Raw genomic sequence first — 52,910 nt, forward strand, 5'->3', positions numbered from 1 at the left:
CCGCGAAACAAACAGTGAAATGAAAAAAGCCAGGTAATCCTTACGCATGCTGTTCTCGTGTCAGTGGCTGAACACCCTGTTTAGCTCAAGCAATAAAACTCCCGGGCGTTCTGCCACAGGACGCGGCCTGCGCCGTCCTCGCCCAGGGCGTCAATCAGCAGAACGATATCGGTATCTTCAAACGGGCGGGGCGCGCGGGTTGACGGCAAGTCTGTGCCAAACATCAGGGCATGGGGGTTGGCGCTGTGAATCTGTTGCAGTACGCCGGGAACCGCAAAATCCACCCGGCCAAAACCGCAAGCCTTGATTCGAACACCGTGCCCGTCCAGGCGCAGCAGGCTGGGCAAGCCTTCATGGCTCAGGCCCAGGTGATCGATGCTCAGGGCCGGCAAGCGCAGTAGCCGGTTTTCAATGGCTGGCAGTTCTCGAGAGTCGATATACAACTCGCAATGCCAGCCCACGCAGGCGTGCACCCGTCTGGCCATTGATTCGAGCTGGTCGAGCTGCTCGGAACCGCCGCGCTTGAGATTGAAACGCAAAGCGCGAACACCTTGTTGGTGCAGGGTTTCAAGCTCGGAGTCGGTGACGCTGGCAGGCAGTTGCGTGACCCCCACGAACCCCGGTCCAAGGCGTTTGAGTGCAGCAATCAGGTAAGTCTGATCGAAGCCCTGAAAAGAGCCCGAAACCACCGCCCCGCCGATGATGCCCAAGGCGTGGGTACGTTTTTGGTAATCATCGACACTGAAAAACTCGGGCGTATAGCCGTTGTTCGGAATCAGCGGATAGGCACTGTCAATGATATGGCAGTGAGCATCGAAGATCGGGCGCATGGCGACAGTACCTGGGGTAAGCAGTTGTTGTGGGGGGCTTGTTCAGCCCAGTTCGCTGACGTACGTGCCGGTGCCTTTAAGGATGTTTTTCAGGGTTTCTTCGATTTCGGCCAGGTCGCTTGGGTCTGCGGTATGAAGAATCTCAAGATGATCGGCGCCATTGAGGGCATCAGCGTCAGACGCACTGACTTCAATCAGCAGGCGGGTAGGGCTCAGGGTGACCTTAACCCCTTCAAGAACCGAAGGTTCGTCAACGTCGCCGAAAGTGATTTCCAGTTCGTCTTCGTCCGGATAGCGGGTCATCAGGAACATTTCGCCCTGTTCGCTGTGGCAACACAGCATGGCCATGTTGTCTTCTTCGTCGTCACACGGGTTGGCCATGAGGAGTGGGGTGGTGATTTGCATGGGGAATTCCTGGCGCTCTGGGCGCATGTATCTGCTGGATAAAAGCTGATTTTGCCAGCCTGAACAGATTTATGCTGGCCTCATTGAATATGTGTCAAAGAGTTCAGACTGCTTCCCGCCGGTCATTTTTGAGGCGGGTAAAGGAAACTCAGGTGCTTTTTGGAATATTTATCCTGTGCCAATGCTAGGGTTGTTCGTTATCAGGTCATATGGATGCGTCCCCATGACCGAATATGTCGCAGCATCGCAAGCAGGCTGGACCGCTCAATCGTTAAGCTGCGCGGGTGATAGCTATCTCTAAAGGCACAGCCTGTTCATTCGGCAGTCGTTTTTGTAGATACCCATCCTGGAACGTGAATGTGACCCCCGGGTCGCGGCCAGCTTCACCTCCCTGTCATGCTGTGCTTTCAAGGTAAACTGCCAAGATATGCCCTTGCACAGTATTGGCAGCTTCCCACGCGGGAATAGCACGCGACGCGTCTCTCAATAACAAGCCCAAGCGGAGTACCACAGATGGCGTTCTTCACCGCAGCCAGCAAAGCCGACTTCCAGCATCAACTGCAAGCAGCTCTGGCCCAGCACATCAGTGAACAGGCATTGCCACAAGTAGCCCTGTTTGCCGAGCAATTCTTCGGCATCATTTCCCTGGACGAACTCACGCAACGTCGTATGTCAGACCTGGCCGGCTGTACGCTGTCAGCCTGGCGTCTGCTTGAACGTTTCGATCCGGTGCAGCCTCAGGTACGGGTCTATAACCCCGATTACGAGCGTCATGGCTGGCAATCGACCCACACCGCTGTAGAAGTACTGCATCACGATTTGCCGTTTCTGGTGGATTCGGTCCGTACCGAACTGAACCGTCGCGGTTACAGCATTCACACCCTGCAGACCACGGTGTTGAGCGTTCGCCGCGGCAGCAAGGGCGAGCTGCTGGAAATTCTGCCCAAGGGCACCAGTGGCGAAGGCGTCTCGCAAGAGTCGCTGATGTACCTGGAAATCGATCGTTGCTCCAATGCCGCTGAATTGAATGTACTGAGCAAGGAACTGGAACAGGTTCTGGGTGAAGTGCGCGTCGCCGTGGCTGACTTCGAGCCGATGAAAGCCAAGGTCCAGGAGCTGCTGGCAGGTATCGACAACTGCCAGTACGTCGTCGATGCCGATGAAAAAGCCGAGATCAAGAGCTTCCTGGAGTGGCTGGTGGGCAACCACTTCACTTTCCTTGGCTATGAAGAGTTTGTGGTACGTGACGAGGCGGATGGCGGTCATATCGAATATGACCCGCAATCGTTCCTCGGTCTGACCAAGCTGTTGCGGGCCGGCCTGACTGCCGAAGACCTTCGCATTGAAGATTACGCCGTCAGCTACCTGCGCGAACCGACCCTGTTGTCGTTTGCCAAGGCTGCGCACCCGAGCCGTGTGCATCGCCCGGCTTACCCTGACTATGTCTCGATTCGTCAAATCGATGCAGACGGCAAGGTGATCAAGGAATGCCGCTTCATGGGTCTGTATACCTCTTCGGTATACGGCGAGAGCGTGCGGGTTATTCCTTATATTCGCCGTAAAGTTGCAGAGATCGAACGCCGCTCCGGCTTCCAGCCCAAGGCTCACCTTGGCAAGGAGCTGGCCCAGGTGGTCGAAGTCCTGCCCCGCGACGATCTGTTTCAGACCCCGGTCGATGAGCTGTTCACCACGGTGATGTCGATTGTGCAAATCCAGGAGCGCAACAAGATTCGCGTGTTCCTGCGCAAAGACCCGTATGGCCGTTTCTGCTACTGCCTGGCATACGTGCCGCGTGACGTGTATTCGACCGAAGTGCGGCAGAAAATCCAGCAGGTGCTGATGGAGCGCCTGCAAGCGTCGGACTGCGAGTTCTGGACTTTCTTCTCTGAGTCGGTACTGGCCCGCGTGCAGCTGATTTTGCGGGTCGATCCAAAAAACCGGATCGATATCGACCCGCTGTTGCTGGAAAAAGAAGTGGTCCAGGCCTGCCGCAGCTGGCAGGACGATTACGCAAGCCTGGTGGTAGAAAGCTTCGGCGAAGCCAATGGCACCAAGGTGCTGTCGGACTTCCCGAAAGGCTTCCCGGCCGGCTACCGCGAGCGCTTCGCCGCGCACTCGGCCGTGGTCGACATGCAGCACTTGATGAGCCTGAGCGAGAAAAACCCGCTGGTGATGAGCTTCTATCAGCCGCTGGGTCAGAGCGCCGGTCAGGAACTGCATTGCAAGCTGTATCACGCCGATACGCCACTGGCGTTGTCCGACGTGCTGCCGATTCTGGAAAACCTTGGCTTGCGTGTACTGGGCGAATTCCCGTATCGCCTGCGTCATGCCAATGGCCGTGAGTTCTGGATCCATGATTTTGCCTTTACTGCGGGCGAAGGCTTGAACCTGGATATCCAGCAACTCAACGACACCCTGCAGGATGCATTCGTGCATATCGTGCGCGGCGACGCCGAGAACGATGCGTTCAACCGACTGGTGCTGACTGCCGGTTTGCCTTGGCGTGACGTAGCGCTGCTGCGCGCTTATGCCCGTTACCTGAAGCAGATCCGCCTGGGCTTCGACCTGGGCTATATCGCCAGCACCCTGAACAACCACACCGACATCGCCCGCGAGCTGACCCGGTTGTTCAAAACCCGTTTCTATCTGGCGCGCAAGCTGACGGCAGAAGATCTGGAAGACAAGCAACTGCGTCTGGAACAGGCGATCCTGACGGCGCTGGACGATGTTCAGGTGCTTAACGAAGACCGCATCCTGCGTCGTTATCTGGATCTGATCAAAGCCACTCTGCGGACCAACTTCTACCAGCCGGATGCCAATGGCCAGAACCGTTCGTACTTCAGCTTCAAGTTCAACCCGCATCTGATTCCAGAGCTGCCAAAGCCGGTGCCGAAGTTTGAAATCTTCGTCTACTCGCCACGGGTTGAAGGCGTTCACCTGCGCTTCGGTAACGTTGCCCGCGGCGGATTGCGCTGGTCGGACCGCGAGGAAGACTTCCGTACCGAAGTGCTGGGCTTGGTAAAAGCCCAGCAAGTGAAGAACTCGGTCATCGTGCCCGTTGGTGCCAAAGGCGGTTTCGTGCCGCGTCGCTTGCCATTGGGCGGTGGACGTGACGAGATTCAGGCCGAGGCGATTGCGTGCTACCGGATCTTTATTTCCGGGCTGCTGGATATCACCGACAACCTCAAGGACGGCGCGCTGGTGCCGCCGCTGAACGTGGTCCGTCACGACGGCGACGACCCGTACCTGGTAGTAGCAGCCGACAAAGGTACTGCGACCTTCTCTGACATTGCCAACGGCATTGCCATTGATTACGGCTTCTGGCTGGGTGATGCGTTTGCTTCGGGCGGTTCGGCCGGTTATGACCATAAAAAAATGGGCATTACCGCCAAGGGCGCCTGGGTGGGTGTGCAGCGCCACTTTAAAGAGCGCGGCATCAACGTTCAGCAAGACAGCATCAGTGTGGTAGGCGTCGGCGATATGGCCGGTGACGTATTCGGTAACGGCTTGTTGATGTCTGACAAGCTGCAACTGGTCGCGGCATTCAACCACCTGCACATTTTCATCGATCCGAACCCTGAACCGGCCAACAGCTTCGTCGAGCGTCAGCGTCTGTTCGACTTGCCGCGTTCGGCCTGGTCGGACTACGACACCAGCATCATGTCGGCGGGCGGCGGTATTTTCTCGCGCAGTGCGAAAAGCATCGCTATCTCGCCCGAGATGAAAGAGCGTTTTGCGATCACTGCCGACAAACTGACGCCTACAGAATTGCTCAATGCCTTGCTCAAAGCGCCGGTAGACCTGTTGTGGAACGGCGGTATCGGTACTTACGTCAAGGCCAGCAGCGAAAGCCACGCCGATGTAGGCGACAAGGCCAACGATGCGCTGCGTGTAAACGGCAATGAGTTGCGCTGCAAGGTTGTGGGCGAGGGCGGTAACCTGGGCATGACCCAATTGGGTCGTGTCGAATTCAACCTCAATGGCGGCGGCTCCAATACCGACTTCATCGACAACGCCGGTGGTGTGGACTGCTCTGACCACGAAGTGAATATCAAGATCCTGCTCAATGAAGTGGTGCAGGCTGGCGATATGACCGAGAAGCAGCGTAACCAGCTGTTGGGCAGCATGACTGATGAAGTCGGCGGCCTGGTGTTGGGCAACAACTACAAGCAGACACAGGCCATTTCCCTGGCGGCGCGCCGTGCATACGAGCGCATTGCTGAATACAAGCGCCTGATGAGCGATCTGGAAGCCCGTGGCAAGCTGGACCGCGCCATTGAGTTCCTGCCGTCCGAAGAGCAACTCAACGAGCGCGTAGCGGCTGGCCATGGCCTGACCCGTGCCGAACTGTCGGTGTTGATCTCGTACAGCAAAATCGACCTCAAGGAATCCTTGCTCAACTCTCAGGTGCCGGATGACGACTACCTGACCCGCGACATGGAAACCGCGTTCCCGCCCATGCTGGTCAGCAAGTTCGCTGCGGCCATGCGTCGTCACCGTCTGAAGCGTGAAATCGTCAGTACCCAGATTGCCAACGATCTGGTCAACCATATGGGCATCACCTTTGTGGAGCGCCTGAAAGAGTCGACCGGCATGAGTGCAGCCAATGTGGCGGGTGCTTATGTGATCGTGCGCGACATTTTCCACCTCCCGCACTGGTTCCGTCAGATCGAGGCGCTGGACTATCAGGTCCCGGCCGAAATCCAGCTGGCGTTGATGGACGAGTTGATGCGTCTGGGTCGTCGCGCTACCCGCTGGTTCCTGCGCAGCCGTCGCAATGAACTGGATGCTGCACGCGATGTGGCACATTTTGGTCCGCATCTGGCGGCGCTGGGTCTTAAGCTCGACGAGCTGTTGGAAGGCGCAACCCGTGAAGGCTGGCAGACCCGCTACCAGGCTTATGTCGAAGCCGGTGTCCCGGAGTTGCTGGCACGGATGGTGGCCGGTACTACGCACCTGTACACCTTGCTGCCGATTATCGAGGCTTCGGATGTAACCGGTCAGAATGCCGCGGATGTGGCCAAGGCGTACTTTGCCGTCGGCAGCGCGTTGGACCTCACCTGGTACCTGCAGCAGATCAGCAACCTGCCGGTGGAGAACAACTGGCAGGCGCTGGCCCGTGAAGCGTTCCGCGATGATATCGACTGGCAGCAGCGTGCAATTACCGTTTCGGTACTGCAAATGGCTGATGCCCCTGCCGAAATCGAAGAGCGGCTGGCGTTGTGGCTTGAGCAGAACAACTCGATGGTTGAGCGCTGGCGCTCGATGCTGGTGGATCTGCGAGCCGCCACGGGCAATGACTACGCGATGTATGCAGTAGCCAACCGTGAGCTGCTTGACCTGGCGTTGAGTGGTCAGTCAGGGCTCTGACAGCCTGAGCAATAAAACAAAGCCCCGGCTCGGATGAGTCGGGGCTTTTTTGTGTCCGGGGTGGGGCGGGGAAGTCAGATCCCGATATTGCCCAGGGTTTGAACGATATTGCGCAGGGTGCCGGCCAGGGCAGGGTGTTCAACCTCGAAGCGTTCTACCGCCAGATTAACGTTGTCGACAAGGCTGGCGTCCTGGGTTGCCGTTTCTACTTTGATCTGGGCATCAATCTGTTCGGCGAGCTTGTTGAGTTCGGCTCGATCATCAAATGAAAGCGGCGGGGTTTTATCGAGCTGCTCGCGCAGGGAGTCGAGTTGTTTTTGCAGATCGCTGGCAGGCATAGCATTCATCCTTTATTGATAGGCTCTGTATAGACCTTCGCAGTGCACAAAAGGTCTGTGACTGGGCTCTAGATTAATCCACTGGGCTCAAGCATGCATGATCTCGATCAAAATCCCTATTGCGGGTTTTCGGAAGGAGGGCGCGCATTTCATAACAAATGTAAATATTTGCGGAACGCCTGGTACAAACTCCAGTCAGTTGAGGGCGTTTCTATGGGTGCCTGAAATCCAATTGCCGTTATACTCTGCGCCTGACCCGGGGCGTAGCGCCCAAGAATTAAGTATTTTTTAGGAGCTTTGCTATGCGCTGGACTGATCGTCTTGCTCACATATGTGTTTGTGCCGGTGTTGCAATGGTCCCATTCACCGCCAATGCCGCCACCGAAGATGACCCGTGGGAAGGGGTAAACCGTGTCATTTTCAAATTTAACGAAAAACTCGACACCTATGCCTTGAAGCCACTTGCCCAGGGCTACCAGTTCATCACTCCGCAATTTCTGGAGGATGGCATCCACAACATGTATCGAAATATCGGCGACGTGCGCAACCTGGCCAACGATGTATTGCAGGCCAAGCCGCATGCAGCGGGCGTGGATACAGCCCGCCTATTGATGAACACCACCCTGGGTGTGGCGGGTTTCTTTGATGTGGGCACTAAGATGGGCCTGCAGCGCAACAGTGAAGACTTCGGTCAAACTCTCGGGTATTGGGGCGTGCCTAGCGGTCCTTACGTGATGCTGCCGCTCTTGGGGCCGAGCACCGTACGTGATGCGGTTGCGATTTATCCGGATGGCTACGCCGAACCGTACCGCTACATGAATGACATCCCGGCCCGTAACATGGCGATCGGCATGGACATTATTGATACCCGCGCCAGCTTGCTGTCTGCTGAAAAGCTCATTACGGGTGACAAATACGTCTTTATCCGCAATGCGTATCTGCAAAACCGCGAGTTCAAGATCAAAGACGGTCAGGTTGAAGACGACTTTTAACCCTTGCGATTTTGATTCGGAAAAACGGCCCTCGGGGCCGTTTTTTGCATTATCGGGATCGGATAAAGATAGGTTTTATCATGTCTCAGACCTTGGTTTTAGTTGCCGTTCCCTTGGTTCTTATAACCCGCAGGAATTTAACTTGACGAAGACCTGCGGCCACCATCGGCCTGAGCTTGAAACCCCCCGCGGATGGGAGTACCGTCTGCGCCTTACACGGGCACCTTTGTAGGATCGAGCGATAACATCGATTTGAATCAGGGATGTTCAAAAGCCAATTCAGTCGTTGAGCCCGACCCGTTCGAGCTCCTACGCCAACCTAATTCTGGCGCCATTTGCCCACATGCAAAAAACCAGTGCCACGTTGCTGATCATTGACGACGACGAAGTAGTACGCGCCAGTCTGGCTGCCTACTTGGAAGACAGCGGCTTCAGCGTCCTGCAGGCCAGCAATGGCATCCAGGGTCTTCAGGTGTTCGAGCAAGAGCAGCCAGATTTAGTGATCTGTGACTTGCGCATGCCACAAATGAGTGGCCTGGAGTTGATTCGCCAGGTATCGCAACGCTCCTCACAAACCCCCGTAATCGTAATCTCGGGTGCTGGCGTGATGAGCGATGTGGTCGAGGCGCTGCGTTTGGGTGCTGCCGACTACCTGATCAAGCCGCTCGAAGATCTCGCCGTTCTGGAGCACTCCGTTCACCGGGCTCTGGATCGTGCCCGGCTTTTGGTAGAGAACCAGCGCTACCGCGACAAGCTGGAGTCTGCCAACCGCGAACTTGAAGCGAGTTTGCATTTATTGCAGGAAGACCAGAATGCGGGTCGGCAGGTTCAGATGAACATGTTGCCGATCAGTCCTTGGTCCATTGATGATTTTCACTTTGCTCACCAGATCATTCCTTCACTGTATTTGTCCGGCGATTTCGTGGATTACTTCAGGGTCGATGAGCGACGAGTTGCGTTCTATCTGGCTGATGTTTCCGGTCACGGTGCGTCATCCGCGTTTGTAACGGTGCTGCTCAAATTCATGACCACGCGCTTGTTGTTTGAGTCCAAGCGCAACGGCACCCTGCCAGAATTCAAGCCTTCAGAGGTGCTTGGCCACATCAACCGTGGCCTGATCAATTGCAAGCTGGGCAAGCACGTGACCATGGTGGGCGGTGTCATCGATGAAGAAACCGGCGTGCTGACTTACAGCATTGGCGGGCACCTACCATTGCCGGTGCTTTACACGCCTGACAGCGTGGGCTACCTGGAAGGGCGAGGGCTGCCCGTTGGCCTGTTTAACGAAGCCACGTATGAAGATCATGTCCTGAAATTGCCGGAAGCCTTCAGTCTTACTCTGATGTCGGATGGAATTTTGGACCTTTTGACCGAGCAGACGCTCAAAGAGAAAGAGGCAGCTTTGCCACAACTGGTAAAAGCTGCAGGCGGCAGCCTGGATGGTCTGCGCCGAGAGTTCGGATTAGCTACGCTAGGGGAGATGCCGGATGATATCGCCTTGTTGGTGTTAAGCAGGAATCTTAAATGAGTACCGGTAGAATTCAGTTCGCCGAACAGGACGGCACCTTCGTCCTGAAGTTTGTGGGTGAAGTGCGTCTGACACTGTGTTCCGCTCTGGATGCGACAATCGAGAGGATTTTCACGGCGCTGAACTTTAACGCCATCGTGATTGACCTCACCGAAACCCGCAGTATCGACAGCACCACCCTGGGTTTGCTGGCGAAACTGTCGATTCTGTCGCGCCAAAAAATCGGTCTGTTGCCGACCGTAGTCACCACCCATGAAGACATTACGCGGCTGCTGCAGTCCATGGGTTTTGATCAGGTGTTCAACATCATCGGCAAGCCGATCCCATGCCCTGAGTGCCTGACAGACCTTCCCTCCCAGGACCAGTCCGAAGAAGTGGTGCGAGTGAAAGTGCTTGAAGCACACAAGATCCTGATGGGCCTGAACGATTCCAATCGTGAGGCTTTCCATGATCTGGTGAATGCACTTGAGCGTCATTGACCCTTGAGCGATAGCCGATCAAAAAAGGGGCCGTCCTGTGCAAGGAACGGCCCCTTTTCAATTGCGCGCGATTCAGCGGCCTTCCAGCAACTCTGCGGCTTGATCCAGCAACGCCAGTGGGTCTTTGGCTTTATGGATGTCCACCGACAGCAACTGACGGAAACGCCGTGCGCCAGGGAACCCCTGTCCCAACCCCAGAACATGCCGTGTGATGTGGTGCATCGCCCCGCCAGCAGCAATATGCGCCGCGATATAAGGCCGCAATAAAGCCAGCGCCTGGGCCCGTGAAACAACCGGCTCGGCACTGCCAAAAAGCAACTGATCGACTTCAGCCAGAATGTACGGGTTGTGGTAAGCCTCGCGACCGAGCATCACCCCGTCAAATACCTGTAAATGTTCCTGACATTGGTCAAGCGTCTTGATCCCGCCGTTGAGAATGATCTCCAGCTCCGGGAAATCAGTTTTCAGCTGCGCGGCGATGTCATATCGCAGAGGTGGTATATCGCGGTTTTCTTTGGGTGACAGTCCTTCGAGAATCGCTATTCGGGCATGCACAGTAAAACTTTCGCAGCCTGCATCCCGAACGGTACCGACAAAGTCACACAGCTGCTCATAGCTATCGCGCCCGTTGATGCCAATACGGTGCTTGACCGTGACCGGAACCGAAACGGCATCGCGCATCGCCTTGACACAGTCTGCAACCAGCGCCGGGTGCGCCATCAGGCAAGCGCCAATCATATTGTTCTGCACCCGGTCACTCGGGCAGCCGACATTCAGATTCACTTCGTCATAACCTGCGGCCTGGGCCATGCGCGCGCAAGCTGCCAAATCAGAGGGCACACTGCCGCCTAACTGCAAGGCCAGCGGATGCTCAGCGTCGTCGTGGCGCAAAAAACGTTCGGCATCACCATTAATCAGAGCGCCAGTAGTGACCATCTCGGTATAAAGCAGAGCGTTTTTCGATAGCAGGCGCAGGAAGTAGCGGCAGTGACGATCTGTCCAATCCATCATGGGCGCAACAGAAAACCTCCTAGATACCGGATTTGCTGCTGAGGCTAGGTTTTCTGCGGGTTTGGTGTGCATTCGGGCAACTCTCATTCACTACTGTTTACCGCTGTTTTTGCTTGTTTTTGAATGCTCGTTGCTACAATGTAGCAAATCCGAATATTCGTGTAGCAAAATCATGGGCACTATCACCGTTCGCAAGCGCAAGGATGGATCGACGGGTTACACCGCGCAGATCCGCATCATGCAAAAGGGTGTGACAGTTTATCAGGAAAGCCAGACGTTCGACCGCAAGGCGACCGCGCAGGCCTGGATCAAACGTGTCGAAACTGAAATGTCAGTTCCTGGAGCAATCGAGAAGGCCAATCGATCAGGTGTTACGGTCAAGGAGATGATCGAGCGCTACCTTTTGGAGTATGAAAAGCTGAGGCCGCTAGGTAAGACCAAGCGCGCCACGCTCAAAGCTATCGGTGAGACTTGGTTGGGCAAGCTAGAGGATAGAGAGATCACCAGCCAGAAGCTGGTGGAGTACGCTGATGGACGAATGATGAATGACGGCATACAGGCGCAGACTGTGGGCAATGACTTAGCTCACTTAGGTGCCGTGCTTTCTGTGGCGCGGCCGGCCTGGGGCTACGACATAGATCCGATGGCCATGCCCGATGCCCGTAAGGTTCTGCGCAAGATGGGTGCGGTTACTCGCAGCAAGGAGAGGAACCGTCGCCCCACACTTGAAGAGCTCGACAAATTGTTTGGGTATTTCAGCGAAATGCGCGATAGGCGCAAGCAAGAAATCGACATGGTGCGCGTCACCGCGTTTGCTTTGTTCTCTACCCGCCGGCAGGAAGAGATCACTCGCATCAAATGGAATGCCCTGGACGAGGCCCGTCAAATGGTTCTGGTCACCGATATGAAAAACCCGGGCCAGAAGTACGGCAATGATGTTTGGTGCCATGTTCCTGATGAGGCGTGGCGAATCATGCAGTCCATGCCGAAGGTTGCAGAAGACATTTTCCCCTACAACTCCCGATCAATTTCTGCGTCCTTCACGCGTGCCTGTCACTTTCTTGAAATCGAAGACCTGCACTTTCACGATCTTCGACATGATGGCGTGAGTCGTTTATTTGAGATGGGGTGGGATATCCCGAAAGTCGCCTCTGTTTCCGGCCACCGGGATTGGAATTCGATGCGTAGATATACGCATTTAAAGGGGGAGGGAGACCACTATAAAGACTGGCCTTGGCTGGAGCGGATAATAGCGGGCCCCATTATTGAGGCCCGGAAGCGAATCAAGAAACGCGGCGAAGACTAGAGTTGCGCATCAGCTTGTCATGCTCGGTGCGCGCGCGATTGTGCTGAGCATCGAGATACGCCGCCAAGTCATTAAGGTGAACCCCTCGCGCGGATTTCTGGCTGCGTTCCATCGGTACCAAGGGAAGGTCGATTTGGCCAGACGCCACTTTCATTTTCATCTTCTCGGGCGTCAGGTGGCTGAAGTAATCAGCGCATATCCGTTCGAGTGGGATGATCGCTTGGCCACCGTACTGCGCCAAAAGCAGGAATTGTGTGTTCATGGCTATGTCTCCATGCCGCTTCGATTGTCGGTAGTGGGTTATTGAGTTTTTTCAGGTTTGTCGCTTGAACTCGGTGCACCTCACGATGACTGTGCTGATGTCTCGCTGAATTGGCGGTATGGCTTTAAAGGGAGGGACCCTGCAGTCGTGGCGGGCATGTTGGCAAGAGCAGCACATGCCGGCTTTGGGGTGTTGGGTCATGGGTTCACTTCCCGTCGCGCCCAGCTCACACATGGTCCGCCTTCGGTATCGAAAATCCCGAGGAGGAACCACTCCGGGCCAGGCGCTTCCGGATTCCAGCCGAGGCAGTGACACTTACCGTCGTCATAGGGGTGATGACCGTCGATATCAGCCTCCATGTGCCACTGCTTTAGCACCAGGCGCTGCTCAGCTATCCAGTCTTTGAAGACGGCGTAGTCCTCATCGAAGTCGGGTAGATCGGGATGATCCCACCAGCCGTCTTCATCCCGCACGACAGCAACAGGCTGGATCAAAACAGTTTCTTCAGTCATGAGTTCGTCCTTGCCGCTACCGCGGCTGATTTTGTAATGGGGATTCGGCGTTATCGTTCAGAAATGGTTTTTATGTTGATTCTTCCAGCTGAAACCAGTCGGCAACCCCGGGAAATTTAGCTACTGATATAAAATGATATTGAAATGCCACCTATCTGCTTTAGACTCTCTTCATCACGTGAGAGAGAACAAGCATGGACGCACAGAAGATTGATGCTCTAAAGCTAGAAGCGCAGCGCGTTGCCCTAGAACGATTTGGCGCTACCTCATCTGCTGAGATCGAATCGATTCTTGCGGTGCTGTCCTATGAGCAGACGTTGTTCCAAAAACATGGCAAGCGACAGCAAGCTGCTTACACATGGCGCATGCTGCGGGAGCACGGAATCATTCCAGGCGTCGAAAGAGTCGTAACTAGGGAAGCAGAAACGCAAGGCTACAAAGCACTCACCAGCCTCGGCTTGCAGGATTTTGCTTTTGAAGCTGTGGTCGTTCGACATCCGGAGATCTTCTCTAAGGATGCCGTTGAAGATTCAAAGTCACGTCTTCGAAACTTCGAAGATGCGTTAAGTTCTCGTCATCAGTATTGGTGGGTGAACCATAAACAGACTTTTAAAGCTGAGTTTGAGGGTGGCTATATTTGGTCGCCAAAAGCCAATGCTAATGGGGCTCGCAATAGAACATATGACAATCTGACTCATGTGGCCCCCGGAGATATTGTTTTCTCTTATGCGGATGGGCTTATCAAGGCAATAGGTGTTGCAAGCAAGCGCCACTCTGAGTCTATAAAGCCAGAGGCCTTTGGGTTGGCAGGTGCCAACTGGGCTGATAGCGGGTGGCTTGTGCCAATAGAATGGACGGCGTTACCTTTGCCTGTTGCGCCAAAAGCATACATTGCACGTATCCAGCCGTTATTGCCGCAGAAGCATTCTCCCTTGCAGGCTAACGGTAATGGAAACCAGGGCTGCTACCTTGCTGCGATTTCTCCAGCGTTAGGCCGGCTGATTCTGGATCTAATCGGGAAACTTAGCCCTGATGCGGTAGAGGCTGTTCAGGACGTTACGCAACAGATAGAGACAGACCTAGCTGAAATTGAAATCCTAATTGCTGAAGAAATTCCTGAGACAGAGAAGGAGCAACTGGTCCGGTCTCGCCGCGGGCAGGGGGTTTTTCGGCAACGAGTTTTGCTAATCGAGTCGCAGTGCCGGCTCACAGGTGTTACTGATCAGAGCTTTCTGATTGCCAGCCATATTAAACCGTGGAAAGACTGCGTTAATGCTGAGCGACTGGATGGAAGCAACGGTCTGATGTTAGCTCCACATATCGACAAACTATTTGATCGTGGGTGGATTTCTTTTAGCGACAATGGCGACGTGCTTTCTGCCCCTGGTGTTGAAAAGGTAATGGAGGCATGGAATATCGGCTCGATTAAAAACGTTGATCAATTCAGTCCAGGACAATGCCAGTATCTTGATTACCATAGAAATAGTGTGTTTAAGGGGCGGGACTCCTGAAGTACCTCGCAGTAGCTCAGGAATACTACTTCTGAGTCCACGGCTTGGCTGATGGCAACAATGATCGTATTGGGTTTTATAATCGATGGTGTGTCTCTTCTGGTGTGCGGACATTGGTGGCTTCTCGCAGTTATATTGCGTTGTGATTTTTAAAGGAGGCTTGTAAATGGGTGTTTTCAACGATGCACAGGTGCAGCTTTCCGAATTTCTCGGAGCGGCTCAGCCACTAGATAGCAAAAATGGTGTTCGATTTAGATCAGGGTCCAAGGGTTTAGCTACCCTCTACTCGCGTAACCTTGCCTCTGGGAATCTGGCGGAAGTAGCTTTCGAAGTGGCGAACTTTGCGGCTAAAGCTGGGAAGTCAGAGGCTTCCATTATCTCGCTAATAGACAGGCTTCGCCTTGAGACTGGTCAGTTAGTAAAAATAGACCCGACTCATGAATGGCCAAGAGTGGGGTTGTCAAAGAAAGAACATGTGGACATCTTGATCTCTGCTATTTCGTTGATTTTTGGTCAGGGGAAGTAGCGACCATGAACTCGTTGGCTGACGTACTTTGTTGATATGGGGTATTACGGGTAGTCGCCATGGAACCGGACAGGGAGAAGTAAATGGTTGGAGTTACTGAACTCAAAGCGTTTCACCAGCTCAGCCAGAAGGCTCTGGAAATCCATCGGAAGTGGGATGAACTAGACGCCCATGCACTGCTTTCTCTCGCAATCTCATTAAAAGAAGCTGCTCAACCTCTCAGCACATTGGGTGGCAAGGATTGGCACCGCAAGAAGGATATGAGCCGGCATCTAGCATGCCTCGAGAGCTACCTTAGAGATGACATCAAAGATAGGTGCTGGTCGGATATCAAAGATTTGATCTATGCAGACCTTCCTGCTCTAGGTTACCACCTGCTTACTTTGGCAGATGCACAGCGTTAAGAAGCCCGCTTTAGTTGATCAATGAGCTTTGTTGGCAGGCTACGTAAAATAAGTGTCCCTGCCTCCTTGTCGAACTTAATTTTGGAGCCGAGCAGGTGTGCCTCGAAGCTGATCGACAGCCCGTCAGTACGCCCGGTAAAGCGCCGGAACTGGTTCAGGGTACGCTTGTCGGCTGGAATCTCCGGGGGCAGGCCATAGTCGTTGTTGCGAATGAAGTCGTAGAAGGCTTCCGGGCGGTTTTCGTCGAGCAGCTCTGATAGCTCGTCGAGGGTGATCGGTTCTCCGATCTTGGCTTGGGCTAAGGAGTAATTGACCAGGTTGGTCGTTTTCTCGCGGGCTGACTCGTTGCCCAGATCCTCGCTTTCCACAAAGTCGCTGAATGCCTTCAGCAGGGTGCGAGTTTCACTAGGGCCGTCTATTCCTTCCTGGCAGCCGATGAAGTCGCGGAAGTAGTCGTTCAGGCGCCGGCCCTGCTTGCCTTTCAGGTACGAGATGTACTGCTTCGACTGGCGGTTGTTCTGCCATTCGCTGATGTTGATGCGCGCGGCCAAGCGGATGTGATCCAGGTCCAGGCGATTCACCGTCATCAGGACCAGTTCTTCGGTCATGGCCACCGCCTCGGTTTCCTGCACCAGGGCGATGACCAGGTAATCGCTCATTCCTTGCTGGTAGTGGCAGAAGAGGGCGTGCCCACCGGTGGTGAGGTTCGACTCTTCCATCAGCTTGTTCAGGTGTTCGACGGCCGTGATGCTGAACGACAGGAAGTCGGTAGCACCGGCCAGGTACTTGCCGAGCCAGCCGCTGAAGGGGTAAGCGCCGGACTCCTGGTGAAAGAAGCCCCAGCCCTTGCCGGTGGTGGTGTTGTAGCTTTCGTTGAGTTGGCCTATCAGGTCGTCGCGGGCGCCGCTTCCTTCCTGTTCATCGCTGGCCAGGTACAGAGCGGCGGGGGTACCGTCGGACTTCTTGTCTATCTTGTGAATGACGCTATGGCGTACAGGCATGTTTTTTACCTCAGTCAGGCGCCGCACTCCGTGACCGAATGCAGCGTAGTGGCTATTTGGTTTCGGTTGGGGTATTACGGGTGGCCGGCATGGAGCCGGACCAAGGAGATTTAAAAATGACAGAAGTTAAATTGGCCGAAGACCGCCCAAGGGATATCCATTACAAGTCAGGCGACTTCGATGTTTCGTTGATATTCGGCTGGCTTGATGCGGGTAAAACTCCATCTGGGCTGCGTGTTCACGTTGCAGAGACTGGCCAGCCAAACAACTTCGCGCAGTCAACAGGCTCAATCGAAAAGGATTGGTCCACGTTTGAAGAGGCTGTAAATCAGGGTGAGAAATTCGCATCCGGGCTCATCAATACCTGGCCTAATCGGAAAGAAAAAGCGGGCGTTGAGGCCGGCTAATTTGGTTCGATAATCTCGTCCCCCGGGTCTTTCTGGATTGCGAGCAGGCTTTTGATGCGAAATTCCCGCGCCACAATTTCCGTAGGTTCGAAAACGTGGCGCGGAGGATTCAGCAGTAGCTGGCACTTCGCTGAACCCATTGTATGCAGGTGCTGAATCATCAGCGTCATTGCCTCGCCCTGCTCAGTAATGCCTGCCCATTCCATCAGGTCGGCCAAGGCCTGGCGGGTGCCGGGGCGAACCCTGAGCCTCAACTCTTCCTCGGCGACTGCCACTCGTTTCCTGGCAGTTTTGGCTGAGCGATCTTTCTGTGACACTGCCATGGCCTACCTCTTCAATTCCGCTGGCCGGCAACTCCAGCCATGTTTGATGTTTACGTTGCTGGATGCGGGTTATGCGTTTCATGCCGCGACCTTTTGCTGACTCCAAGCGCCGACTGCTTCAAAGATCTGCGCTGCATGATCTTCTTCGAGCGATATCGTCTCTGGAATGGCAATCCAGCCAGAAGCAACCATCTGGCTTTGGTTGGCCGAGTCGCGCAACTGCTTGTAGCAATGCTCGATCACGTCTTCCAGGTGGTCAGAGAGGTAGACGCCATTGGGCGCAATCTCCACTGACTTGTTGTAGCGGTCGCCGCGGGCATCAATACAGAGAACGCTTAGGTAGATCGTCCAGCGGTGGGCAATGCCGCACACGGCCTGCCCAATCTTCCCGGGTGCGATGTTCTTCAGCGACTTGTAATTGATCATGCCCTGGTAACCACTAGGGTCGATGTTAACCACGGCGGCGTGGTTTATGGCCAGCAGCGAACGACACGATCGGTCGATCCGGGCCTTGAGGTTATGCGGTTTACGTTTACTCATTATGCGGCCACCTTCACCAGCCTCACGCCGGCCATGCTGAACCAGGCGCCCTGGTCCGCGACAAGCGCGTCGAGATTTTCCCAATCCACTTTCAGCATCGAGATTGGGGCTTGGCCGTAGGCGACAGCCTTGATCAAAGCTTCTAAGTCGTAGACGTCAGCCTGCATCGCTACCGTTTGAGTGGTTTGCGTTGCGGTAGGCTTCTGGGCTGCCTGTGATACCGGCGCGGCTCTGGTCGGGGCCGACGTCGCGACAGGTGCAGACTGAACTACAGGTTCGACGACAGCCTTGGCTTTCGCTTCATCTTCGATCCGCTGCAGCTCTTCGTTTCTAATCCTCGTCCGGGTGGCTTCTGCTGTCACTTCTTCGGCTTTCTGATGGTCAGAGATTCGCACCTTGATCAGCGCCACCAGGTCCTCGTTGGCCTTCAGAACAAGCTGCTGGAGGTCATTGAACAAAAACGTGTGGTCTACGGCGAGCTCTCCATAGCTCGCCAGGTTGGCGCGAATGCTGTCACCGATCTGACTGGCGGCAATTTTGGCCCGTGCCAACTCCGAGTCGGCGGCGTCGCGCAGGCTGCTGATCGATTTCTTACCCTTGATGGCCCCGGCGAAGTCGGCAGGAACGGCCGGGATGCGGGCCTTACCGTCCAGCGAGGTGTTGATTTGGTCTATGTGCGCCTGCAACGCTTTCGCGGCATCCATGACGATATCTTCGCGGATGCTCACCTTGCGGGCCTTCACCAGCTTGTCGAGCATAAGGCGCTTTGCGCGCGCCTCGGCGCTGATCTCGTCGATGGTTCGGAAAAGGGCGTCGATACTTTCGGTCTGGCTCAGCGCATGTTGTTTGGCCGCGGCTAATCGCTCTTCGACGTCACCGCACCATTTGACGGTCTTCTCGGCGTCGGCGAAGTGCTGGTCCGTTTCCAGCTCGGTGTTGATCGATGCGAAGACAGCCAGCGAGTGCACCTTGAACTGCTCCAGGTTACTGGAGGTCACCATGCCGGTGACTTCGATGCGTAGCGCTGGAAGGCTATCCGGCGTCTTGCCGATCGCTTCGGGCGCGACCTCGGCCGGAGTGAAGTCGAGCAAATCGGCTTGGAACTGTTTCCAGCCGGCAACGAGTGTCGTGGCGCGGCCGGGAATTGGCGTGTATTCCATCGACACGAAGTTGTCTTCTGTGCCGTCGGAGCAAACGAAGATCACTTTCTCGGCGCCGCTCACCAACAGCTGCTGCTCGAGCTGCCAGTAATAGTGCGGGTCAAGGTTCTCGGCCAGCACATCGGCGGCGAGCTGCTCGTTCCACATTTTGTGCTCGAACAGCGTTTCGCCGAGCATGGTGCAGCCGTCGAGCGAGGCGAGCAGGTCGCCGTGGGTCCCGACGATGGGGAACAGGTCTTCGCCGATCCGACCTTCCAGAATTGGGCGAGCCATCGCTTCAGCTTCGTGGCCTTTGTCGAACAGGTATTTCTGCACCCACCACGACACATCGCGGTCGAGGCCGGTCTTTTTGGCGCTGAGTAGTTCGGTGCGCTTCATCTGCTTCGATGCACCCATCATGGCCGGCGCCTCGGAGGCGGTGAAGTAGTTGGCGCGGAGCGCATGCCAGGCTTCGGAGCCCTGAGCGACGTTATGGATTTTCATTCTTGCTCTCCTTCAATGGGGGCGAGCGCTTTGATCTTTACGATCTGCTCTTCGCTCAGGGTGAATTTGCTGCTGACGGTTGCAATCAGGTGGTCAGGTGCTGACCTTCCGGAGTCGACCGCTACGCGCCACTTGGGCAGGTTCTCGGCAAACTTGTCGTCGGGGTAGGGTGTAAGCTCTGCGGTGGCCCGGCCCTTAGGCGGCGAGACATCGCGGATAACCGGGGCGGCTTCTTCGAGCTCGTCCGGGCTGTACACGCCGAGAATCACATCAGGGCAATACAGGCGCGACCAGCGTTTGGTGGCGAGGTAGGCCAACTGCTGGCGAGGATCATCAGCCCACAGCGTGCTGTTGCGGGTGCGGGCCTGGGCCAGCAGTAACTCAAGAACGCGGGGCTCATCTTCGCCGCGGAAGGTGGCCCAGACTTTGACACCCAGGCCTTCCTCATCTTCGAGTTTCCAGCCTGGCTGACGGTATTGTTTGCCTTCGCTATTGGTCTTGATGTCGAACTTGCCGATCACCTTTTCCCAAGCGCCGTACCACTCGTAGTGCAGGCGATCCAGAACCGGTGCGCAGGTGGTGATGACTGCATTCACAAGCTGGGCTTCGTAGCCGAGCACGCCATTCACCAGGTGCGTTTTCTGCGCAACCGCGAAGGGGTTCATTTTCCACTGCATTGATTGCATGACGACCGCCAGGCAATCCGCCGAGTTACCGTTGAAATGCTTCGGCACCGTGGCGCGGCCGGCGGCCATGACGTCGGCAAGGCGCATCATCTTGTCCAGGCTGTCGCCATCGAGCACCAGTGCGCTGGTACTGGTCGCAGCATGAGGGAGGATGTGCAGGGTTTGTTCGTGCGCCACCGGCGCCATGCTTTGTGCGGACATGACAGTTCCTTGCCGCGCACTAGCGCAGCTTTCGAAAGATGTGTGCTATTGAGGGACTGGCGCTGAGAGGGCGCCGAACAACATGAGTGCGGTGCAGGTGCCGTGCGCGAAGAACGAGCTGCGCCAGAATACGAAGCGTCTGACGCGTTGTTGGACTGTCATGCTGCATCTGCCTTGCGCTGTTCCGCCAGATCCGCTGCTCGATCTACCTCCAGTTCTTCGGCCCGGGCAAGGCCGTATTCGTTGGCGTGTGGCCGTATCAGAGCCTCGGCTACATCATGCAGCGCGGTGGGGTGATGCTTGGCCTTGGGCTGGCCCAGAGCCTTGCAAGCCAGGTCGTAGGCGTTGCCGTGTATGCGGCGCCCGTCGGCAACTATCTCGCAAAGCAGTTGTTCTATCGGATATTCACGGTTGTCAGTCAGCAGCGGAGCGATGTGCTCCTGTGCGCCAAGGTGTTCGGCCAGCGCTTCCCACAACAACTGCGGAGTGACCAGGGCAATCGATTTGCCGTGTGCTCTAGGCGCCGTGACATTGTCGCCGCAGATCAGCGAGTTGATTGCATCGTGGAGCCAATCTGGCCCTTCTGGCGTATCGAGAAAATCAGTCATGATTGGCTTCCTTCCAGGCGCCGAGCAAGTACGCAGGCTTCGTTGTGGTCGCGGCGAAAACCCATGACCTTACCGGTACGGTTGTCCACCACATGGAAGAAGTCGCGTCCCGCCGGCTTCACTATCATCCGGTAGGTGACCACCGGTGCCGGCCGACCAATCAACCTGTAGAAATCTGCAGTGGCGATACGGGAGCGCTGATGCAAGCCGTCGACGATGTCGCGGCGCGATTGAATGCTGTGATGCATGGTCGCCTCCAGAGTGGCGGGTATGGGTTCAACAAAATTCGGTTGCACTCTTCTGTTCCGCTGGTTGCCGTTAGGCGCGGAGGGGAGTGCATGCGAGTAAATTGCAGGACGAGAGAGCCCGTGATCAGGCTTTAAACGTAGTGTTGGCCAATGAATCATTAAGGCGTTCTGTAGTCATATCCATGACCTTAATTTTCAGGACGCTCAAATGAAGCGCACAGCCATAATGATCTTGGCCATATCAGGCTCTCTCTTGCTGGGTGGCTGCGTGCCTATCTGGGATGACGGAGGGAGACATGGTCATGACCGTGATCGAGGCTACGACAATGGCCGTGGGTACGATCGAGGGCATGATGATCGGGGTTATGACCGCGGGTATGATCGTGGTGACAATGATCGACGGTATGACCGCAATCGTGATCGTGACGATAGGGACGACTGATCCTTTCAGGCTTTATCTCTGAGCACGTTTAACACGTGCTCTTTGCCGCTTTATACTGCTGCCACTAGTAAGTGGCAGAAGTGACACTTTCTAATCAAGCCGCCTTTACTGACTCGCGCTCTGCTTGAATCCTCAGATATATCTCTTCCCGGTGAACCGCAACATCTGTCGGGGCGGTGATTCCTATCTTCACTTGCTGACCGCTAACGCCCAGCACCTGGATGCTGATGTCGTTGTTGATGCGGATTGTTTCGCCAACGCGGCGGGTGAGTATCAACATGGTCCTTCTCCCTGGTTGTTTTCCCAATGCACCCGGGTAACCAGGTGCATCAGTGAAAATTTCCATTTGCACTGGCCGACGTTCGCTTTCACGTCGATTCCCGTCAGGCCTTTGGCCGTCCAGTCATCACGCAGCCTTTCCAGCTACGCCCTCCGAATGAGGTCTCCTGTGCCCAGCGCCGACATGAGGTCGAATCGCTGCGTACCGTTGCGCGGTACGTCCGCTGGCTATGCATCGGCCAGCTCGGCGTTCATCTGGTTGTTAAAGAGCGGTTGGCTTCGCTTCAGGGATAGTGATGCTTGGCTTGGGATCGAATATGTACCATTGGTTCATATTAATCAAGAACCAAAAGTACATAATTTTCCCGTGGGTACAAAAAAACCGCACAGGGCGGGCTTCTCAATTCGAAAGTTAATAGCTCAAGGCTAATGGATTTCCTCTATGTTGCCGAGGACGCCTTTTTCAGTGACTGGCATAAAATCACCTGCTTCCTGGTTTCTTGAAAGGTAACCGTCTGGCCAACACGTCTTCCTGCGGAAAAGTATATGTGCCATGCGCTTTACCCTAGGGAACGCGCTGTGGCGTGCGAATCGGGGCCACGTTAGGATTGTGCTCTTTTTGGAGACGCTCATGTCAGCACCAGTTTTTGCAGCAGCCCAATGCGCCATTCGTGCTGGCGATATCAGTGCCAACCTGAAGCTGCACATGGATTTCATGCAGCACGCTCGTGAGCACGGGGTGGGGCTATTACTCTTTCCCGAGTTATCGCTCACAGGATATGAACCAACCTTGGCTAAAGCCCTGGCGCAGGATATAGATAGCCCACTTCTCTCCCCCTTGCGACACCTTGCGCGGGAAGCCTCCATGACTACGGTAGTGGGTTTGCCGTTGCGCCTACCCAGTCATGACAAACCGCTAATTGCAGCTTTCATACTCCACCAAGATGGCTCGATTGGTGTCTATACCAAGCAGCATTTACACCCTGGCGAAGAGCAATTCTTTAGTGCGGGTAATGGGGGCGATTTGATGCTTATCGCCGACTTACCCATAGCCCTATCGGTGTGTGCTGATTTCAGTCACCCGGAACATTCATCACACGCTGCAAAACAAGGCGCGCAGTTGTATGCCGCTAGTGTGCTCATCGGTGAAACCGGTTATTCACGCGATAGCTCGCTATTGCAGAACTGCTCAAAGCGTCAGGGAATGGCCGTGCTCATGGCGAATCATGGCGGCCCGACCGGTGGGTGGGCTGCTGCTGGGCAGAGCGCGTTTTGGAATGAGCAGGGTCAATGCGTTGCGTCCACGGACGGCGTGGGGAACCGGTTGCTGATCGTCTCGAAACAGCTTCATGGGTGGCAAGGTTTCGAAACTCCAGTATCCGTTACTTCCTAAATTCGGTGATGCGTTTGAACGCACCTACGCCGCTAAGAGGGCGACCACTTATGCGGCAGCAACTCGTCAATCTCACTCGCCCGCTGCGTCGTAAGCGTCCGGTTAAGTCGCCTTGACGCAAGGGATTGAAGGTAAAGGCGCTGATGCAAGCGTGAGAAGTGGCCAGATATCTATCCAGTTTTTGGACTTGAACCGTTCTTGATAGATCTTTGTTTTCTCCGTGGCAAACTTCCCTGCTGGCCTGATAACCAACCCAAACAGATCATCGAGGCCCAATGGCGCTGCGACCTCGCATGAACCTGACTCTCCTAGTCTGACGGCTACCGCCGTTGCGGTTTCCGGCCAGTAGCGCATTGCGTCGGTCGTTGAAAGGTATGGTTCATCCCCATTCTGAACATGCATTCTGGCTTGGTTTTTTACAGACCACATTGCAGTCGGGTCTAGCCCTCTGAGGAGCGTCTCCAAGGCTTTATCTTCCTCTGGAGAGCAACGTTTATGATCAAACCAAATGACGTCGACGTCTGTTGATACAGGAGAAGGACTGCGCCCGTGTAAATAGTCCCAAACCGCGTTTCGGAGGAAACCTGCTCCTATCCAGCAGTCTGGCAAATTGAGGGAACGCACCATTTTCAGTAGTCGCCAGCGGATGGGATCTTCTGAAATAAGCGCTTGGATTATTGATATATCGTCCACGAGAAACTCCCCTTTTCAAGCTATGCAGATATCCACTGATGCTGCAGCAGTTGCTCGATCTCGCTGGCTCGCTGCGTCGGCAGCCGCGTCAGCACATCCTTGAGATAAGCATAGGGATCATGCCCGTTGATGCGCGCCTACTGGATCAGGCTCATGATCGCCGCCGCTCGTTTGCCGCTGCGCAACGACCCAGCAAACAACCAGTTCGAACGCCCAAGCGCCCACGGCCGGATCAAGTTTTCGATCTGGTTGTTGTCGATGGGCACAGTACCATCTTGCAGGTAGCGCGTTAGCGCTACCCAGCGTTTAAGGCTGTAATCCAGGGCCTTGGCCGTGGCCGAACCCGCGGGCACAAGTTCGCGTTGAGCCAGCATCCACTCATGGAGTTTTTTAGCGATGGGTACCGCTGTTTCCTGGCGTAATCGCCAACGGTCTTCGTCGCTCATGTCCTTGGCGTGCCGCTCGACTTCATACAGCGCGCCAATCGAGTGCAACGCCTGTTCCGCCAACTGACTTTTATTCGCCACGTGCAGGTCGAAGAACTTGCGACGAGCATGCGCCATGCAGCCGATTTCGGTGATACCCAACTCGAAGCTGGCCTTGTAGCCGGCGAAGTCATCGCAGACCAGCGTGCCGTTCCAGGTGCCCAGGAAGTTGCGTGCGTGTTCACCGGCGCGGCTGGGGCTGAAGTCGTATACCACAGCCTTTAGGGCCGAGAACGGCGTAGAGCTGTAGGCCCAAACGTAAGCGCGGTGAGTTTTCTTCTCGCCGGGCGCTAGCATTTGTACTGGCGTTTCATCGGCGTGAACCACGCGCTGGGCCAGCACCACTTCGCGCAGTGCATCGACCAGGGGCTGAAGCTGCACGCCGATACGCGATGAGGCATCCCGTATGCTAACCACAAGGTGTGTTGGGCAGACGCTTACGACGCAGCGCGCGAGTGATATTGCGCAGCTGTTGCCACATAGGTTGCAACCGATAATCGAATCGGTCGCGTTTCGACCAGAGAATTCGTGCGCCTAATCTGTCGTTTCTAACAGTTCAATCTTGAGCCACTCTATAAGGGAGTTGGTTTCTCTTCGCTCGGCATTAACAGGCCGTTTAAAAACAGATATCGCCTGCGGTAAAACTACGCTTTCCGCGCAAGGCTTTGTCAATTCTCCGCTTTCAACCAATCTCCCGGCAGTTCGAGCCCAGCCGACGGCAATACCATGTCCTTCCACTGCGGCTTGAAGCATCATCGGGTAGCTGTCGAAATAACGATTTTTGGTGCGGCCATCTAGAGTGATGCCGAACTCGGCTAGCCAACTGTCCCACTCCATCAAATGAGGAGGCGTAGCCCGGTGGTGCAAAAGTGTGTGGTGTGCCAAATCTGTGACTTTCAATGCCTCCCCCCCTTGTTTATTGAGATAATCGGGACTGCATACGGGGAACACTTCGTCAGAGGCCGTGAATAACAGATGATTCAATCCGCTTGCACGACCAGTGCTCTGGAGAGCAACGTCAAAATGACCACCGAACTCCGTCAACGGTTGGGTAGTGGTAACGACTTGAATCTCGATATCCGGATGTCGTTGGTGGAAGCGAGAAAGGCGCGGCATTAGCCAGTAAAACGCTTCACAAAGCTGAGAGAGCAATACGACCTGATGTCTGCGAGCCGCGCCTCGCAAGCTTTCGGCGACTGAACTGATTTGGTTTAACGCGGCATTCACGACAAGCCCAAGCTGCCGTCCTTCTGGCGTTAAAAAGACCGCACGATTGCGCCTGTCGAAGAGTGATACACCAAGATCCTCCTCAAGCCCACGAATCTGGCGGCTCACTGCTGCTTGAGTGATGTGAAGTTCGTCAGCAGCTCGTGAAAAGCTTTCCAAACGGGCGGCCGCTTCAAAAGGCAACAAGCTGGCGAGTGGAGGAAGTGACTTGCCGAGTAAATTCATAACCGTGGATTATGCATTGAGGGCTGAGAACTCGTTTGTAGCATACATACGGGAACGTTCAAACTTGCGATTACTCAGCCTTGGTGTCGACTATGAACACATCAGCCCATCCTTTCACCCTCGGCGTATTTTTTGCGGTATTCGCAACATTATGCTGGGGTTCAAATTTTATCGTTCCATATGTCACTGGGAACTACAGCATATTTGACTTTCTGGCCGTTAAATTCATGATCGTTGGAGTAATCGGTGTCGTTTGGATGATCGTCGACCGTACCAATGTTCGAGAGTTGACACTTCCTATGCAGACTGTGGCGCTGACACTGGGAGCCATAGGCTATCTAGGGTACAGCGTCTGCATTGCATGCGGAGTTAAGATCAGCGGCCCCGTCCTGACGCCAGCATTCATCGCGGTAGTGCCAGTGATGCTGGCACTGCTTGGAAATGCGCAAAACAAGATATTGGCGTGGCGAAAACTGGCATTGCCTTTATCCATGCTGGTTTTCGGCCTGCTGCTCATCAATATTTTTGCGAACGACACCCCACTCGCCTCGCAAGGGGCCGCCGTGTTCGGGGTGTTTTTTTCTGTTTGTGCCGTGGCGTTTTGGTTAGCGTTCAGTGTGCTGAACCAAAAAGGCCTGAGCAAAATCCCAGCACATTCAACAAGCGCGTGGACAGGACTCATGATGGTCGGGAGCGCGCTGGGCATGCTTCTGATGATGCCTTTGGGATGGGCGTTTAACCTTTTTGAAATGCCATCTCAAGGCGCGAGCTTTGCCAACGCTGGAGGCCTTTATGTGTGGGCATTTCTAATTGCAATTTTGTCGTCCGTATTGGGGGCATGGGCGTGGAACAAATCGTCTCGGTGTTTACCCATGGTGCTTTCGGGGCAACTAATTGCTCTCGAATCCCTTTTCGCGACCCTATTTGGATTGCTTTTTGAACAACGTTTACCAACGCAGTATGAAGTCCTAGGTATGACAGCGGTGTTGGCAGGCGCAGTGCTGGCCATTCGAATGCTCTTCGCATCTCACGAGATGGGGCGAGATAAGCTATCGGCGTCTTAAGCCAACCGCGAGCATATGACACCAAAAGAGTTAGACGACCAGTTGGTGGGAGCTACAGCCCCCAATACCTGTCCTGAGTTGTATTGGCGGGCGCTACCCTGGTTATGCGGGGGTGAGTAGATGACATGGCCGGACGGATACAGCTCGCCTACCAAGAAAGCAGCAGGCACAAAAAAGCCCGCTTGTTGTGGCAGGCGGGCCAGTGCCGAGAGAGTGGAGCCTCGACTCGGTGTTTGGCCTCTAGGCGGGGTGCGGGGTATTGCAAGGGTGGCAGATACAAGAAGCCCGGTGCTGGGCCGGGCTAGCTCATCAGTTACCTTATCAAACGACCCTTAAGCCATGAGCGTCAGGTCTGGCTGGGCCAGTTCTTTCCCTAAGCACGCCTTGCAGAAGGGAGTTCATCTCGTCAAGCGGGAGGTTGAGCCGGATGGCAATAGATTCTTTGGCCAACCGACCCTTTCCAGCATGAAACACGGCGCGCATTTTCAGCACTGCCTGTGCATCCGCCTCATGCCCCGACTGACTCAGTCGCTCAGCGATCCTCTTCAGCTCTACGGCGGACCATTTCAGGTCTGATGCGATACCCTGTAGGTCGCGGTTGAGGGCTTGGTTGGGTTTGGTGAGGGGTATGAGGCGATCTCCTAGATTTAAATGACAGGGATAGGATCAGTGGCAGTGCCGAGTTCCGGCTTTTTTATCGTTATGGCATCCCTGCTTATTGGTTCGAACGCCGTGAGCGATAGCGGATACAGATGTGATTACCAGTGCAGCAGCCAGTATCAATGTGAAGATTTTCTCGACGCACTTCCTGTGGATATTGAAAAACTACAAATCCCCGCCCCGCCAGATTACCCGGCCCAGAATGCGGTGCTCGTTGATTTCTTCATCTGATAGATTTTTGTCTGGGTACTTCGATTTGTCCGGGTTATCGCTGCTAATGATCCATCCATCACCAGCTCTCACCAGGCGCTTCACGATGTTGCCTTCGAGATTGCCCATGACAAAAATCTGACCACTCACTGGCTCTACACGCGACTTATCCATCAGCAACACATCATGGTCGGTGATGGTTGGCCACATGCTCTCGCCGTGGGCATAAATGACTTTCAGATTTTTCGCTTTAACCCCTTTTGCTCGCAACCATTCAGTTTTGAAAGCCAGGGTGTTTCGTACCACCACATGAGGGTTTTCACAGCCAGTTCCAGCAGATGCACGAGCATCGTATTGATCGATGAAAGTGTATTTCTCTCCATCGTTGTCCGAGAGCACGCAAGGCTGGGAAACCTGCGGAACGGACAATGCCTCTTTAGATTTAGAGGATTCGATTACTTCTTGAACTCGCTCTCCGGGACCTGGGCCGGCTCCGTGCTGAAGCCATTCAACGTTCACGTCGAGTGCAGTAGCTAGAGCAAGCATTTTGGCAGCTCCGGGAATGGACTCTCCGTTCATCCATTTACTGGCTGCTTTAGGTGTGACTTTAGCCATTTTGGCCAAGCGAACACCTGCCCCCCACTGAGGGATGTCTTTTGCCACTAGGGCTTTTTTCAGGCGCGCGACGAAGGCTGCCCTCAAATCTTCTATATGAACCATAGGTTCAATATCTCATGAGCTTGCATGTACTTTCAGTTCCGACTTAATATGTACTAACAGTTCATATTGGCCGGAGGGCCATGCCATGAGTGCTCTCAAAGATTCAATCACCAAGGTCGGAGGGGTAGCAAAAGCTTCGGTCATTTGCGGCGTCAGCCAGAGAGCTATCTACAAGTGGATTGCTGCCGACTCTCTACCTCGTACCGAGTACTCAGGTGAAACCCGTTATGCCTATGTGTTGGCTGCTGCTTCGTCAGGCCAGTTCACGGCCGAGTGGCTGCTTTCGGCCGCAATTCCTGGGCAAGCTTTAAAGCTCGCCAGCTAACAGCTTTCCGGTACTTACCCATACAACAAATTTTCGCCCACTCCCCCGATAGGGCGCCACGGAAATAGAGCAGAGGTTTTACGAATGGAAGATTTCCTGCGGGCCTGCCAAAGCGCTGTTTTAGATAACGAGGCGAAACCGCTAGCAGCAAAGATGGGTGTTTCGCATGTGAGCCTGCTCCAGCGCGCAAACCCGGATAACGACGCCCACCACCTGACAGTTGAGCATCTGTTCGGGATCTTGCTGCACACCGGGGATATGCGCCCATTGATAGCACTGGCAGATGAGTTCGGGTTTGACCTAATGCAGAAGATCCCACCACAAGCTCAGGGGCTCACTGCGTCCTTGGCCAGCGTTGGGAAAGAGGTAGCGGAACTCACTATTGCTATCCACACAGCGCTGGAAGACAACCACGTCAACAGCGGTGAGAAATCTCGGATACGCCAAGAGATTAGTCACGTTCGGCAGAGCCTAGATGTAATGGATGCGTCGGTTAAGGCTGCCTGAATTACAGGCAAAAAAAAGCCAGGTTCGTGGCCTGGCTCATTGCTACAACTTGCGAGGCAATCATGAATCTACAAGTCATCTCCGTCAATACCCCTACAAGTGTCGCGACACGTTTTGGTGATTCTGAAAGCGTGTCGCGCTTGAGCTCGCCGATCACCAAGAGCATCTCGATGGTCTTTGACTCAGTCGCATTGGCCGGGAAGGCGTGACATGCAATACACCGTCACGATTAACCAGGTGAAAGCGCAGGAGTGGGGTTTGAACTCACAGCAAGCTCTGCTGTTCGCTTTCGTCTACGAGTGCCCAAGCTGGGCCAATCCAATCAAGACGGACACCGGGATCTATTTTGCGCTCAGCAAGGCAAAGATAGTTGAAGAGTTGCCATTGCTTACTGACAAACCGGACACCGCTTACCGTCTTCTCAAGGCCTTGCGTGATGCAGGCCTTATCGATTTATCCAGCACTTCCAGCATCACTTTGGTTCGGCTTACTGAGAAGGCGAAAGAGTGGAATCGCAAAATCGACGGGTCGGAAAAATATCCGACCTCAGATGCTATCGATGGTCGGATAAAAATCCGATCTACCACGGATAAAAATCCGAGCAAGGTCGGAAATAAATCCGAGCCAGGGTCGGATAAATTTCCGATAAATCAGGGTACCAATTATCAGGGTACCAATCAGGTAACCAGTAATCAGGATTTGCAGAACGGCTCGGGCAAGCCGAACCGATCCGGCCTGAAACTCGTTGTTGATCGTTCTGAAGCGCCACGGGTTGAAATCCCGGCCGACATGCCAGGCCCGAAAGACCAGGCCTGCAAGACCTTCAAGGTATGGGCCAATTATGCCGTGGCTTACCGCAAGCGCTATGCGACGTGGCCGGTCTGGAACGCCAAGGCCGGTGGCCAACTGGGTCAATTGGTTAACCGTCTCGGCGTCGATGTCGCCCATCACGTTGCTGCCCACTACCTAAAAACCAGCGATGCCGCCGTTCTGCGCAAGTGCCATAGCCTCAACGAGCTGTTGGCCAACGCTGAGAGTTACCACACCCAGTGGGTGACCGGTCAGCGCATCAACGGGACCACCGCCCGCCAGATGGAACGCACAGAGGCGAACGTCACAGCTGCGGAGCAGGCTGCGCAAATGGTGCTGGCCAAGCGACAAGCAGGTGACCGCAATGAATACCTCTGAAATGAACGATCAGCAGGTCGCTGGGCTCGCTGCCGCAATTTGCGCGACTGCAGAGGCCATGGGGCAGGAAATGAACCCGGGTACTGCAGCGATGATGGCCGAGGATCTCTGTGTGTACTCGGTGCCTGTGGTCAAAGCTGCGCTGAAGGCTTGCCGCTTTGAGGTGAAAGGTAAGTTGGCCATGACTGACATTCTTCAGCGGGTGCAATCCGCAGACGGTCGTCCGGGCAAGGATGAGGCATGGGCCATCGCAATGACCACCAACGATGAATTTGAAACCGTGGTGCTGACTGACGAAATCCAGCTAGCGCTGGCCGCCGCAAAACCTGTTCTCGATGCTGGCGACAAGGTCGGTGCCCGCATGGCATTTATCAGCGCTTATGAGCGATTTGTGAGGCGGGCCCGCGAAGACACGAAGCCGGTCAACTGGCACGTATCCGTGGGCTTCGACGCCGACCGCCGTATTCAGGCCGTCACCCGGGCTGTGCAGATGCAGCGTATCCCCCAGGAGCGCGGCCAATTGAATCTAGCCGACCTGACACACGAGCCTGTCAGCGAGGATGGTCGTGCCATTGCCGGGTTGCTCACGGGTTCACCTTGCCAGCCTACCGGTGAGGTCCGCACCAAGCTGGATGCGATTCGCGCCGACCTGGCCCGCAAGCGAAAAGAAAAGGCGGATGCTCGTGAAGCAGAGCGTTGCCGAGCTCTGACTGAACTTAATCTTCGTAAAACCCATTTGATCAGCCAAGCGGCTGCCATCCAATCCAAGGAGGCCGCCCATGGCCGATGATGTCGATTTTGCAGATGCGCGTATTGAAAAAGAGCTGGCGTCAGCTCTTGCGGCTCGTGTGATTTACAGCGGTGAGAGCGCCCTTGAATGTGAGTGCGGGGAGGAAATCTCCGAAGGACGCCGTCTCGCAGTTCCAGGTGTTCGTGATTGCATCACTTGTGCTGAGCTATCGGCGTTGAGATTGCGGGGTGTTCGCCGTGGCTGAAGTCGCATTGATCCGCACTGCGCAAGGGCTGGTACCGGCAACTGAGGCGGACCGCGAACTGACCCAGAAGTGGAAGTTGGGCCAAGTCATTCACGGCAAGTTCACCAAAATGCGCAACGCGAAATTTCATGGCAAGTTTTTCTCCATGCTGGATCTGGCATGGGAGTACTGGGAGCCTGTCGGCGGGCTGATTCCGCGGCAGGAGCTTCGCGGTATCCAAGGGCTGGCCAAGTTCTTCGAAGCGCAGAGTGGAAAGCCCGGGCAGTTATCGGATGCAGTGGCGGCGTATATCTCAGGTCTTGAGTTTGCCCGGGCTGAGCGCTTCCCAGCGGTTGATAAAAGCCGCGAAGCCTTTCGTGAGTGGGTGACGATCGAAGCTGGCCACTTCCACCTAGTGCATACCCCTGAGGGTATTCGCAAAGAGGCCAAGTCGATCAGCTGGGCCAACATGGATGACCTCGCATTTGAGCCGCTTTACCGCGACGTGTTCAACGCCTGCTGGCGACTGGTGCTGTCCGCGCACTTTGAAACGGAGCAGGACGCTTTGAGTGCTGCGGATCAGATTGGGGGTTATGGATGAGCATCTCCTCAAGGCAGCCCAAGCCTAAGAAGTGCCGAGTTGCCACGTGCGGGGCTTCATTCAATCCTGCACGTTTGGGCCAGGCCGTATGCAGTCCTGCCTGCGCGATTCTGGATGCTCCGATGAACCTGGAGAGGGCGCGCAAGTCGCTGGCAAAGGTCGAGCGCCGGGAGATCAAGGTTCGTAAGGAGAGGCTGAAGAGCAGGGCGGATCACCTGCGCGAGGCTCAAGCCGTATTCAATGAGTGGGTACGGCTGCGCGACGCCGATCTACCTTGCGTTAGCTGCGGTCGCCACCATGACGGCCAATACCACGCAGGCCATTGGCGCTCTGTAGGAGCGAACCCAGAGTTACGTTTTGAGCCACTGAACGTATGGAAACAGTGCGCTCCATGCAACACGCATCTGTCCGGTAACCTGGTGAATTACCGAACTTCGCTCCTAGAGAGGATCGGTGCTGAAAAGGTGGCTTGGCTGGAGAGGCCTCATCCGGCCCGTAAGTACACCGTAGATGAGATCAAGACAATTAAGTCTGATTACCGAGCAATGATCAGAGAGCTGAAGAGGGCGGCAGCATGACCTATCGCAACGTGGTATCTGCAGTAGTTCGGGCGCTCGCCGCCGAAAGCATCAACTCCACAGGTGGCTGTGACTTTGAGCCCAAGGTGCAATGCGCAAAGCAGAAAGGTCAAATCGTTGGCAAGGAGGCTTCGTTTCTTCTGGATTGCTGGGTGTTCGGGCGTCTGCATAAAGCGCTTAATCAGCAGCACTGGCGTGTATTGGTGGCAAAGTACTCGACGCATGTTGAGCGCAAACACACTGCTATCGCGGAGCTGACACGGTCTGTAGGATCGCCAGCACCTAAACGCTTCCTGCACTGTGCCGTGGTGACCTGGGCACTACCTAAGCGTCCCGGAATGGACGGAAAGCGCTCCACGAACGTATTGCCCGCAGGCTGGTACGAGATGGACAATTGGTCCGACGAGCCTTATCCGATCAAGACCCAGGAGCGGTGGCGGCGAGAGATTCGCAAGGCACTGGAGCGAGAGGTGGATGAGGCTTTGTTGTTGGCTCAAGTGCTACTGGATGCAGAAGGACTCATTGAAACAAAAGCTGCTTGACTTAGATTGAGCCACTGATCCAATATACATCCATCCTGTTATTCCTGCGTGTGTAGGAGTAAGCCGAAAATAGCCTCGCCAGAGAAATCTGCCGGGGCTTTGTTGCATTCGGCCTAGGAGGTTTTATGCCAAGAGCACAACGTCGACACGACACTTCACGTATCAAGGCGCGTTTTTACAGAAAGCAGCGGGGGAATGCCTGCTGGACAACTGACCCGCGCAATGCCGGGCTGTTCTCCAATCATGGCAAAGTTTGCTCCTGTTGGATGTGTGGCAATCCGCGCAAGCAGGGGGAGCTCACACTTCAGGAAAAACTTGCGAATCTACAGCACGGCAATTGATTTTTGCCCGACTCTATTGTCGGGTTTTATATGCCTCAACGTAAGCCTAGATGGTATCTCAACTGTGCCCACCGTGGTGATACTCCGATAAGGTTAACTGCATTTTCTGTCGTGCCATACTTGTCAATTGGATCATCATGTTGATCAGGCCAAGTGGAAAATCCGCATACAATAACGGCAGAGGTCAACTCAATCCTTCCATTGGCTGACTGCCTGAAGTAGTCAGGGTGAGATGTGCCCAATTGCTCCAGTTTTAAAGAAAATTGATTGCGCCAGTGCATTTCATGGCTCGCACATTCTTGAAGCAAAAGCGGATCATTTATCCTTGACTTTGTACTTTTGAACTCTTCGATGAGTCTTGCAGATGTCAGCCAATTGAAGCGACTCCGGGGCGGGACATTTAATGCGCTGTTGCCTCCCGTAAGTGCCGCATAAGCGCGCTCAAGCGTAGTCGTCGCATGGTTTAAAAGGCGCGAATTTTCTTGTTGTGAGTCTTCTCTTTCTCGAATAGAGGTGGACAGTGTTTCATTCTGTTGAATCGCTTCGCGGGCGGCCTTTGCGCTAACTGCACTAGTAATCGCTGATGTCGCGGCAGCCACTGCTGCTACAGCAGTAACTACTAACGTCCAGTCGTTAACATCCATTCTATTTACCTTAGATTCGTCTCGTCCTTTGAGCCTGCTTCAAAATCTCAGCCATCGTCAATAGGTCCGAGTATGGATTTTTTTCACCGCATGCTCGACAAGCTCGATTGGGCAATTGCTGGGCTACTCGGGGCTGTAGCTGCCGCTTGGTGGCACCGAGACGACTTAGTTAACCGTAAAGCCTGGGCTGTATTTATCTTTTCGGGCGCTGTCTGCGCTCATTACCTGACCGGTCTAGTCAGTGCTTACTTCGAAATTGATGAGCCTCGCAGCGTGGCCGGTGTCGGCTTCCTGCTGGGTACCTTCGGCGGATCGCTGATTGCTGCGATAACCCGAGCTATCAAAACTGCTGATCTGTGGGCGTTGATCCGCCAGCGGTTCGGGGGAGGTGGTCCATGATCCTCGAATACATCAACGCCTATTCCGCTGGCGTCATTGCGCTATGGGCTACCTGGTGCATCTTGAGCGGGAAGGTTCGCGACGGGGTGGTGGGCAAGATCATCTACGCGGTGATTGCCTTGAGTGGCTACTCGATCCTGGCCCGCAATGAGCGAATGTTCTTTTCGCCAACGATTGCCGGGACGACGCTGTATGTCTCGCTCGCTCTGGCGGGTACCCGGCATTGGTTCATGGTCATGTACTGGCCACAAACCAAAGCATGGCTTTGCCGCAAGCTTCACTGCGAGCACTGCTTGCGATGTGACAGGACAACAGGAGGTGTCGAGCAACCCAACAAGTAATCCGCACCTTGAACACATAAAAGGCAATATGCCGGCATTGGCTGTTTTTTGATGCGCGCCTTGGTGACATCAAGCTACGACTGTTTATTCTTGAAGAGGTGATGGTGTAAAGTCCCCACTACAGAAATCATAGGAGTGAGCGAACCTGGCAGAACACGACCTGCACCACGGCACCTGTTACAACGGTGATCGGGAACTACGCCCCAGTAACCATTAACCAGACCAACGTCAGCAAATGTGAAAACCAGGTAGGGGATTCAATTTCCCCTAGCGAAAACAAGAGAAACACATCACCTACTAAATCCCATCATGGAGGGACGAAGATGAAAAAACGCACCCAAGGTAACAAGTCGAAGTTTAGAAATGTAACCGCAGGCGTTGTGATGCTGGGATCGCTACTGGATGTGTTTGGTGTACATTCCGCTCAATCCTATGATTTTTGATTTAGAACTTCTCCTGCCTCGCTAAGCCCCATCGAGGCCCTGCAGAAATATGGGGTATGACCATGACGAGGCCATACCCCAGCGCCATTGCTGGGCCTATCCGATCTGTCCGACTTTGGTATCCGCTTGACCCCGGCCTCCGATGTTTGGGGATGGCTCCAAGCCCAGATTCTTACCGACTCCGACAGTAACCATAACGAAGACCATGCCCACCTATTGGATGCCGATATCCGAGTCACGTGGGCGTCGTCTAGTGCTGCTGAGGCTGTGCGCATGCTCAAGAAGCGTGATACCGCAACTGGCGGTCCGGTAAGAATGCTGGTGAGCAGACGAGGAGCTGGCGCTTGTTGATGTGCTGCCGGATACCAGAAAAGGGTAGGAGTGCCGCAGGTAAGTGCGGCACTGTTGATTCACTCTGTGTCGAGCATCCGTTGCGCCACACCTTGCAGGTAAGTGATCAGGTGTTCGACCTGGTCAAATGAGGTTGCTAGCGGATAGTCACCGAGAACAGCCCTCAAGATGTCGTGGTGATCAACATAGAGAACATCGCCATCGATGTAAGAGATGTACTCAGTATTCGAAAGGCCGCGCATCGTTGGGATGTCTATCGCATTGGCGCCATATTCGATCGTCACATCAAGCTTTATGAATTCACCTTGCCAGTCAGTAGGGGGGCTTCACCAATATCGGCAAAGCACCACCATTTCAATCCCCTCCCAAGCTCTACCTGAGATATTTTATGATAATCAAACAACCCGACTGGGAGGCAATCGAACGTGCCTACCGGGCCGGGTTGCTTTCCATCCGAGAGATCGCATCCACCCAGGGCATCACCCATGGCGCAATCAATAAGCGCGCAAAGCGTGATGGCTGGGAGCGAAACCTCAAAGCTAAGATCCAGGCCAAGGCTGATGCGCTGGTATCCAAACGCGCGGTATCCACTCTGGTATCCACCAAACAGGCGGATACTGAAAGAGAGATCATCGAGGTCAACGCAGAGGTCATTGCGAGCATCCGCATGGCTCACCGTGGAGACATCTCCCGCGGCCGGCGACTCACCAACAAGTTGCTGGATGAGCTGGAAGGCCTGACCGACAACCGTCATCTGTTCGATGAACTGGGTAAGTTGATGCGTTCCGAGGACGACAAGGGCCAGGACAGGCGCAATGATCTTTATCAGAAGATCATCGACCTACCCGGGCGCTCCAAGACCATGAAGGAAATGGCTGAGACGCTGAAGACCCTGATCGCGCTGGAGCGCCAGGCCTATGACCTCGACACCAAAACCGGCAATAGTGATGCCGACGAACTCTCGAAACTGATGGACGATCTATCGAAGGAAGCCTGACATGAAGCCCGAGCACTTGAAGCTGCTCCGGGACAAGCGTTGGCGGATCAACAATCTCTACTTCATCACCGACAAGCAGGGCAAGAAAGTCCGCTTCCGGATGACGGACGAGCAGATCGAGTACTTCGAGGGGATGCACACCCGCAACATCATCTTGAAGGCTCGCCAGCTTGGCTTCACCACAGAGTGCTGCATCATCCAGCTCGACGCCGCGCTGTTCGAATCGGCCAAGTGCGCCCTGATCGCTCACACCCTGAACGATGCCAAGCGCCTGTTCCGTAAGAAGGTCAAATACGCCTATGACAACCTGCCTGCCGAGATACGCGCTGCCAACCCTGCTTCTAACGATGCTGCTGGTGAGCTTGTCTTCAGCAAGGGCGGATCGCTCTACGTGTCCACATCCTTCCGGGGCGGGACTCTACGGTTCTTGCACGTATCCGAGTTCGGGAAGATTTGCGCCAAGTTTCCTCACAAGGCCCGAGAGATCGTCACCGGCGCCTTCGAGGCTGTCGCCACGGATTGCTTCGTCACGATTGAGTCGACGGCGGAGGGCCGGGCGGGCTATTTCTTCGATTACTCGCAGAGCGCTGAGCGTCAGCAACTGGCCGGTATTCCCCTGGGCCTGCTGGACTGGAAGTTTTTCTTCTTCTCCTGGTGGAAGAACAAGGCCTACTGGCTTGACCCAACTGACGTGGTCATCCCGCAGCGCCTGACCGACTATTTCAACGAACTGCACGTCAAGCACGAGATCGTCACTAATGATGGCCAGCGCGCCTGGTACGCAGCCAAGGAGAAGACGCTCGGCGACGACATGAAGCGGGAGTACCCATCGATCCCTGTCGAAGCCTTCCAGCAGTCGGTCGAAGGCGCCTATTACGCCCAGCAACTGACCAAGCTTTACGCTCAGCAGCGTATCGGCGTGATCCCGAGCAACAGCCACTTGCCGGTGATGACCTTCTGGGACATCGGCGTCGGCGACTCCACGGCCATCTGGTTCGTGCGCCAGGTAGGCGAAGAGTTTCACATCATCGATTACTACGAGAACAGCGGCGAAGGTTTGCGGCACTACATGAAGGTGCTTAAGGGTAAGGGGTACACCTACTCCGAGCACTGGGGGCCACACGACATTGATAACCGGGAATTCGGCAGTGATGCCAAAACTCGCCGGGAGCTGGCCCGCGAGGGCTACGACATCGACGGACAGAAATACAGCATGTCGTTTCAGGTCGTACCGAAGCTCGGAATCAACGATGGCATTGAGCAGGTACGCGAGATCCTGCCCAAGTGCGTGTTCGACGAATCGAAGTGCGAGGAAGGTATCGCCTGCCTTGAGAACTATCGCAAGGAATGGGACGACAAGCGCGGCTGCTGGAAAGACAAGCCGCTTCACGACTGGACCTCTCACGGCTCAGACGGATTTCGGTACTTCGCTGTCGCCAAGAGCGCGAGAAAGCCGGTCACATCAATCAAAATGGGATACGCCCGATGAGCAACGACGTCTCCTTCAAACGGGCGGAATACATCGAAGTGCTGGATCGGTGGGCTTCAGTACGCGATGTCTGCGCAGGTCAGCACCGTGTTGTCTCTCGGCTGCCGTACATCAACGCTCACGACAAGTCGCCTGAGAACGCTGACCGCAACAAGGCCTATCGCGAGCGAGCAGTATTCAAAAACGCCACGGGGCACACGCGTAACGGGTTGTTGGGTCTGGCATTCCACAAAGACCCAAACCTCACAGCGCCGAAGAAGCTTGAGTACCTTCAGGACAACGCCAACGGCTCTGGCGTGAGCATTTATCAGCACTCTCAAGGCACGCTGGAAAAGGTGCTTGAGGCTGGTCGTCATGGTCTCTACGTTGATTACCACCAGGACGAGGGGGCAGGTGGTCACTCAGTGATTCTGTCGTACTGCGCCGAGGACATCATCAATTGGCGCACCGCTATGGTGAACGGTCACAACGTTCTGACACTGGTTGTGCTGCGGGAGTCGCCAGAAGTCGCTGACGGGTTTGGTTACAAGACTGTTGAGCAATACCGGGAGTTGGCCCTGGAGCCCGATGGCTTCGTTTGCCGCGTCTGGCAAAGAGCCGGGCCGGAAGGTGGTGGCCCGCTGGCGGTTATCGATACGTTCACCCCTACGGGTGTTGCAGGACGGTTGAAAGAAATCCCGTTCACCTTCGTTGGTGCACAGAACAACGATCCAACCATCGATGAGTCACCGCTCTACGACATCGCCATGATCAATCTGGGGCATTACCGCAACAGCGCTGACTACGAAGACAGTGTCTTCTGGTGTGGCCAGGCCCAGCCATTTATCTCGGGGCTTGATGAGAACTGGCGCGATCATATGGAGAAAAACGGCATCTACGTTGGCTCCAGGGCGCCGATGTTGCTTCCCGCGGGAGGAGCCTTCGCCTATGCACAACCACTGCCTAACACATTGGTTAAAGAGGCCATGGCCGACAAGAACCAAATGATGATCGAGCTGGGCGCCCGAATGGTTGTGGCGTCGATGTCGTCCAAGACAGCTACCGAGGCTCGCAGCGATCAGTCCGCATCAACATCCGTTCTGGCCGGCTGCGTAGCCAACGTCAGTGAGGCTTACACCCAGGCAATCATGTGGTGCGGCGCTTACATGGGCATTACCGAGGAAGTCGCCTATCAGATCAACCAAGAGTTCGTGGAGCTGACGGCTGATCCGCAGATGATCACAGCGTTGGTTGGGCTGTGGCAGAACGGCGGGTTCGCCAAAGCAGACCTTCGGGCCTACCTGCGCAAACTTGGTCTGATAGCCCCGGAGCGCACAGACCTGCAGATCGATAGCGAACTGCAAGAGCAGGGCGATGGTCTTGGTCTGGATGATGAGGATCAACCTAATGGCAGCAAACCAAGCGATCTTTGACGCGACGATCCGGCACGCGGTGTTCCTCGAAAAGCTGAAAGCAGGAGAGGTCGTTAAGTTCGCTCCTTTCCTCAAGGAGATTGACCGGGCAATACGTGAAAGGCTCACCAAGTCAGATTTGACCGAGTACAACGTCAAGCGGCTCGAGGCGCTGCTGAAGGAAGTCGACAGCTTGCTGCTGGCTATCTTCGATCGCTACAGCGCGCAGTTAAATCTCGACCTGGTGGACATTGCCAACTACGAGGCTGAGTTTGAGGCTACAAGCCTGGTCAGATCCGCACCGGTGGGTCTTTCATTGGAAATGGCGGTACCGACTGCTGCTGCGATCCGCGCCGCAGTTCTGACGAATCCCCTCAGTGTGCGTGGTACCGCTGGTGGGAAGCTGCTTAAGACCTTCATCAAGGGCTGGATCGTCGCGGAGCGCGAGCGTGTGGCTGGCACGATCCGGCAAGGCTTTTTCGAAGGGCGGACGAACTTCCAGATTATTCGTAACGTTCGCGGTACCAAGGCGGCCGGCTACAAGGATGGCATCCTGGCGACCACCAACCGCAATGCAAGCACGGTCGTGCACACAGCAATCCAGCACGTGTCGTCACAGGCGCGTATGGAGGTGGCCAAGGCGAATACCGACGTGGTGCTTGAGATCCAGATGATTGCCACGCTGGACAGCAAGACCAGTCAGCTGTGCCGCTCGATGGATAAGCGCAAGTTTCAGGTTGATGCCGGGCCAAGGCCCCCGTTCCACCCGAATTGCCGCACAACCTTCATTCTGCTCACCAAGCTCAGTGAAATGTTCGTAAAGGGCGCAACGCGGGCTTCAGTAGGTACCAACGGAGGTCAGCAAGTAGGTGCTGACCTGGACTATTACCACTGGCTTCAGCAGCAGCCAGCAGCGTTCCAAAGCGAAGCCCTTGGGCCAACCAGGGCTAGGCTGTTCCGTGAAGGTGGCTTAAGTGTTGAGCGTTTCGCAGAGCTACAACTGGATCGCAACTTCGCCCCCCTGACATTGGCGCAGATGAAGGGGCTAGAGCCGCTGGCATTTGAGCGAGCCGGGATCTGAGTCACTCACATTTTTGGCGCTGTTTATCGAGCGCATTTAGCGCATCGTAGAAAGCTGTGGGCCACTTTCCAAAGGACTCATCGATTGTCTCCATCGCCGCGTCCTCATCTAGCTTGTGCATTGAGGCAAGAGCTCCCGCGCGAACTGAGTTGGAAATCATCATTGATCTGAGTCCAAGTTCCGGCGGGGCATATGCCGCCATCACAATCCCTGCCTTGATGAGCGGGCCCGCATTCTCTGAAAGTTCACGGGCTGTAGAGGTTTTGGGAAAAATTGAATAATTGAGCATGTCACCCATTGCGGCAAGAAAAGTCTCACCTTTCTCCCGGAGAAGTTTTTCCTGTGTGTCTATCCGCTGGATGCACGCGTTCTTCTGACTCAATGATGCTGTTTGATAGCTTGTTAGCCAAGTAAAGGTACTTGTGGCAAAGACTCCAATCAGCGTGCACGCGACGGGAAATATGATACTGAATTTGCTGGAGTTTGCTGCTTCGCTCATTGGATTTCTATCCGACTGCTCACTTTATTAAGCATAAGTGAAACCGAGATTCTAATTAAACACGCTCGCACTTAGCGAGTTCTTTTGTGCCCAAAAAACGGGCCGACCATACCCAAGGGGTGCATCAACGTGGCAGAAGAAAACGAAATCGACCTGGAAAATCCGGCAATCAAGGCCGCTATCGCGACTGCCGTTGAAGCCTCCGTAACCGGGCTGAAAACCAAGAACACCGAACTGCTGGGCAAGCTGAAGGACACTTCCACCAAGCTGACTCAATTCGAGACCCAGTTTGAAGGCATCGATATCGACGCCGTCAAAGGCCTGCTCAGCCGCGCCGGCCAAGATGAAGAAACCAAGCTGCTGACCGAGGGCAAGGTTGACGAGGTCTTCAACCGCCGCACCGAGCGCCTGCGGGGTGACTACGACAAGCAGTTGAAGACCATTACCGAGCGCGCCGAGAAGGCAGAATCCTTCGCCGCCAAGTTCCAGGGCAAAGTCCTGGGCGACTCGGTCCGCGGCGCAGCACTGAAGGCCGGCGCACTGCCGGAAGCAACCGACGACATCATCCTGCGCGCCAAGGGCGTGTTTACCCTCAACGAAGATGGCGAAGCAGTCGCCGTTGATGATTCCGGCCAGACCATCCTCGGCAAAGACGGCAAGACCCCTCTGACTCCGCTCGAGTGGGCGGAATCTCTGCGTGAAAGCGCACCTCACTTGTGGCCAAGGGCTACAGGCACATTTGCCCCGGGCGGGGGTAGCGGCAAGGCTGCATTCAAGCGCTCCGAAATGACCTCCGAGCAGAAGCGCGACTACCAGCGCAAGCACGGCCAAACCGCATACCTGCAATTGCCCAAGTAAGGGGATTGACCCATGGCTACAACTGTTAACAGCGACCTGATCATCTACAACGATGAGGCGCAAACCGCATACCTGGAGCGTGTCCAGGATAACTTGGACGTGTTCAACGCATCTTCCAACGGTGCGATGGTGCTCGACAACGAGATGATCGAGGGCGACTTCCGCAAGCGAGCCCTCTACAAGCTCAATGGTTCCCTGGAACACCGCGACGTCAACTCTGAAGGCAAGGTAACCGCCAAGAAGATCAGCGCCGGTGAAGCGGTTGGCGTTAAGGCTCCCTGGAAGTACGGCCCGTACCAGACCACCGAAGAGGCTTTCAAACGCCGCGGTCGTCCGGTCGAAGAGTTCTCCCAGATCGTAGGTGCCGATGTTGCCGATGCGACCCTTGAAGGTTTCATTGAGTACGCTACTGCCGGCCTGCGCGCAGCGATCGGCTCCAACGCTGAAATGGTGGTTGAAGCCAATATCGAAACCGACGGCAAAAAGACGCTGACTCGCGGTATGCGCAAGTTTGGCGACAAGTTCGGCCGCATCGCGCTTTGGGTGATGCACTCCAGCGCCTATTTCGACATCGTTGATGAAGCGATCACCAACAAGATCTACGAAGAAGCTGGTGTCGTGATCTACGGCGGCCTGCCGGGCACCCTTGGCAAGCCGGTTCTGGTGACCGACAAAGCCCCAGTGGACGTGATCTTCGGCTTGCTGCCAAACGCCATCACGATCACCGAATCCCAAGCTCCAGGTTTCCGTTCGTACGAAGTGAACGACGAAGAAAACCTCGGCATCGCTTACCGCGCTGAAGGCACCGTGAACATCGATGTGCTGGGTTACAGCTGGAAAGCCACTACTGGCGGTTCCAACCCAACTCTGGCTGCCGTTGGTTCCGCGGCCAACTGGGTCAAACACGCGGGCAGCAACAAGGTCACTGCTGGCGTGATGATCAAGCTGACTGCAACGCCTCCTGAGGCCGCCGCTTAAGCCCCAAACTCATTGCGCGGTCAGCGATGGCCGCCTTGGAGATATACATGGAACTGACTTACAGCAATCAACTTCAGGGCTTCGATCCGGACAAGCGTTATCGAAACCCGGAACACTTTGATAAGCCAGAAGCTGGTGTTACCAGCGTAATCGTAATGGGCAACTGGCCCAATGTGGTTGCTGCTTATGAGGCAGTCGGCATCGAAGTAGCGGTAGAAGACTGTGCGCCGGTGCTGATAGTTGATGGCGACTGTCAGCTGGATCAGGCAGAACTGATTGGCATGCTGCGCGCAGAAAGCGACACTCTTCGAACACTGATTGTCGGTCTTGAAGCAGGAGAGATGGAGCGGCCAGAGGCTGGCGAGCTCGCGATCCGTCTGTTTGATGCGCTCGACGTGATTCGCTTGCAGATAAACGAGCTTGCAGATCAGCGCAATCACCTTGCACAGGAAAACGAAAGGCTCAAGGCCGAGGTAAACGCTTTCAAGCCTGCCGAAGGTGGCGAGATAGAAGTGCTGAAGGCGAAGCTCGACGCCGCCAACGTGAGTTACCGCGCCAACGCCTCTAAAGACGCACTGGAAAAGCTCGTTGCTGATCTGCCCAAGACCTAATCATGCGAGGAGTCGGAATTTCCGACTCTCCAGTTTTTAAATCCATTCCAGCGAGTTGGATCATGACGCTCATCATTGAGGACGGTACCGGCAAGCCTGACGCCGAAAGCTATGCAACCGCCGACGAGTTGGCTCTGTACGCAGTGAAATTTGGCGTGGTGATTCCTGCTGACGTTCCAGCGCATGAGGCATTGTTGCGTCGGGCTGCTTTGGCTATGGATGGCATGACATGGAAGGGGCGCAAGACAAGAAGTGAGCAGGCTTTATCCTGGCCGCGCAGGGAAGTGCATCTGGATGGTGAGAACAAGGCAGCCAATTACCTACCCGCGCGTATCCAGTACGGGCAGTTGGCCTTGGCAGCTGAGATCCATCAGGACGACATTGACCCGGTGGAAAAGCGCAAAGGGGCCGTGACCTTGGAGCGTGTTGAAGGGGCTGTGACACGCGAATATGCAACGATCCCGAGTACCAGCAAGCGGCTATTGCCTGCCGCACCGGACCGGCCCAGTGCGACTCAGTTTGCTGATTACTTACAGCGACGAGGCTTGTATGCGGTGCGCTGTTAGAGCGCTACACACCCAGTTGTTCGATGAAGGCTTTCCCTTGTATTAAATTCGGAAGGTAATCCGAGTGACGCCATTCTTCGGCCAGGTCCAGCATATTTTGGGCGTCAAATGGAAGGCAAAGAGGAACATAGGTATTACAAATAGTCCGTATGTTGGGCTCTGCACGGGTGCCCAACAACGCCGACTCAATCACATCCCTTAGTTTGAGTTTCAAGGGCAACTTATCGCTTGAGTTTGCAATGGTGGCTGCCTGTAACCGGTGACATGCAGCCGCGATCAGGTCGGCCTTTTGTTGATTGTTCATTTGGTACCAAGAGCTATCGAAGATATGGCATTTTACGAAGAAATGGCCGTAATGGCTCTGGAGATGATCCCGGAGTTCGGCCAGCCCGTGACCCTCATCAAGACGGAATCGGGCGAGTACGATCCCGAGACGGGTGGAGAATCGCCGGGCGAAACTTTGGAGCAGATCGCCCAAGGAATAATGCTCGACTTCACCGGCCAAGAATTTCAGAGCAACAGCCTCATCAAGCAGGGCGACAAGAAGCTCAAGATCGCCGCGCAGGGGTTGGAGTGGGCGCCTGACTTGCTCAACAAAATAGTGGTTCAAGGTCGCGTCTGGTCAATCATCCCCCCTCTGAAAGAAATCAACCCTGCCGGAACGCCAATTCTCTACGAGTTGCAGGTGCGATCATGAGCAATCGTTATGCGGGTAAAAACGGTAGCTTCTCTGCTCAAATTCAGGCTTTCGCGGATCGCGCAAAAGGTGCGATCGATGGTGCGATGCGCGACATCATCATCAACATAGGCAACAGCGTTATCACGATGTCGCCTGTAGGCAATTCTGATATCTGGAAGATCAACAAGATCAGTAGCGAGTACAACCAGGCTGTCGCCGAACACAATGAAAACCTGCGCCAAAACCCGCAAAACTTCGATAGGCGGGGCTACCTCAAGAGAGGTCTGAAGCTCAAAGACGGCATGGGAATACGCGCTCCCCTGGGCTACATCGGCGGTCGCTTTCGCGGTAACTGGATGTTCAGTATCGGTTCGCCTGACACCTCGACGGTGGACCAGGTCGACCCAGGTGGTAGTCGTTCCATGGCGCGCATCGTCAACGGTGCTTTGCATTTCAATTCAGGGGAGACGGCTTACATCACCAACTCTCTGCCGTATGCCATTCCGTTGGAGTACGGGCACTCGACACAGGCGCCGAATGGCATGGTGCGTATCACCTTGGCCAACTTCCAGAAAATAGTCGAAGAAGCCATCAGGAATAATCAGGCATGAGCCATAAGATCGTCCGTTCGCTACTCGAGGCGCGACTGGCTGCTTGGGCAAAGTTGCAGAAGCCGGCGCTGCGTATTGCCTTTCAAAACGTGGCATTCAAGCCTGTTGAAGGCGAAATCTACCTGCGGGCTTTCTCGATTCCTGCCCGTACAGGGAGCGACGACATCGCCGGGAAGCATCGGGTTTATACCGGGCTGTTTCAAATCACTATCGTCACACCTGCCGGAATCGGTACCGGTGCGGGCGAGGGACTGGCAGAGGACTTGGCTGCTTTGTTTGCACTCAATGATCGATTAAGTCGGGGGGACTTCACGGTGCTGGTGATGACCCCTGTCGAGCCTGGTCCTGAGCAACAAGAAGACACAGGCTATGCGCTACCTGTGTCGTTTCAGTACCGGGCTGACACCTTTTAACCCGCCCATTGGGCAACTCCGTAACCCGCCTTGAGCGGGTTTTGTTATTTCTGAGAGAGGTAAAAACCATGGGCTACAAACTCCCCAACGGCGGCACATTCCAGCACGCCGCCACCTATGCTGCGGCGCTGGCGTTTACCGCAATCAGTAATGCCACCGAGGCTGTGGCCACCGTGGCAGATGCCGATCTGGAAGTGGGTGATATCGTGTTGGTCGAGTCCGGCTGGAGCACTCTTAATGGGCGAGTGGTGCGCGTCAAAGCCGCGACCGCGGTGTCGATCACTCTTGAGGATATTGACACTTCGGACACGCAAAGCTTCCCGGCTGGCTCCGGAGGCGGAACCCTGAAGAAGATCGAAACATGGGTGCAGATTCCGCAAGTCTCCGACGTGGCGTTTTCCGGTGGCGAGCAGCAGTACACGGATGTGGTCTTTCTGGAAGACAAGCAAGGCCGCCAGGTGCCTACCGATAAATCGGCAGCTAGCATGACGTTGACCATTGCCGATGACCCGGGCAAGCCTTTTGTGAAGGTTCTGGAAGCCGCGGACGCTGGTCGCAAGATCGAAGCTGCGCGTCTTAACCTCCCGGGCAACGATACCATTTTCTATGGTGCCTACACCTCGTTCTCCAAGCAGCCAACGGTGGCGCGCAACAACGTGCTGACCCGAACCGTCAACTTGGCCCTGCAGGCCGAACCTACTCGTTACATGGCGTAAGGGGCAGTTATGGCCAAGTTCAAAATTGCACAGAACCCGACCTTCAAGGCAGACGTAGAGATTCCGCGTGTGGGCGGTCAGGTGATCAAGGTCCCGTTTGAATTCAAATATCGCGACCGCAAGGCGCTGGCTGCGCTGTTTCTCAGTTGGCAGGAAACCTTGAAAGCCGACGAGGCCCGGTTCAAGGAGATGGGAGCTGAGCTGACCATCGTTGACCTGACCGAGGCAGGTATCGAGCGTCAGGTCGAACAAGTCGAAGCGCTGGTGGCTGGTTGGGGGTTCGATGACAAACTCAGCCAGGCTTCAATTCGGGCCCTGGTCGAAACATCGGCCGGCGCCGGGGACGCCATCGTCAAGGCCTATCAGCAGGCCTTCGACCCGGCCCGCCTGGGAAACTGATCGAGGTCGGTCGCGCTCTGTACGAGCCATCTATTTCGGCCACGCAGCTCAGCATGTTCGGGCTTTCCCCGGGCGACTGCGACGACACCTTTGAGGTGTGGTCCGACAACTGGCCCGCCTTCCGGCTGTTCGAAGCAATGACCACTCAGTGGCGGACAGGGGCATGCGGCGCGACCGGCCTCGACTACTCGGCGATCTACGACACGGCAAGCCTTTCGGGTTTTACCAAAAAAGCCACCATCAAACTCTTCCCTGACCTTCGCGTATTGGAGGCCGAAGCCATGCTCGCCATGTCTGAGCAAATGAACAAAGGATGACGGCATGACCGATATTGCTAGCCTCGGCATTGAAGTCCAGACCGGCGATGTCACCAAGGCCGGCGCCGAACTCGACAAGTTCGCCCAGGCTGGCGAGAAAGCGGAAAAGGCTGCAGAAGGGATTGGCCAAAGCTTTGCTAAGGCTTCGACGGCAGCAACCGGATTGGCTGGCGCCGAAACCAAGCTCGGTGAAAGCACAGAAGATGCGAAAGTTCGACTGCTGGCTATGGCCAGGGCTTCGCTGGATTCCAGCGAGTACCTGAAGAGTCTGGCATCCAGTGTTAGCTCCAGCACTTCGGCAATGGACGCCGCCCGTGCGACCACAACCGACTATGCCGCGCTTAATCGAAGACTCAAGGCCGACTCCGATGCACTGGTTGGCACCGTCGACAAGCAAGCAGATGCCAGTCGCTTGGCTGCTGCTACAACTGGCGTACAGGCAGAAGGCTTGGCGAAGTTGCTGGGTCAAATCAACCCGACCACGGCAGCACTGGCGCGTCTCGACGAACAACAGCGTCAACTCAACCAGCACCGGGCCGCGGGCAATATTGATAAGGACGGGTTTAAAGCCTACTCGGCGGATATCGAAGCCGCTCGCGGGAAAATCAAAGGTTTCAATGACGAATCCGTCAAAGCCAAAGACGCCACCGACAGTTTCGGCTTGAGTACCCGCGGCGCCCAGCAAAACGTCCTGCAACTGATCAATGCGTTGTCTTCGGGCAACTGGAGCAGCGGTCTTCACGCCATCGCCCGGCTTGGGATCGGTGCCGGTATCTCTGGCGCGGGTATTTCCTCGCTGTTCTCAGGCGGTGCTGGCGCTGCTGCTTTGGGCGAGTCGCTGGCGAGCATTGCGGACAAGTCCAAGGATGTTGCTGAGAACGCAGGGGAGGCCGGAGAGAGCATTTCCGATCTCGCTGAGAAGTCCAATACCGCAGCCGAGTCCACTGAAAACGCCAAGAAGGCACTGGAAGCGCTCAGTGTCAGCACCGGCCCCGTCGGGCTTGGAATGGCTGCACTGGTGGCAGGTACGCTTGCGGCGGCTGCCGCCGTCGGGGTATTGATTTATGGCTACTACCAGGGTAGTAAAGAGGCTGACGAGTACAACAAGTCGCTGATACTGACTGGTAGCTATGCAGGTATGACTGCTGGGCGACTGGCTGATTTGGCCCAGCAGGTCAGCGCTACAAATGGTACGACTGGCGAGGCGGCGGCCACGCTTGCCAAGCTTGCGGGCAGCGGGGTGATTGCCGGTGATAGCTTTAAGGACATCGCTGATGCTGCGGCCGCAATGGAAGATGCAACTGGCAGGTCTGTCGATGCGACGATTGCCGAATTCGTCAAAATCGCCAAAGACCCTGTGGCCGCTGCCAAGGATCTCAACGATCAGTACCACTTCCTTACGGCGTCCGTTTACTCCCAGATCGTCGCGCTAAAGGAGCAGGGCGATCATATTGGTGCGGCCAAATTATTGACCGACACCTACGCCGATACAATCAACTCTCGATCTGGCCAGATTACCGACAACCTGGGCTTTATCGAAAAGGCATGGAAGGGAATCACTGACGAGGCGAAAAAGTCGCTCGATGCTGTTAAAAACTTTGGTCGTGATGCGGGATCATCGGAAAGAATAGCCGAGCTGACCAAGATCGTTGCCTATGGCCGAAGCGCGGTTGATGCTGATCCGGATGACACTGATGCCGCCAAAAAGCTTGCGGCTGCCGAGAAGGAGTTAAAAGCCCTTACCAAGCTGCGCGATACCAAGGAAAAAGAGGCTGTCGAGCAAGCGAAAACACAGGCCATTCAGGATAAAGCCCAGGATTCTCAACGCGCCTTCGACGCTCGCGAAAAGTCATTCCGCACTAACAAGCAGAAGCGTGATGAGGAGTTGAAGCAGCTTGATCGGGAGCTTGAGTCATTCCGTGCCGCCGACCCCAAGGACCCTAGGCTTGAGCAGTCGCGAATTGATCGGCAGAGAGCCAATATCAAGGCAAAGTTCAAAGACCCCAAGGCAGCATCTGCCGGCGCTGTCGATCTGACCGAGTTCAGTGCCTCTCAAAACGCCATCAAAACCATTCTGGCCGAGTACTCCAACGCCCAAAAAGAGCTGGATGCTCTGCAAAAGGCCGGCCTGGTTTCGCAGGAAGAGTACAGCTGGAAGCGCGCGGGTCTGATCGGTAATGAAAAGGACGAGATCACAGCCGCGTATGAGGCTGAGATTTCTGCGCTCGAGTCGGCCAAAGCCAGAAAAACTACTACAGCCGCTCAGGCTATCGAACTGGACAAGAAGATCGCCGACGCCAGGACCGATATGGTTAAGGCGCAGCAGGATGCTGACAGCCAGCTCAAGGTGCTGGAGATCAATCAGGAGGGACGTCTTAAAAAGCAGACCTTGGCGATCGACAGCTACATCGATGCACTGGCGCGGCAGAACCAAGCGCTACAGCAGGCCGGTCAGCGTGCGGCGGCAGGTGTTGGTCAAGGTGATCGGCAGAACGCACTCAATGGTGAACTCAACGGCATCGAAGACCGGGCCAACCAGCAACGACTGGATCTGGCACGGGACAAGGCTGACGCCGCGCGCAACATGAGCGCGGATGAGTACATCCAGAAACTGGCCGCGATCAACAAAAGCGAATCCGACCTCAAGGAAACCACCCTCAGCAACTACCAGGAAATGTCTGCTGCTCAAAGCGACTGGCGTAATGGTGCTACCTCGGCTTTCCAGAACTATCTGGACAGCGCCCGGGACGTTGCCGGCCAGACGAAGGCTCTCTTCAGCAACGCGTTCAACTCAATGGAAGAAGCAGTCGTCAATTTCGCCATGACCGGCAAGCTCTCGTTTGCTGACTTCACCAAGTCGATTCTGGCGGATATGGCTCGTATTGCTGCGCGGCAGACCGCCTCAGGGGTGTTGAGCGGTCTCATCGGTAGCGCATTTGGTTCGTACTTTGGAGGTGGCGGCTCAACCGTAGGCACATCGGGTTTCAGTGAGAATCTGGCTCCTGTGAGCTACGGCGGCGGCCGTGCCGCGGGTGGTGGCGTTGCGCCGAACACCTTGTATGAAGTGAACGAGAAGGGACCTGAGCTTTTTAACCAGGGTGGCAGGTCGTTCTTGATGACAGGTGCCGCGGGCGGCAGCGTGACACCTCTGAATGCTGGTGGTGGCCCAGGTATCGCTGCAATGAGCGGTGGTGGAGGAACCACGGTCAATCTAAGCCTGCCGATCATGGTGATGACCGATGAAGAGTCAGGCCGGCCGGAAGGTGCAGAACTCGACACCGAAGCTTTCCAGCGCAACATGCAGGAGCGGATGCGTACCGTAGCCAAGGAAGAAATTGCCAAATCTTGGCGTCAGGGCGGAGTCAGTAGCCGCAACGTAAAAGGATGATTTATGGCGATCGAAACCTTTATCTGGCAGAGCGAGAAAGGCGAGGGGGAGATCAGGCAGCGTGTTCGTACGAAGAAATTCGGCGATAACTACGAGCAGTCTGTTTCAGACGGGATAAACAACAAATCCCAGACCTGGCCGTTCATGCACACCGGCCCCAAAGAGAGGATCAAAGCCATCATGGCGTTTCTTGATCGACACCAAGGAGCAAAAGCTTTTCTCTGGACGCCGCCGCTTGGCGAGCTAGGTCTGTACAAGTGCAACGGCTACAAACCATCGCCCCGTGGCGGTCAGGTCTATTCCCTGTCGGCCACGTTTGAGCAAGCGTTTCACCCCTGAGGTAACCCCCAATGGCATTAATCACGGACATCCAGAAACTGGAGCCCGGCGGCGAAGTGCGCCTGTTTGAAATCGATGGCAGCGATTATGGCGCAGATATATTGCGCTTCCACGGGCATGCAATTCCGCACACCCCGGAAGAGTTGGCCGCTGCAGCCGACTCACTGGGCGATTTGCCGGCCAAGTCGATCTTCTGGCAAGGCAACGAGTACGCCGCTTGGCCGGTGAATATCGAAGGTATTGGTGCTGAGAGCGACGGCAGTGCGACGCGCCCGACCTTTGTCGCGGGTAATGTCAGCGGCCGGATCACAGCGCTTTGTCTGGCGTTCGAAGACTTGCTCAAGTTCAAACTCACTGTGCGCGAGACCTTGGCCCAGTACCTGGATGCGGAGAACTTCCCTGAGGGCAACCCGACTGCCGACCCGACTCAAGAGGCTCTGGAAGTCTGGTTTATCGACCAGAAGACCGGTGAGGACGGCGAGCAGGTGCAGTGGGATCTGTCCTCGCCGGGCGAGATCGACAACCACGGGTTGCCGGGCAGGCAAATGACGACGTTTTGCCACTGGGCCATGACAGGTGGCTATCGCGGGCCGGACTGCAGTTACACCGGCGGGCTGATGTTTGATGACGAAGACGTCCCGACCGACGACCCCAGCAAGGACATCTGCAAAGGCTGTCTGTCGTCCTGCAAATTGCGCTTCGGCGAAAACGAAGAGCTGCCCCACGGTGGATTCCCCGCTGTGTCCCTCATTGCCCGGAGCTGATCATGCGCAAATACATCCTGAGCGCGATACAGGCGCATGCGGCTGCCGAGTACCCGAAAGAGTGCTGCGGCCTGCTGCTGGCAATCGGGCGCAAACAGCAGTACTTCCCGTGTCGGAACATTGCCAGCGAGCCAAGCGAGGAGTTTCGTCTCGATCCCGAGGACTACGCAGCGGCGGAAGACTTGGGTGAGGTGATCGGCATTGTCCACTCTCACCCGGACGCTACCAGTCGGCCGTCACCGCATGATCTGGCCATGTGCGAGGCCACGGCCTTGCCTTGGCACATTCTGAGCTGGCCTGAGGGCGACTTGCGCACTAATACGCCGACCGGAAACACGCCGCTGCTAAGACGGCCGTTCGTTCATGGCGCCTGGGATTGCTGGCAGGTATGTGCGGATTGGTACAAGCGTGAGTGGGGGTTGGAGTTTGAAGATTTCAAGCGGAAGGACGGCTGGTGGGAGAGTGCGGACAACATCAGTTTGTACGAAGCCAATTACGAGGCGGCAGGTTTTGTTCGGGTCGACCGGCCACAGCGCGGCGATTTGATCGTTATGGAAATCGGGCGAACGGCTCACCCGAATCATGCGGGGATTTATCTCGGTGATGATCCGGAGCTGCCTGAAGAAGAGTCGGGCGTGTTCGGGGCAGGGCCGTTTTTGCTCCACCACCTGTATGGGCGCCCGTCTGAGGTGATCGTTTATGGCGGGCCTTGGCACGACCGAACAAGGATTATGCTCACATACCGAGGCTGGCCGTAAACAAGGCTCCCTTTAACTGATATGTAGGCTTCACTGATGGGTCTGTATCCACGTGAGAAAGAAAATCTGCAAACGCTAGGAGTTGTTCTTCATTGTTAGGAGTAAGGGATTGGTCAAGTGGTGCGAGAAAGCAACAAATAGCTCCTACGTCCAGTATTTCAGGTAGTGCTCCCTTGGCTGTGTATTGATTCATTTCTTTACGTATAGCAGACCGGATAACCGATGTTTGATGGGGGCCGCGATGAGAGTTACTCAATGCTTCTTTTAGAAAGTCGCCTTTGGGCATAATCTGT

At 55.3% G+C, this 52,910-nt stretch carries 63 protein-coding genes and 3 pseudogenes (1 of these 66 cut by a window edge); 41 read left to right on the forward strand and 25 right to left on the reverse strand.

Going from position 1 to position 52,910, the window contains the following annotated elements; translation table 11 throughout:
• The 3 genes in view from AOC04_RS07170 to AOC04_RS07180 are tightly spaced (at most 42 nt apart) and all read right to left on the reverse strand, a layout consistent with a single transcriptional unit that may run on beyond the window.
• Positions 1 to 48 carry the start of an MFS transporter gene (locus AOC04_RS07170; protein ID WP_060691912.1) on the reverse strand. It extends 1,128 nt beyond the left edge of the window, so only the first 48 of its 1,176 coding nucleotides appear in the window; its start codon is at positions 46 to 48; its stop codon lies beyond the left edge, outside the window.
• A gap of 32 nt (positions 49 to 80) precedes the next feature.
• Positions 81 to 830 (reverse strand): amidohydrolase family protein, encoded by a 750-nt coding sequence (locus AOC04_RS07175; protein ID WP_060691915.1) that lies wholly within the window; start codon positions 828 to 830, stop codon positions 81 to 83.
• Between the two features lie 42 nt (positions 831 to 872).
• On the reverse strand, positions 873 to 1,235 hold the full coding sequence (locus AOC04_RS07180; RefSeq protein WP_060691917.1) for a hypothetical protein: 363 nt from the start codon (positions 1,233 to 1,235) through the stop codon (positions 873 to 875).
• Positions 1,236 to 1,748: 513 nt separating this feature from the next.
• On the opposite strand from AOC04_RS07180, the gene AOC04_RS07185 reads away from it, so the two are divergent.
• Entirely contained in the window at positions 1,749 to 6,605 is a 4,857-nt protein-coding gene (locus AOC04_RS07185; protein WP_060691919.1) for an NAD-glutamate dehydrogenase, read from the forward strand.
• Positions 6,606 to 6,679: 74 nt separating this feature from the next.
• On the opposite strand, the gene AOC04_RS07190 is transcribed toward AOC04_RS07185, so the two are convergent.
• Positions 6,680 to 6,943, reverse strand: coding sequence for a DUF4404 family protein (locus AOC04_RS07190; protein ID WP_060691921.1), 264 nt, complete (start codon positions 6,941 to 6,943; stop codon positions 6,680 to 6,682).
• A 302-nt stretch (positions 6,944 to 7,245) separates the two neighbouring features.
• Here AOC04_RS07190 and AOC04_RS07195 point away from each other — a divergent pair, with 302 nt between their 5' ends.
• The 3 genes from AOC04_RS07195 (at position 7,246) to rssC (ending at position 9,942) form a co-directional block, all read left to right on the forward strand.
• A complete protein-coding gene (locus tag AOC04_RS07195; protein WP_060691923.1) occupies positions 7,246 to 7,935 on the forward strand; it encodes an MlaA family lipoprotein in 690 nt (229 codons plus the stop codon).
• A 343-nt stretch (positions 7,936 to 8,278) separates the two neighbouring features.
• Complete coding sequence (gene rssB, locus AOC04_RS07200; RefSeq protein ID WP_060691925.1) at positions 8,279 to 9,463, forward strand: two-component system response regulator RssB; 1,185 nt, start codon at positions 8,279 to 8,281, stop codon at positions 9,461 to 9,463.
• On the forward strand, positions 9,460 to 9,942 hold the full coding sequence (gene rssC / locus AOC04_RS07205; RefSeq protein ID WP_010657349.1) for an anti-sigma factor antagonist RssC: 483 nt from the start codon (positions 9,460 to 9,462) through the stop codon (positions 9,940 to 9,942). Before rssB ends, rssC begins: the two co-directional genes overlap by 4 nt.
• Positions 9,943 to 10,014: 72 nt before the next feature.
• Here rssC and dusA read toward each other — a convergent pair whose 3' ends face one another.
• Positions 10,015 to 11,025 (reverse strand): tRNA dihydrouridine(20/20a) synthase DusA, encoded by a 1,011-nt coding sequence (gene dusA / locus AOC04_RS07210; protein WP_060691927.1) that lies wholly within the window; start codon positions 11,023 to 11,025, stop codon positions 10,015 to 10,017.
• Between the two features lie 100 nt (positions 11,026 to 11,125).
• Between dusA and AOC04_RS07215 the strand changes: the two genes are divergently transcribed.
• Positions 11,126 to 12,259 carry a tyrosine-type recombinase/integrase gene (locus AOC04_RS07215; RefSeq protein ID WP_060691929.1) on the forward strand — a complete coding sequence of 378 codons (1,134 nt, stop codon included), beginning with the start codon at positions 11,126 to 11,128 and terminating at the stop codon, positions 12,257 to 12,259.
• Here AOC04_RS07215 and AOC04_RS07220 read toward each other — a convergent pair.
• Both AOC04_RS07220 and AOC04_RS07225 read right to left on the reverse strand, forming a co-directional pair.
• Positions 12,237 to 12,521, reverse strand: coding sequence for a pyocin activator PrtN family protein (locus AOC04_RS07220; protein WP_060691932.1), 285 nt, complete (start codon positions 12,519 to 12,521; stop codon positions 12,237 to 12,239). The two genes, AOC04_RS07215 and AOC04_RS07220, sit on opposite strands and share 23 nt — an antisense overlap.
• A gap of 197 nt (positions 12,522 to 12,718) precedes the next feature.
• A complete protein-coding gene (locus AOC04_RS07225; protein ID WP_060691934.1) occupies positions 12,719 to 13,033 on the reverse strand; it encodes a hypothetical protein in 315 nt (104 codons plus the stop codon).
• Positions 13,034 to 13,227: 194 nt separating this feature from the next.
• Here AOC04_RS07225 and AOC04_RS07230 point away from each other — a divergent pair, with 194 nt between their 5' ends.
• The 3 genes from AOC04_RS07230 (at position 13,228) to AOC04_RS07240 (ending at position 15,474) form a co-directional block, all read left to right on the forward strand.
• Positions 13,228 to 14,544, forward strand: a complete 1,317-nt coding sequence (locus AOC04_RS07230; RefSeq protein ID WP_205891792.1) for an HNH endonuclease — start codon at positions 13,228 to 13,230, stop codon at positions 14,542 to 14,544.
• 166 nt (positions 14,545 to 14,710) lie between these two features.
• Positions 14,711 to 15,070, forward strand: a complete 360-nt coding sequence (locus tag AOC04_RS07235) for a hypothetical protein (RefSeq protein ID WP_060691936.1) — start codon at positions 14,711 to 14,713, stop codon at positions 15,068 to 15,070.
• Positions 15,071 to 15,153: 83 nt separating this feature from the next.
• Positions 15,154 to 15,474: a hypothetical protein gene (locus AOC04_RS07240; RefSeq protein ID WP_060691938.1), complete on the forward strand. Its 321-nt coding sequence runs from the start codon at positions 15,154 to 15,156 to the stop codon at positions 15,472 to 15,474.
• On the opposite strand, the gene yejK is transcribed toward AOC04_RS07240, so the two are convergent.
• The gene (gene yejK, locus AOC04_RS07245) at positions 15,471 to 16,475 is read right to left on the reverse strand and encodes a nucleoid-associated protein YejK (protein WP_060691940.1); all 1,005 of its coding nucleotides are present in this window, start codon (positions 16,473 to 16,475) and stop codon (positions 15,471 to 15,473) included. The genes AOC04_RS07240 and yejK overlap by 4 nt on opposite strands.
• 116 nt (positions 16,476 to 16,591) lie before the next feature.
• On the opposite strand from yejK, the gene AOC04_RS07250 reads away from it, so the two are divergent.
• Entirely contained in the window at positions 16,592 to 16,882 is a 291-nt protein-coding gene (locus AOC04_RS07250; RefSeq protein WP_060691942.1) for a hypothetical protein, read from the forward strand.
• On the opposite strand, the gene AOC04_RS07255 is transcribed toward AOC04_RS07250, so the two are convergent.
• From AOC04_RS07255 to AOC04_RS07280, 6 genes are all read right to left on the reverse strand, one after another.
• Entirely contained in the window at positions 16,879 to 17,205 is a 327-nt protein-coding gene (locus tag AOC04_RS07255) for a hypothetical protein (RefSeq protein ID WP_060691945.1), read from the reverse strand. The two genes, AOC04_RS07250 and AOC04_RS07255, sit on opposite strands and share 4 nt — an antisense overlap.
• A gap of 78 nt (positions 17,206 to 17,283) precedes the next feature.
• Positions 17,284 to 17,745 (reverse strand): hypothetical protein, encoded by a 462-nt coding sequence (locus AOC04_RS07260; RefSeq protein ID WP_060691947.1) that lies wholly within the window; start codon positions 17,743 to 17,745, stop codon positions 17,284 to 17,286.
• The gene (locus tag AOC04_RS07265; protein ID WP_060691948.1) at positions 17,745 to 19,388 is read right to left on the reverse strand and encodes a YqaJ viral recombinase family protein; all 1,644 of its coding nucleotides are present in this window, start codon (positions 19,386 to 19,388) and stop codon (positions 17,745 to 17,747) included. The genes AOC04_RS07260 and AOC04_RS07265 overlap by 1 nt, the downstream gene beginning before the upstream one ends.
• Entirely contained in the window at positions 19,385 to 20,275 is an 891-nt protein-coding gene (locus AOC04_RS07270; RefSeq protein WP_060691950.1) for a RecT family recombinase, read from the reverse strand. Before AOC04_RS07270 ends, AOC04_RS07265 begins: the two co-directional genes overlap by 4 nt.
• 158 nt (positions 20,276 to 20,433) lie before the next feature.
• Complete coding sequence (locus AOC04_RS07275; protein ID WP_060691952.1) at positions 20,434 to 20,883, reverse strand: hypothetical protein; 450 nt, start codon at positions 20,881 to 20,883, stop codon at positions 20,434 to 20,436.
• Complete coding sequence (locus tag AOC04_RS07280; protein WP_060691954.1) at positions 20,880 to 21,131, reverse strand: hypothetical protein; 252 nt, start codon at positions 21,129 to 21,131, stop codon at positions 20,880 to 20,882. The genes AOC04_RS07275 and AOC04_RS07280 overlap by 4 nt, the downstream gene beginning before the upstream one ends.
• Positions 21,132 to 21,433: 302 nt before the next feature.
• Here AOC04_RS07280 and AOC04_RS23750 point away from each other — a divergent pair, with 302 nt between their 5' ends.
• Positions 21,434 to 21,595, forward strand: coding sequence for a hypothetical protein (locus tag AOC04_RS23750; protein ID WP_157883475.1), 162 nt, complete (start codon positions 21,434 to 21,436; stop codon positions 21,593 to 21,595).
• A gap of 72 nt (positions 21,596 to 21,667) precedes the next feature.
• Here AOC04_RS23750 and csrA read toward each other — a convergent pair whose 3' ends face one another.
• Entirely contained in the window at positions 21,668 to 21,853 is a 186-nt protein-coding gene (gene csrA / locus AOC04_RS07285; RefSeq protein WP_060691956.1) for a carbon storage regulator CsrA, read from the reverse strand.
• 630 nt (positions 21,854 to 22,483) lie between these two features.
• On the opposite strand from csrA, the gene AOC04_RS07290 reads away from it, so the two are divergent.
• On the forward strand, positions 22,484 to 23,245 hold the full coding sequence (locus AOC04_RS07290) for a carbon-nitrogen hydrolase family protein (protein WP_060696895.1): 762 nt from the start codon (positions 22,484 to 22,486) through the stop codon (positions 23,243 to 23,245).
• A 102-nt stretch (positions 23,246 to 23,347) separates the two neighbouring features.
• On the opposite strand, the gene AOC04_RS07295 is transcribed toward AOC04_RS07290, so the two are convergent.
• The 3 genes and pseudogenes from AOC04_RS07295 to AOC04_RS07305 all read right to left on the reverse strand — a co-directional run bounded on the left by AOC04_RS07295 (position 23,348) and on the right by AOC04_RS07305 (position 25,875).
• On the reverse strand, positions 23,348 to 23,938 hold the full coding sequence (locus AOC04_RS07295) for a nucleotidyltransferase family protein (RefSeq protein WP_060691959.1): 591 nt from the start codon (positions 23,936 to 23,938) through the stop codon (positions 23,348 to 23,350).
• Between the two features lie 20 nt (positions 23,939 to 23,958).
• Positions 23,959 to 24,807, reverse strand: a pseudogene (gene tnpC / locus AOC04_RS07300) (IS66 family transposase); the annotation flags it as partial.
• A gap of 150 nt (positions 24,808 to 24,957) precedes the next feature.
• Positions 24,958 to 25,875, reverse strand: a complete 918-nt coding sequence (locus AOC04_RS07305; RefSeq protein WP_060691961.1) for a LysR substrate-binding domain-containing protein — start codon at positions 25,873 to 25,875, stop codon at positions 24,958 to 24,960.
• Between the two features lie 92 nt (positions 25,876 to 25,967).
• Between AOC04_RS07305 and AOC04_RS07310 the strand changes: the two genes are divergently transcribed.
• On the forward strand, positions 25,968 to 26,939 hold the full coding sequence (locus tag AOC04_RS07310; protein ID WP_060691963.1) for a DMT family transporter: 972 nt from the start codon (positions 25,968 to 25,970) through the stop codon (positions 26,937 to 26,939).
• 444 nt (positions 26,940 to 27,383) lie between these two features.
• Here the strand turns inward: AOC04_RS07310 and AOC04_RS24435 are convergent.
• The 3 genes and pseudogenes from AOC04_RS24435 to AOC04_RS07315 all read right to left on the reverse strand — a co-directional run.
• Positions 27,384 to 27,569, reverse strand: a pseudogene (locus AOC04_RS24435) (hypothetical protein); the annotation flags it as partial.
• A gap of 36 nt (positions 27,570 to 27,605) precedes the next feature.
• Positions 27,606 to 27,722: a YHYH domain-containing protein gene (locus tag AOC04_RS24440; RefSeq protein ID WP_354381313.1), complete on the reverse strand. Its 117-nt coding sequence runs from the start codon at positions 27,720 to 27,722 to the stop codon at positions 27,606 to 27,608.
• Between the two features lie 42 nt (positions 27,723 to 27,764).
• Positions 27,765 to 28,529 (reverse strand): XRE family transcriptional regulator, encoded by a 765-nt coding sequence (locus AOC04_RS07315; protein WP_060691965.1) that lies wholly within the window; start codon positions 28,527 to 28,529, stop codon positions 27,765 to 27,767.
• A gap of 85 nt (positions 28,530 to 28,614) precedes the next feature.
• Here AOC04_RS07315 and AOC04_RS07320 point away from each other — a divergent pair, with 85 nt between their 5' ends.
• From AOC04_RS07320 to AOC04_RS07355, 8 genes are all read left to right on the forward strand, one after another.
• Positions 28,615 to 28,854 (forward strand): helix-turn-helix domain-containing protein, encoded by a 240-nt coding sequence (locus AOC04_RS07320; RefSeq protein WP_010657130.1) that lies wholly within the window; start codon positions 28,615 to 28,617, stop codon positions 28,852 to 28,854.
• Positions 28,855 to 28,938: 84 nt separating this feature from the next.
• Positions 28,939 to 29,361 (forward strand): phage regulatory CII family protein, encoded by a 423-nt coding sequence (locus AOC04_RS07325; RefSeq protein ID WP_060691967.1) that lies wholly within the window; start codon positions 28,939 to 28,941, stop codon positions 29,359 to 29,361.
• Positions 29,362 to 29,571: 210 nt separating this feature from the next.
• Positions 29,572 to 30,549, forward strand: a complete 978-nt coding sequence (locus AOC04_RS07330) for a hypothetical protein (RefSeq protein WP_060691968.1) — start codon at positions 29,572 to 29,574, stop codon at positions 30,547 to 30,549.
• On the forward strand, positions 30,536 to 31,339 hold the full coding sequence (locus AOC04_RS07335) for a hypothetical protein (protein WP_060691971.1): 804 nt from the start codon (positions 30,536 to 30,538) through the stop codon (positions 31,337 to 31,339). The genes AOC04_RS07330 and AOC04_RS07335 overlap by 14 nt, the downstream gene beginning before the upstream one ends.
• On the forward strand, positions 31,329 to 31,544 hold the full coding sequence (locus AOC04_RS07340; RefSeq protein WP_060691974.1) for a TraR/DksA C4-type zinc finger protein: 216 nt from the start codon (positions 31,329 to 31,331) through the stop codon (positions 31,542 to 31,544). Before AOC04_RS07335 ends, AOC04_RS07340 begins: the two co-directional genes overlap by 11 nt.
• Positions 31,537 to 32,124: a DUF1367 family protein gene (locus AOC04_RS07345; protein WP_060696896.1), complete on the forward strand. Its 588-nt coding sequence runs from the start codon at positions 31,537 to 31,539 to the stop codon at positions 32,122 to 32,124. Before AOC04_RS07340 ends, AOC04_RS07345 begins: the two co-directional genes overlap by 8 nt.
• Entirely contained in the window at positions 32,121 to 32,702 is a 582-nt protein-coding gene (locus AOC04_RS07350) for a recombination protein NinG (RefSeq protein WP_060691976.1), read from the forward strand. Before AOC04_RS07345 ends, AOC04_RS07350 begins: the two co-directional genes overlap by 4 nt.
• The gene (locus tag AOC04_RS07355; protein WP_060691978.1) at positions 32,699 to 33,244 is read left to right on the forward strand and encodes a hypothetical protein; all 546 of its coding nucleotides are present in this window, start codon (positions 32,699 to 32,701) and stop codon (positions 33,242 to 33,244) included. The genes AOC04_RS07350 and AOC04_RS07355 overlap by 4 nt, the downstream gene beginning before the upstream one ends.
• Before the next feature lie 376 nt (positions 33,245 to 33,620).
• Here AOC04_RS07355 and AOC04_RS23760 read toward each other — a convergent pair whose 3' ends face one another.
• On the reverse strand, positions 33,621 to 34,229 hold the full coding sequence (locus AOC04_RS23760; protein ID WP_125878533.1) for a hypothetical protein: 609 nt from the start codon (positions 34,227 to 34,229) through the stop codon (positions 33,621 to 33,623).
• A 72-nt stretch (positions 34,230 to 34,301) separates the two neighbouring features.
• On the opposite strand from AOC04_RS23760, the gene AOC04_RS07360 reads away from it, so the two are divergent.
• The 3 genes and pseudogenes from AOC04_RS07360 to AOC04_RS24445 form a co-directional block, all read left to right on the forward strand.
• Positions 34,302 to 34,628, forward strand: a complete 327-nt coding sequence (locus AOC04_RS07360) for a hypothetical protein (protein WP_060691980.1) — start codon at positions 34,302 to 34,304, stop codon at positions 34,626 to 34,628.
• The gene (locus AOC04_RS07365; RefSeq protein ID WP_060691983.1) at positions 34,625 to 34,969 is read left to right on the forward strand and encodes a hypothetical protein; all 345 of its coding nucleotides are present in this window, start codon (positions 34,625 to 34,627) and stop codon (positions 34,967 to 34,969) included. Before AOC04_RS07360 ends, AOC04_RS07365 begins: the two co-directional genes overlap by 4 nt.
• 505 nt (positions 34,970 to 35,474) lie before the next feature.
• Positions 35,475 to 35,667 (forward strand): annotated as a pseudogene (locus AOC04_RS24445) (putative metallopeptidase); the annotation flags it as partial.
• Positions 35,668 to 35,822: 155 nt separating this feature from the next.
• On the opposite strand, the gene AOC04_RS07370 reads toward AOC04_RS24445, so the two are convergent.
• Positions 35,823 to 36,047: a hypothetical protein gene (locus tag AOC04_RS07370; RefSeq protein ID WP_060691984.1), complete on the reverse strand. Its 225-nt coding sequence runs from the start codon at positions 36,045 to 36,047 to the stop codon at positions 35,823 to 35,825.
• 104 nt (positions 36,048 to 36,151) lie between these two features.
• Between AOC04_RS07370 and AOC04_RS07375 the strand changes: the two genes are divergently transcribed.
• The 4 genes from AOC04_RS07375 to AOC04_RS07390 are packed head-to-tail and all read left to right on the forward strand — an operon-like array spanning position 36,152 to position 40,721.
• Positions 36,152 to 36,760: a hypothetical protein gene (locus AOC04_RS07375; RefSeq protein ID WP_060691986.1), complete on the forward strand. Its 609-nt coding sequence runs from the start codon at positions 36,152 to 36,154 to the stop codon at positions 36,758 to 36,760.
• A gap of 1 nt (position 36,761) precedes the next feature.
• On the forward strand, positions 36,762 to 38,249 hold the full coding sequence (locus AOC04_RS07380; protein ID WP_060691988.1) for a terminase large subunit: 1,488 nt from the start codon (positions 36,762 to 36,764) through the stop codon (positions 38,247 to 38,249).
• On the forward strand, positions 38,246 to 39,661 hold the full coding sequence (locus AOC04_RS07385) for a DUF4055 domain-containing protein (RefSeq protein ID WP_060691990.1): 1,416 nt from the start codon (positions 38,246 to 38,248) through the stop codon (positions 39,659 to 39,661). Before AOC04_RS07380 ends, AOC04_RS07385 begins: the two co-directional genes overlap by 4 nt.
• Positions 39,636 to 40,721 (forward strand): phage minor head protein, encoded by a 1,086-nt coding sequence (locus tag AOC04_RS07390; RefSeq protein ID WP_060691992.1) that lies wholly within the window; start codon positions 39,636 to 39,638, stop codon positions 40,719 to 40,721. The genes AOC04_RS07385 and AOC04_RS07390 overlap by 26 nt, the downstream gene beginning before the upstream one ends.
• Before the next feature lies 1 nt (position 40,722).
• Here the strand turns inward: AOC04_RS07390 and AOC04_RS07395 are convergent, their stop codons facing one another.
• Positions 40,723 to 41,220 (reverse strand): hypothetical protein, encoded by a 498-nt coding sequence (locus AOC04_RS07395; protein WP_060691994.1) that lies wholly within the window; start codon positions 41,218 to 41,220, stop codon positions 40,723 to 40,725.
• A gap of 129 nt (positions 41,221 to 41,349) precedes the next feature.
• Here AOC04_RS07395 and AOC04_RS07400 point away from each other — a divergent pair, with 129 nt between their 5' ends.
• The 4 genes from AOC04_RS07400 (at position 41,350) to AOC04_RS07415 (ending at position 44,233) form a co-directional block, all read left to right on the forward strand.
• Positions 41,350 to 42,078, forward strand: a complete 729-nt coding sequence (locus tag AOC04_RS07400) for a hypothetical protein (RefSeq protein WP_060691996.1) — start codon at positions 41,350 to 41,352, stop codon at positions 42,076 to 42,078.
• Between the two features lie 12 nt (positions 42,079 to 42,090).
• Positions 42,091 to 43,056, forward strand: coding sequence for a major capsid protein (locus AOC04_RS07405; protein ID WP_060691997.1), 966 nt, complete (start codon positions 42,091 to 42,093; stop codon positions 43,054 to 43,056).
• Between the two features lie 47 nt (positions 43,057 to 43,103).
• A complete protein-coding gene (locus tag AOC04_RS07410) occupies positions 43,104 to 43,667 on the forward strand; it encodes a hypothetical protein (RefSeq protein ID WP_060691999.1) in 564 nt (187 codons plus the stop codon).
• 62 nt (positions 43,668 to 43,729) lie between these two features.
• On the forward strand, positions 43,730 to 44,233 hold the full coding sequence (locus AOC04_RS07415) for a DnaT-like ssDNA-binding protein (protein ID WP_060696897.1): 504 nt from the start codon (positions 43,730 to 43,732) through the stop codon (positions 44,231 to 44,233).
• A 4-nt stretch (positions 44,234 to 44,237) separates the two neighbouring features.
• On the opposite strand, the gene AOC04_RS07420 is transcribed toward AOC04_RS07415, so the two are convergent.
• Positions 44,238 to 44,537, reverse strand: coding sequence for a hypothetical protein (locus AOC04_RS07420; RefSeq protein ID WP_060692001.1), 300 nt, complete (start codon positions 44,535 to 44,537; stop codon positions 44,238 to 44,240).
• Positions 44,538 to 44,561: 24 nt separating this feature from the next.
• On the opposite strand from AOC04_RS07420, the gene AOC04_RS07425 reads away from it, so the two are divergent.
• The 10 genes from AOC04_RS07425 (at position 44,562) to AOC04_RS07470 (ending at position 52,617) form a co-directional block, all read left to right on the forward strand.
• Complete coding sequence (locus AOC04_RS07425) at positions 44,562 to 44,930, forward strand: hypothetical protein (RefSeq protein WP_060692003.1); 369 nt, start codon at positions 44,562 to 44,564, stop codon at positions 44,928 to 44,930.
• A complete protein-coding gene (locus AOC04_RS07430) occupies positions 44,927 to 45,523 on the forward strand; it encodes a hypothetical protein (protein ID WP_060692005.1) in 597 nt (198 codons plus the stop codon). Before AOC04_RS07425 ends, AOC04_RS07430 begins: the two co-directional genes overlap by 4 nt.
• Positions 45,520 to 45,936 carry a DUF4128 domain-containing protein gene (locus AOC04_RS07435; protein ID WP_060692007.1) on the forward strand — a complete coding sequence of 139 codons (417 nt, stop codon included), beginning with the start codon at positions 45,520 to 45,522 and terminating at the stop codon, positions 45,934 to 45,936. Before AOC04_RS07430 ends, AOC04_RS07435 begins: the two co-directional genes overlap by 4 nt.
• A gap of 68 nt (positions 45,937 to 46,004) precedes the next feature.
• Entirely contained in the window at positions 46,005 to 46,652 is a 648-nt protein-coding gene (locus tag AOC04_RS07440) for a phage tail protein (RefSeq protein WP_060692009.1), read from the forward strand.
• A 9-nt stretch (positions 46,653 to 46,661) separates the two neighbouring features.
• On the forward strand, positions 46,662 to 47,051 hold the full coding sequence (locus AOC04_RS07445; RefSeq protein ID WP_060692011.1) for a phage tail assembly chaperone: 390 nt from the start codon (positions 46,662 to 46,664) through the stop codon (positions 47,049 to 47,051).
• 53 nt (positions 47,052 to 47,104) lie between these two features.
• A complete protein-coding gene (locus tag AOC04_RS07450) occupies positions 47,105 to 47,368 on the forward strand; it encodes a DUF1799 domain-containing protein (RefSeq protein ID WP_082363668.1) in 264 nt (87 codons plus the stop codon).
• 4 nt (positions 47,369 to 47,372) lie between these two features.
• Positions 47,373 to 50,756, forward strand: coding sequence for a phage tail tape measure protein (locus AOC04_RS07455; RefSeq protein WP_060692014.1), 3,384 nt, complete (start codon positions 47,373 to 47,375; stop codon positions 50,754 to 50,756).
• Positions 50,757 to 50,759: 3 nt separating this feature from the next.
• Positions 50,760 to 51,095 (forward strand): phage tail protein, encoded by a 336-nt coding sequence (locus tag AOC04_RS07460; RefSeq protein WP_060692016.1) that lies wholly within the window; start codon positions 50,760 to 50,762, stop codon positions 51,093 to 51,095.
• An 11-nt stretch (positions 51,096 to 51,106) separates the two neighbouring features.
• On the forward strand, positions 51,107 to 51,859 hold the full coding sequence (locus AOC04_RS07465; protein WP_060692018.1) for a phage minor tail protein L: 753 nt from the start codon (positions 51,107 to 51,109) through the stop codon (positions 51,857 to 51,859).
• Positions 51,860 to 51,861: 2 nt separating this feature from the next.
• A complete protein-coding gene (locus tag AOC04_RS07470) occupies positions 51,862 to 52,617 on the forward strand; it encodes a C40 family peptidase (protein ID WP_060692020.1) in 756 nt (251 codons plus the stop codon).
• The last annotated feature ends 293 nt before the right edge of the window (positions 52,618 to 52,910 follow it).

It is taken from the genome of Pseudomonas versuta (genome assembly GCF_001294575.1).
Taxonomy (GTDB): Bacteria; Pseudomonadota; Gammaproteobacteria; order Pseudomonadales; family Pseudomonadaceae; genus Aquipseudomonas; species Aquipseudomonas versuta.

What these genes read in the sequence shown, in the direction of transcription:
- AOC04_RS07385 (WP_060691990.1), top strand. Translation starts at nt 38,246, where the DNA reads ATGAGCAACGACGTCTCCTTCAAACGGGCGGAATACATCGAAGTGCTG.
- AOC04_RS07320 (WP_010657130.1), top strand. Translation starts at nt 28,615, where the DNA reads ATGAGTGCTCTCAAAGATTCAATCACCAAGGTCGGAGGGGTAGCAAAA.
- AOC04_RS07455 (WP_060692014.1), top strand. Translation starts at nt 47,373, where the DNA reads ATGACCGATATTGCTAGCCTCGGCATTGAAGTCCAGACCGGCGATGTC.
- AOC04_RS07410 (WP_060691999.1), top strand. Translation starts at nt 43,104, where the DNA reads ATGGAACTGACTTACAGCAATCAACTTCAGGGCTTCGATCCGGACAAG.
- AOC04_RS07185 (WP_060691919.1), top strand. Translation starts at nt 1,749, where the DNA reads ATGGCGTTCTTCACCGCAGCCAGCAAAGCCGACTTCCAGCATCAACTG.
- AOC04_RS07365 (WP_060691983.1), top strand. Translation starts at nt 34,625, where the DNA reads ATGATCCTCGAATACATCAACGCCTATTCCGCTGGCGTCATTGCGCTA.
- AOC04_RS07235 (WP_060691936.1), top strand. Translation starts at nt 14,711, where the DNA reads ATGGGTGTTTTCAACGATGCACAGGTGCAGCTTTCCGAATTTCTCGGA.
- AOC04_RS23760 (WP_125878533.1), bottom strand. Translation starts at nt 34,229, where the DNA reads ATGGATGTTAACGACTGGACGTTAGTAGTTACTGCTGTAGCAGCAGTG.
- AOC04_RS07250 (WP_060691942.1), top strand. Translation starts at nt 16,592, where the DNA reads ATGACAGAAGTTAAATTGGCCGAAGACCGCCCAAGGGATATCCATTAC.
- AOC04_RS07305 (WP_060691961.1), bottom strand. Translation starts at nt 25,875, where the DNA reads ATGAATTTACTCGGCAAGTCACTTCCTCCACTCGCCAGCTTGTTGCCT.
- AOC04_RS07330 (WP_060691968.1), top strand. Translation starts at nt 29,572, where the DNA reads ATGCAATACACCGTCACGATTAACCAGGTGAAAGCGCAGGAGTGGGGT.
- AOC04_RS07380 (WP_060691988.1), top strand. Translation starts at nt 36,762, where the DNA reads ATGAAGCCCGAGCACTTGAAGCTGCTCCGGGACAAGCGTTGGCGGATC.
- AOC04_RS07275 (WP_060691952.1), bottom strand. Translation starts at nt 20,883, where the DNA reads ATGACTGATTTTCTCGATACGCCAGAAGGGCCAGATTGGCTCCACGAT.
- yejK (WP_060691940.1), bottom strand. Translation starts at nt 16,475, where the DNA reads ATGCCTGTACGCCATAGCGTCATTCACAAGATAGACAAGAAGTCCGAC.
- AOC04_RS07260 (WP_060691947.1), bottom strand. Translation starts at nt 17,745, where the DNA reads ATGAGTAAACGTAAACCGCATAACCTCAAGGCCCGGATCGACCGATCG.
- AOC04_RS07240 (WP_060691938.1), top strand. Translation starts at nt 15,154, where the DNA reads ATGGTTGGAGTTACTGAACTCAAAGCGTTTCACCAGCTCAGCCAGAAG.
- AOC04_RS07375 (WP_060691986.1), top strand. Translation starts at nt 36,152, where the DNA reads ATGATAATCAAACAACCCGACTGGGAGGCAATCGAACGTGCCTACCGG.
- AOC04_RS07280 (WP_060691954.1), bottom strand. Translation starts at nt 21,131, where the DNA reads ATGCATCACAGCATTCAATCGCGCCGCGACATCGTCGACGGCTTGCAT.
- AOC04_RS07175 (WP_060691915.1), bottom strand. Translation starts at nt 830, where the DNA reads ATGCGCCCGATCTTCGATGCTCACTGCCATATCATTGACAGTGCCTAT.
- AOC04_RS07395 (WP_060691994.1), bottom strand. Translation starts at nt 41,220, where the DNA reads ATGAGCGAAGCAGCAAACTCCAGCAAATTCAGTATCATATTTCCCGTC.
- AOC04_RS07340 (WP_060691974.1), top strand. Translation starts at nt 31,329, where the DNA reads ATGGCCGATGATGTCGATTTTGCAGATGCGCGTATTGAAAAAGAGCTG.
- AOC04_RS07430 (WP_060692005.1), top strand. Translation starts at nt 44,927, where the DNA reads ATGAGCAATCGTTATGCGGGTAAAAACGGTAGCTTCTCTGCTCAAATT.
- dusA (WP_060691927.1), bottom strand. Translation starts at nt 11,025, where the DNA reads ATGCACACCAAACCCGCAGAAAACCTAGCCTCAGCAGCAAATCCGGTA.
- AOC04_RS07355 (WP_060691978.1), top strand. Translation starts at nt 32,699, where the DNA reads ATGACCTATCGCAACGTGGTATCTGCAGTAGTTCGGGCGCTCGCCGCC.
- AOC04_RS07190 (WP_060691921.1), bottom strand. Translation starts at nt 6,943, where the DNA reads ATGCCTGCCAGCGATCTGCAAAAACAACTCGACTCCCTGCGCGAGCAG.
- rssB (WP_060691925.1), top strand. Translation starts at nt 8,279, where the DNA reads ATGCAAAAAACCAGTGCCACGTTGCTGATCATTGACGACGACGAAGTA.
- AOC04_RS07315 (WP_060691965.1), bottom strand. Translation starts at nt 28,529, where the DNA reads ATGGTTCATATAGAAGATTTGAGGGCAGCCTTCGTCGCGCGCCTGAAA.
- AOC04_RS07470 (WP_060692020.1), top strand. Translation starts at nt 51,862, where the DNA reads ATGCGCAAATACATCCTGAGCGCGATACAGGCGCATGCGGCTGCCGAG.
- AOC04_RS07225 (WP_060691934.1), bottom strand. Translation starts at nt 13,033, where the DNA reads ATGACTGAAGAAACTGTTTTGATCCAGCCTGTTGCTGTCGTGCGGGAT.
- AOC04_RS07450 (WP_082363668.1), top strand. Translation starts at nt 47,105, where the DNA reads ATGTTCGGGCTTTCCCCGGGCGACTGCGACGACACCTTTGAGGTGTGG.
- AOC04_RS07435 (WP_060692007.1), top strand. Translation starts at nt 45,520, where the DNA reads ATGAGCCATAAGATCGTCCGTTCGCTACTCGAGGCGCGACTGGCTGCT.
- AOC04_RS07350 (WP_060691976.1), top strand. Translation starts at nt 32,121, where the DNA reads ATGAGCATCTCCTCAAGGCAGCCCAAGCCTAAGAAGTGCCGAGTTGCC.
- AOC04_RS07255 (WP_060691945.1), bottom strand. Translation starts at nt 17,205, where the DNA reads ATGGCAGTGTCACAGAAAGATCGCTCAGCCAAAACTGCCAGGAAACGA.
- AOC04_RS07180 (WP_060691917.1), bottom strand. Translation starts at nt 1,235, where the DNA reads ATGCAAATCACCACCCCACTCCTCATGGCCAACCCGTGTGACGACGAA.
- AOC04_RS07215 (WP_060691929.1), top strand. Translation starts at nt 11,126, where the DNA reads ATGGGCACTATCACCGTTCGCAAGCGCAAGGATGGATCGACGGGTTAC.
- AOC04_RS07270 (WP_060691950.1), bottom strand. Translation starts at nt 20,275, where the DNA reads ATGTCCGCACAAAGCATGGCGCCGGTGGCGCACGAACAAACCCTGCAC.
- AOC04_RS07335 (WP_060691971.1), top strand. Translation starts at nt 30,536, where the DNA reads ATGAATACCTCTGAAATGAACGATCAGCAGGTCGCTGGGCTCGCTGCC.
- AOC04_RS07415 (WP_060696897.1), top strand. Translation starts at nt 43,730, where the DNA reads ATGACGCTCATCATTGAGGACGGTACCGGCAAGCCTGACGCCGAAAGC.
- AOC04_RS07310 (WP_060691963.1), top strand. Translation starts at nt 25,968, where the DNA reads ATGAACACATCAGCCCATCCTTTCACCCTCGGCGTATTTTTTGCGGTA.
- AOC04_RS07220 (WP_060691932.1), bottom strand. Translation starts at nt 12,521, where the DNA reads ATGAACACACAATTCCTGCTTTTGGCGCAGTACGGTGGCCAAGCGATC.
- AOC04_RS07465 (WP_060692018.1), top strand. Translation starts at nt 51,107, where the DNA reads ATGGCATTAATCACGGACATCCAGAAACTGGAGCCCGGCGGCGAAGTG.
- AOC04_RS07290 (WP_060696895.1), top strand. Translation starts at nt 22,484, where the DNA reads ATGTCAGCACCAGTTTTTGCAGCAGCCCAATGCGCCATTCGTGCTGGC.
- rssC (WP_010657349.1), top strand. Translation starts at nt 9,460, where the DNA reads ATGAGTACCGGTAGAATTCAGTTCGCCGAACAGGACGGCACCTTCGTC.
- AOC04_RS07440 (WP_060692009.1), top strand. Translation starts at nt 46,005, where the DNA reads ATGGGCTACAAACTCCCCAACGGCGGCACATTCCAGCACGCCGCCACC.
- AOC04_RS07460 (WP_060692016.1), top strand. Translation starts at nt 50,760, where the DNA reads ATGGCGATCGAAACCTTTATCTGGCAGAGCGAGAAAGGCGAGGGGGAG.
- AOC04_RS07420 (WP_060692001.1), bottom strand. Translation starts at nt 44,537, where the DNA reads ATGAACAATCAACAAAAGGCCGACCTGATCGCGGCTGCATGTCACCGG.
- AOC04_RS07195 (WP_060691923.1), top strand. Translation starts at nt 7,246, where the DNA reads ATGCGCTGGACTGATCGTCTTGCTCACATATGTGTTTGTGCCGGTGTT.
- AOC04_RS07425 (WP_060692003.1), top strand. Translation starts at nt 44,562, where the DNA reads ATGGCATTTTACGAAGAAATGGCCGTAATGGCTCTGGAGATGATCCCG.
- AOC04_RS07390 (WP_060691992.1), top strand. Translation starts at nt 39,636, where the DNA reads ATGGCAGCAAACCAAGCGATCTTTGACGCGACGATCCGGCACGCGGTG.
- csrA (WP_060691956.1), bottom strand. Translation starts at nt 21,853, where the DNA reads ATGTTGATACTCACCCGCCGCGTTGGCGAAACAATCCGCATCAACAAC.
- AOC04_RS07360 (WP_060691980.1), top strand. Translation starts at nt 34,302, where the DNA reads ATGGATTTTTTTCACCGCATGCTCGACAAGCTCGATTGGGCAATTGCT.
- AOC04_RS07265 (WP_060691948.1), bottom strand. Translation starts at nt 19,388, where the DNA reads ATGAAAATCCATAACGTCGCTCAGGGCTCCGAAGCCTGGCATGCGCTC.
- AOC04_RS23750 (WP_157883475.1), top strand. Translation starts at nt 21,434, where the DNA reads ATGACCGTGATCGAGGCTACGACAATGGCCGTGGGTACGATCGAGGGC.
- AOC04_RS07445 (WP_060692011.1), top strand. Translation starts at nt 46,662, where the DNA reads ATGGCCAAGTTCAAAATTGCACAGAACCCGACCTTCAAGGCAGACGTA.
- AOC04_RS07325 (WP_060691967.1), top strand. Translation starts at nt 28,939, where the DNA reads ATGGAAGATTTCCTGCGGGCCTGCCAAAGCGCTGTTTTAGATAACGAG.
- AOC04_RS07230 (WP_205891792.1), top strand. Translation starts at nt 13,228, where the DNA reads ATGGACGCACAGAAGATTGATGCTCTAAAGCTAGAAGCGCAGCGCGTT.
- AOC04_RS07405 (WP_060691997.1), top strand. Translation starts at nt 42,091, where the DNA reads ATGGCTACAACTGTTAACAGCGACCTGATCATCTACAACGATGAGGCG.